The organism is Bacillus cereus group sp. N12 (genome assembly GCF_016483575.1).
Lineage (GTDB): Bacteria > Bacillota > Bacilli > Bacillales > Bacillaceae_G > Bacillus_A > Bacillus_A toyonensis.
On sequence record NZ_JAEHBO010000003.1, the window covers coordinates 57,672 to 115,342 of the forward strand.

Sequence of the window (57,671 nt, forward strand, 5' to 3'; positions counted from 1 at the left end):
TCAAGAGATAAAGAGCGTGCTTGCCCTTTACACTTTAATAATTCATCACGATTTGCGATAACAAAACCAAATCCAGGAACACCTTGAATACATTTATTCGCACTACTAATTAAAAAATCAATTTGCAAATCAGCAATGTCTATTTCAATCCCGCCGAAACTACTCATTGCATCAACAATTGTAACCTTCTCGTATCGCTTTCCTAATTTACATACATCTACAATTGGATTAATAATACCTGTAGTTGTTTCACAATGAACTACTGCAATATGAGTAATCTCTTTATCTTCTTGCAATAACTTTTCTACTTCTGCAATATTAGTAGGTTCCCACTCTTCTGTTTGACTCACGACCACATTTATATGTAACATCTCTGCCATTTGCACAATCCTCTTACCGTATGCACCATTTGTACAAACAAGAAGCTTTCCGTTTTTAGGAACGACAGAACCAATCACTGCTTCAACTGAAAACGTACCGCTTCCTTGCATTAAAACTGTTGTATATTTCTCTTCTTCTTTCGTTGCTAACGATACAAGTTTAGCTCTTACATCTTGCACCATTGTGTTATATTCAACATCCCATGTACACCAATCGTATAGCATAACTTCTTTTACCGTTTTTGTTGTCGTCAATGGTCCTGGCGTTAATAATAAGTAGTGATTTCCATTCATGATCCTTTGCCCCTTTTATGAAATAATAAGTTCTTGTTTCTCGATATGTTCAATTACGTTCTCGAGTTCTTGCATCGTTTCAATCGTAAAATGAGCTCCGTTTTCAACGAAACGATTACGAACTATTTCCATCTTTTCATGAAGTTCTACCGGATCCATAGTTTCAACTTCCCACTCGCTTAAGCCGAGCTCGCTACTACCGAGAATTACGCCAACAGTCCACATCCCAGCATTTCTGCCCTCGTTCATATCTGACACCGTGTCTCCCACTTTTATCATATGATTCATCGGATACACACCAAGTTCCATCGCATTTTTATAGCACATCCACGGGTACGGACGACCTGCTGGAACATCATCTGGCGTCACAAGAAAATCAGGTTTATACCCTTGTAATTTTGCTTCTTTTGCAACAATATCCATCATTTCTCTCGTATAGCCAGTTGTTGAGCCAATTTTAATGCCTCTTTTACGTAATGAAGCCATCACTTCTCTTATCCCATCAATTGGCGTGGCATAGTTTGGCAGAATAGCAAAGAGAATTTCTTCAAATTCTTTATACATCTCTTGAATGTCTGCTTCTGTTGGTAATTGTCCGAAAACACGCTTCCACTCATTCGCAATACGAGGCATTTCTGTTAGTGCTCTTACATGATCTATTTTTAATAATCCCATTGGCTTACGTGCTTCTTCTGCTGTAACTTCAACACCACGTTTATGAAAAATTTTCATGAATACTTCCAGTGGTGCAAAACATCCGTAATCAACTGTCGTACCTGCCCAATCAAAAATAACTGCTTCTATTTTCATTCTATCCATCACCCTTCTTATTTATCTGGCTGTTCGCCAGGCAGTAAGACTCCCCCTCGCAAAGAAGTTATGCGGGAATCATACTGCCTTAAAAGTCCGATTGGTTCAACTATTAATCAGCGGGGGATGCCCCCCCACTGATTAAAGTTTCACTTTATCTTTGTTGCCATTTTGACGTTCGGTTACGAAGTGCTTTCGTTCCCCATTCATATACAACTCTTACTACAATATTAGTAACAACAACAAGTACACTCATCGCAGCTGCTGGTGCCACATTTCCTGCATCATCCATATTTACAATTGACACAGCTGCTAGTTTAAAATCAGCTGCGTATAGGAATACAACTGCCGAGACAGTCACCATGGAATTTACGAAATAGTACATTACCATTTCTAAAATGGCTGGTAGACACATCGGTACCGTAACTCGAAAGAATGTTTTATAAAACGGGATCCCCATGGACTGTGAAACTAGTTCAAACTCTCGATCTAATTTCTTTAAAGCTGTCGTTGCCGTAACAAATGTTACAGAATAAAAATGAATGATATTAACTAGTACTAACACAGCAATTGTTCCGTATAGAGAATGAAACGGGTTCGTTACGGAAAGTCCAAATATTTGTATTGTTGGTTGACTAAAGAAGAAAACGTAGCCTAACCCAAGTACTAAACCTGGTATTGCTAAAGGTACGATAGAGAAAAAGTAACCTGTTTTTCGGAAAAATTGTAGCTGATCTATTTTCTCAATTGCATACGCGAACACAAATGTTAAAATTGCCCCAATAACCGCTGTAACCGCTGAAACAATTACACTATTTTTAAACGCTTCAAGTCCATCTCCCGTTAAACTTGAAAAATTAAAATGCTCAAATGTAAAACTCATATTATACGGCCATACTTTTACACTTGCAGCAATACCAACTGCAACGAATAAAAGAATAATCATAAGCGTTATTACGCTACAATATACGAACGAAATAACATCTCTTTTCTTATTATTTATTATTCTGTAAGGTACTGCTTTTGAAGATAAAAAATTCGCCTGTTTTCTTTGCGTAATACGATCAACTGCAAAAGCAAAGATAGCTGGGATTAATAAAATCATTCCGACAGTTGCCCCCATTGGCATATTTTGCTGTCCAATTACTTGTTTATATACGTCAGTAGCAAGCACATTATATTGTCCTCCTACAATTTTTGGCGCCCCAAAATCAGTGAAACTAAGTGTAAATACAACGAACATTGCACTAATTAATCCGTACTTTACACTAGGTAAAGTAACAGTAAGAAACTGCTTTGTTTTACTCGCTCCTAACATATTAGAAGCTTCATATAAACGATAGTCAGATCCTTGAAAAGCAATTAATAAAATAAGGAATGCTTGCGGAAATGTATACATAACTTCAGCTATTATAATTCCTACTGGTCCATATAAAGGGATTTGTATACCTTCAAATAAACCAAACATTCCTTTCGTTACTAGCCCTTGATTACCAAATAAATATGTAAGTGCTATACCGTGCATCATCGTTGGTGCGAACAATGGTAATAACGCTACATACTGAAATACGCGCTTTCCAAAAACATTCGTACGGGCAATTGCATATGCATAAACGAATGCGATTGCAACTGAAATAATTGTTGTTGCGCCCGAAATCCATACTGTATTTTGTAAAGACTGAACTAAAGTTGGTGTTGTGAAATATTTACTGAAATTCGCAACACCAACGAAAGCTCCATCTTTATCGTAAAAGGCTTGTGTAAACAATTGTAATAAAGGCAATACAAGTATGATAAGAAATGAAAGAAGCATACCGATAATTACTAGTCTCTGTATCCACTCTTCTTTACCGATACGTCTCTTAATCTTTTTTTTCGTATTTTCTACCTGATAATTTTCTAACATCTCCATCTATACAATGACCTTCTTTCCATATGACAACATATGATTTTCTGAGAAAGAGATTTGAATTTGCTTTCCTTTCCTAATAGAAGTTGCTTCTACTTCTGATGCCAATATATCCACTACGATTTTCTCGTTATGAAGGTGTGTTTTCTCTTCTATGACCCGCACTTCCGTCCGGTATACAGCCCCCCGGAATTCCATGCTTTCTACAACCGTTTTCATACCATTATTGTGCACAACTGTTACATGTTCAGGACGAATTGCATGTTCTTCATTATTTTTCGAAAAGAAATTAATAGAACCAATAAAATCTGCCACAAACGGATTGGCTGGTCTTTGGTAAATCTCCTCTGGTGTTCCAATCTGCATAATTTCCGCATGATTCATTACAACAATTTTATCAGCCATCGTTAATGCCTCTTCTTGATCATGCGTTACCATAATAGTTGTTACTCCGACTTTTTCTTGCAAATCACGCATTTCTCTACGCAACTTTTCACGCACTTTTGCATCTAAAGCAGATAACGGCTCATCTAGTAACAAAATATCGGGAGACAGAGCGAGCGCACGTGCAAGTGCTACTCGCTGCTGTTGTCCACCAGATATTTGAGCAGGATATTTATCTTTTACATTCAGTAAGTCAACAAGTTCTAACGCCAATAGCGCTTTCTCTTTTACTTCTGCTTTTCCATATTTTTTTGTCTTTAAGCCGTATTCAATGTTTTCAAGCGCCGTTAAATTCGGAAATAATGCATACGATTGAAAAACCATTCCGAAATTCCGCTTACCAGGCGGCAATGCTGTAATATCTTTCCCATTCACAGCTATACTACCTGTTGTCGCTTCTTCTAACCCTGCTAAAATGCGAAGCAACGTCGTTTTCCCGCAGCCACTCGGGCCTAATAAACAAACAAACTCATTTTTTTTCACTGTAAAAGAAATATCTTTTAACGCTGTAAATGCATCAAACTGTTTTTGAATGTGTTGAATTGATAAATATTCGCTCATTTTTCTCTCTCCCACTCACTTACTTTTTCGGTTCTGCTTTTTGACCAAACTCTTTTTCCCAACGCTCTAAAATTTTGTCGCGATTTTCTGCTGCCCATTTAAAGTCATTCTTTTTGTATAACTTTTCTGTCACATCTTTCGGGAATCCATCTGGAAGTTTATAGTCATTTTTAATTGTCGCAAATCCATTTTTCTCGAAGTATAACTTCATTACATCATCTGTAATTGCCCAGTCTAAAAACGCTTGTGCTAATTTATCATTTTTCGCATTATCTTTCTTAATAAGTGCGTTCGCTTCTACTTCCCAGCCTAGTCCTTCTTTCGGCAGTACAACTTCAACTGGTGCACCTTTTTGTTTCTCTTTTAAAGCGCTATAAACCATTGACACACCAACTGGATATTCACCTGCACCTGCTAATTTCGCTGGTTTTGAACCGGAATGCGTATAAGATGCCATATTATCATGAAGTTTTTTCATGTAATCCCAGCCCTTATCTTCACCCATAATTTGCAACCATGCAGAAACTGTTAAAAATCCTGTTCCAGAAGAAGCTGGATGTGGCATAACAAGTGTTCCTTTATATTCTGGTTTCGTTAAATCTTCATATGATTCTGGCATCGGTAAATTTTTCTTCTTTAATTCTTCTTTATTTACAGCAATCCCCGTCATAAACGCAGTATTACCTACCCATTTTTCAGGTTTCTTATCATCTTTAAATTGCGGAAGGACACGATCCGCTCCTTTTGGAGAGTATTCTTTTAACATATCTTTTTTCTCTAAAGCTAATAGACTAGACGCCGCAGTTCCCCACACAACATCTGCTTGTGTATTTTTTCCTTCAGCTAGCAATTTCGCTGTAATAACTCCTGTTGAATCACGAACAATGTTCAACTTCACATCCGGGTATTTCTTTTTGAAAGAATCAAGATAAATCGGTACAAGCTCTTCTTCAATCGCTGTGTAAACAGTTAACGATCCAGATAATTTATCATCTTTCACTTTTGCTCCAGCACTTTCTTCTTTCTTTGCACCACACCCCATTAATAACGAAAATACCATTCCAGTTGCTACAGCTTTAAAGATTGTTTTTTTCACTGTCTCTCTCTCCTTTTACAAATCTTATGTACAACTCAAATATAAACAATTAGTGTAAAAGCAGTATTAAACCAACATTAATCTTTTGTTTGTTGTTTGTTTTTGTGTAATACGTTGCTACTTCTATGTTTTTTCACATTTTTCTGCTAATAGAAAATATGAAATTTACAAATAATTAAAAAAACCTTTATAATCCCACAAAAAAATGAGGCGTTTGTAAAAAACGCCTCATTTTTGTTTACCTTTTTTTGAATTTCGATTTGCATACTTTGCACTGTTTTCTCCTTCATACTCTAATGCAAATTCTGCATCTGGTAAGCTTTCTTTCGGAGTTTTATTATTGTTAATTGCCGCATTTTGTTTCACTTTTCTTTTTACCAATACGTTCACCTGCTTTCAAGAAATTACTTTCTACTCTAGTTTGGAGCAATCTGAAATAACTATTACTGGCAAGTGTTAACAAGTACATAAGAGCTTATAGATGGAAATACTACATACGAACAAACCATTACAAAAAGGAGCGATTACTTTGAAAGAGAAAGAAACAATCCAATCGCCAATTTTAGACGAGACGCTCCCTCATCAAATGAACTTCCCTTCTTTTAAAGGAACAGGAAAAAAGATGCAACAACCTTTTGTAAATCAATATGATGTTGTAATTGGAGACAGTAAATACAATTCCGAGAACAGCCCCTTAAACAATTGGAGTGATGAGGTAGACCCTGCCATTATGGCTGGGGATGAATGGATCCATCCTACAAATGATATCGGGTGGATTGCAGAAGAAAATCAAGAATTACTTAAAAAAGAAGTTGATAATAAAAATGAAGCTTTTATGCATCCCCAATTCGGAATTAACGATTAAAAAAACCATTCTACCTAACGCAGGTAGAATGGCTTCATGCTATCCAATAATAATTCTTTCTTTCGGATATTTATAGCGAGGTGGTTGTTCTCTCCCACCACTAGCTAATATAAATGTTAAAATACCGACGCGTCCGATAAACATGAGTACAATAAGTACAAGTTTACCAACAGTTGTTAAATCTGGCGTAATACCTGTCGATAAACCTGTCGTCCCGAAAGCAGAACAAACTTCAACAATCAAACTCATAAGCGGTACATTTTCCGTAATGGATAAAATAAATAGTGCCGTGGCACATAATAATATTCCCATTGTCATAACGACAGATGCTTTTAATACATCCTCTTCATGTAGCTGTCTTTTAAAGACTCGAACCGTTCTACCGCCCCTTGCAAATGTATATAACGATAATATACTAACCGCAAATGTTGTCGTACGTATCCCGCCCCCAACCGAACTTGGAGATGCTCCAATAAACATTAATATACTCATAAACAAAAGCGTTGGTTGTGACAATTCACGTATATCCATTGTAGCGAGTCCACCGCTTCGCGTTGTCACAGATTGGAATAACGTATAGAAAACCGTTTCATGCCATGACTTTCCTACTAAAAAATGATTTCGTTCTAGTAAAAAAATCATGATGGTTCCAACAACAACAAGTACAAAAAATGTTGTTGTCGTCAATTTTGTAAATAACGAAAAACGAAAAAGTTGTTCTCTCTTCTTACTAAGAAATTGCTTCACTTCCATTAACACAGGGAAGCCAATCGCTCCTAAAATAATGAGTAACATATGAATCATTTGAACGATATAATCTTTTTTGTACGGGATTAGCGATTGTCCTGTTAAATCGAATCCACCGTTCGTCGTTGCACTAACAGCGGCAAAGAAACCGTGAAAATAAGCTTCTTGCCAAGTCGGAAAGTACAGTAAAAATCTTGTACCTAACAGGATCGCTCCAATGATTTCTATCGAAATAATTACAATTAAAATAGAACGCATTAATTCTACAAGACCCGATAAATTTCCTTGATTATGGTCTGCCATAATTAATCTTCTTCGCTGCAAACCAATCTTTTTACCCGTTATAATCCAAACGAATGTGCCAAGTGCCATGATGCCTAATCCGCCTAATTGTAAAATTAGAGCTAATACAATAATTCCTGCTGTTGTAAACGTATCTGAAATCGTAACAACTGAAAGTCCTGTAACACTTACCGCACTAACAGATGTAAATAGGGCATCGATAAATGTCCATTTCACATCAGCCTTCGTAACAAACGGTAAACTAAGTAATATTACCGATACGACTACTGCTAATAAATAAAACAAAACAATAAGTTGTACGGGACGTAATTTTTGTAAAAACTTTTTTATATCTCTCATTCCACCACTTCGCTACCTTTTTTCTATCGATTAAATAAAGAAAAATCATCACTTTCTTTATTTGTAAATAACTGCTGAAATAGTTTTGCAAATACCATTCCGTATACAGTTCCATTTCCCCCATATGGCAGTGCGTAATATAAATTATGTATCTTTTTATCTTCTTTTAAAATAGGAAGACCATCATGACTACCACCAAATGCTGCTGCCCAATAGTACTCTGCCTGTATATTATTAAATTGCGGGAACATTTCTTTTACAATATTAATAAGGATATCACGCTTATGCAATAATTTCGAATCGCCGATATTTTGAATTTTCAGCACCTCATCTAACCCGCCTACAATAATGCGGTTTTGATACGTTCGAAAATATAGGTAAGGCCGTGCCGTTTCCCAAATTAATGATTGCTCATGCCAACCTTCGAACTGATCTATCTTATTTGTAACAACTGCATAAGACGTTTCTACTATTGTATTTTTTTCTTTCTTTCCAAAAAGCGCTTCATAACCTGTCGCCATAATAATATTCTTTGCTGCTATTTTATTTCCTGTCTTCGTGTAACAAATTAGATCATTTTGCATTCGTTTAATATGTATTGCCTCTGTATGTTCATATATAGTAGCACCCATTTGCTTTGCTTTATGCAAAAGACTATGTGCTAACAAATATGGATTCACTTCTGCGTCACCGCTTGTATATAATGCTGCTTGTTTTGCAAATGAATAACGTTTCTTAATATCAGACTCTGTAAAATATTCAACCGGAAATTCATAATAGCGTAACGTATTATATTCTTCTTGTAAAAATGAAATATCCTCATCTCTACTCGCATAATACAAACTATTTCGCGGAATAAAATGGGGATTAATATCGAGAGTCGGTACAACCTTCTCCATTGTTCTAAGGGCTTCATAACAAAGCCTATATGCTCGTACCCCTTTTACTTTCCCAAATGTATGAATAAGAGAGGTTAACGATTTATCATGAAGAAATTGTAATAAACCTGTATTGGCAGCTGTGCTACCACATGCAATTGCTCTTTTTTCAATGAGCGTAACACGCATTCCTATCTTCGCTAATGAATACGCTATATGAGCACCCGCTTCGCCACTTCCGACTACGAGCACATCACATATCATATCATTTTCTAACGTTGGATAACAAGGTACAGAAACTCCTCTATTCCAAAACAACTTACCAGTCATAAGCTTCATAATTATACTCCTAAAATGTAAATTTCTCCTTTCTATGTTTTGTTATTTTCCATAAAAAAATCCAACTAACACAACGCTAGTTGGATTTTTTATTTTTAATTGGAACGCTCTTCAAGCCAATTTCCAATCGTCGGATATGTTTGTTTTACAGCTGTTCCACCGTAAACGATAGACATATGCCCTGTTGGTAAACATACATATTGTTTATCTGTGCTAGAAATATGATCTAGTAAAGCTTCTACTTGACATGGCAGAGCGATATGATCACGTTTCCCGGAAATATTTAAGACATTCGCCTTAATATTTGCAAGGTCTACCTTTTGTCCACGAATAACGAGTTCACCTTTAACCAATTTATTATTTTGATAAAAATCACGAATCCACTGTCTGTATGATTCACCCGGGAACGGAATGCCATCGCCAACCCACTTTTGAACTAATTTCCAGCTTTCGACGAAGCGCTCATTTTCTGAACGATCAACTAAAGCAACGTATGGACCAACAAAATTCGTAATTGGTTTTAACATCTTATTTCCGAAATCAATCATTTCTGGCGGAATATTTCCGAATGTATCAACCGCCTTATCTAAATTGAAATATTTCTCATCTAATAAAGGACCATATAATCCTGTTTCAGAGAAATCGAAAGGACTTGTCATAAAAATTAAGTTACGAATTGGCATATGCGGATGAAGTGCCGCATAAATAGACGTTAGCGTTCCACCCATGCAATAACCAAGTAAAGAAATCTCGTCCGATTTTGCAGTTCGCATTACTTTTTTCACTGCTTTTGCAATATAATCGAACACGAAATCATCAAATTTCAAATGACTATCTTCTAAACCAAATGTGCCCCAATCAAGCATATACACATCAAAACCACGATCTACTAAATATTCCACTAAACTATTTCCAGGAGTTAAATCCATAATATATGGCTTATTAATAAGAGCATATATTAATAAGATTGGGACTCTCTGTGTTTTTTCTTGTTTTGGAATGTAACGATAAAGCTTCGTTTTATTCTTCGTCCAAATAACCTCTTTCGGTGTTAAACCAACTTGTGGTTCTGGTTCGCGTAATAAAATTTCGCTCGCTCTTTTCACACGGCGATATGCTTTGCGATATTCTTCTGGGTACAACTCCAATTGCTTTTCCCATTCTGTTACGAATGTAGTCATTTTTCTATCTCCTTTTCGGTCGATTTCTTTCTAAAAAAAGAAGTGCATTCCTGATATGGATATGCACTTTTTTCTTACTTCATTACATGTATAATCCACCGTTAATGTTTAATTGCTGACCAGTGATATACGCACCGTCACGGCATAGGTATACTACACCTTTTGCAATTTCATCAGCTTGTCCAAAACGTTTTTTCGGGATTTTCGCAACGATTTTTTGACGCACTTCTTCTGGTACCTCTGCTACCATTTCAGTATCGATAAATCCTGGGCAAATTGCGTTTACAGTTACATTTGTTTTTGCAAGTTCTAACGCTAATGATTTTGTAAATCCTAGCATACCTGCTTTTGCTGCTGAGTAGTTTGTTTGTCCAAATCCACCAGCTTGACCAATAATAGAAGAAATACTAATGATTCTTCCTTCTTCTGCTTCCGATATGTATGGAAGTACCGCACTTGTCGTATTAAATACACTACTTAAGTTCACGTCAATTACGCGTTCCCAATCTTCACGATTTAATTTTTTGAATGTACGATCTCTTGTAATACCAGCATTATTAACAAGAATATCCACTTTACCAAAATGATTCACAGCTTCTTCTACAAGTCGGTTTGCATCTTCTACTTTAGAAACATCCGCTTGAACTGCATAAACGTCATGCCCTTCTTTTCCTAGTTCATTTACTAAGTTTTCAGCTGCTTCTTTACTGCTGTTATAGTTAATAACTACTTTTGCTCCCTCTTGTGCTAATGCTACTGTAATTGCTTTTCCAATTCCTTTTGCCCCACCTGTTACGATTGCTACTTTGCCATTTAATTGAACCATTTCTTTTCCCCCTTAAATGAATTTGTGAACGATTATTATGAATCATTTTGGTACTCATACTAATAGAGTCCATATATTAATTATGTTTCGTTGTTTATACGTGAAAACGAGATTCTCCCTCTCTCTTTTACACGTTGTAAACAAACGCTATTATCATTTTTTATTTTCTGGCTTATTCGCCGGCTTTACTTCTTCTTTTACAGGTACTTGTAGTTTAGCTAGTACTGCATTTTGCTTTTCTAGCAATTCTAAAATTTGATCAACTTTCGCTTCTAACGTGCGAATATCTTGTTTTACTTTCGTAACATCACGCTTTAATGTAGGAGCTTGTCCTAACGAATCCACTTTCTCTTCTAGAACTTCCTCAATATTATCAACTTTATTTTCTAAGTTAATAACAAGCGTAGCTACTCTAGCGATATCCTCTTTCGTTGGCACGTTCACTTGTTCTAAATAACTTTTTGTCGTATCATTTAATGCTTTTTGATAAAACAAATTCAAGTCTAGAACGCTGCCCATCCAAGCAGAATATTCTTCTGTTTTAATTGTTTCATTGAGCGCTTTTCCCCAAAATGTTTCGGTTTGTTCATAAGCATTTTTCCATGCTTGCAATGGATCGAATTTTTGATCAATCACTTCGCCTACACTCCCTTTTTTGTTTTTGAAACAATTCAACCTATTCACTATTTTCTAATATTCTGAATAAAACTTCAAGTCTATATTTTATTTTTCTTTATTTTCCAACAAATGTATTGACATTAAAAACAGATAGGTGTAAATTGCACTTATAAGCAAAAAATTCCATCTAACTGATTCATGAGGTGATGCACAATCATGCTACATAATGAACCAGAACACCCAGAAAGTTTGGAAAAAAACCAAGCGAAACAACCAAACTCCATGCCAAAAAACTTCTTAGTTCCTTTCTTACTTCTCTGTCTAAAAGACTGGAGTCTTCATGGTTACAAACTCATTCAAATGCTAATGGACATCGGCTTTTCTTCTGTTGACCAAGGTAATGTTTATAGAACACTACGCAAGTTAGAAAAAGAAAACCTTATTTCTTCTACTTGGGATACAAGCGATGGAGGGCCAGCAAAAAGAATTTATTCTTTAACTGAATATGGAGAGCAATATTTATCAACATGTGCGACTTCTTTTGAACATTATCAAAATATGTTGCGGACGTTTTTCACGTTATACACCAATGCATTCTTTCCATTTTCTACTTCTCCAGAAAAGGATGAAAAGGATTCTTCATCTTCACCTGGTGGTACAGCAGAGTAATCTGCGTTCACAATATGCAAAAAAACATTTGGAGGTCAAACAATGGAAACTAAACCATACGAATTAGTCGATGCATTTTGGAAAAACTGGTCTCAATCTCTTTCCCTCTTCTCTTCAGCTGGGAAACAATTAGAGCAACTTACTTTAGAAACGTTAAAACAACAACAAGACGCTTTGCATAAATTAACATCAGGAGTAAATGAACTAGAAAAAGAACTACAACAATTCACAGCTCAGTTCAATAACCAATATACAGATTACGTGAAGCAATTAACTGGAAACTCCTTAAATGATCAAATTAACGAGTGGCAAGGGAAATGGAATGAGCTTTCTACTCAAATGCATCAACTTACTGTTTCTCCTACAAAAACATCTTTGTCTATTCTTACTCAAACTAGCGGTCAATTTGAAGAAACAACAAAACACTTTATAGAACAACAACAATCGCAACGCGAAGAGGTTCAAAAACAGTTAGAAGTTTTTTTGGGAGAGTTCAAGTCCAAACAACTAGAACTCGCAAAGCAGTTCGAGGAAAACTCAAAAAATCTATTTACTTCCATCAAGTAAGAAAAATGTGGCAACTAACTGCAGCACAAACAAAACTCTTTCTTCCTCCTACTACATCAAGATGGCTTACATTTTTCGATATGGAAAAGAAGGAGGACAAAATGAATCCATTCCAAGAAGCACAAACTGTTCCGGAGCTTCGTTATGATGAGATTCAAGTCGGTGATCAAGCATCTCTAACAAAAACAATTACGGATGAGGACGTTATCAATTTTGCAAAATTGACTGGAGATGTAAATCCTATTCATATTTTAGACTCTTTTGCAAAAACGACAATGTTTAAAGAACGTATTGCTCACGGTATGCTCGTTTCAAGTTTTATTTCTACCGTTCTTGGAACGAAACTCCCAGGCAAAAATACGATTTATTTATCCCAAAACGTTTCATTCCGTGCTCCTGTCAAAATCGGCGATACACTTCGTGTAGTGGCAGAAGTTATTAAAAAACGGGATGATAAAAAAATCATTACATTACAAACAAACATCTACAATCAATCCGATGATATTGTCGTGGAAGGTACAGCGACAATACTGAAAAAAGAGTAGCAATTTTGCTACTCTTTTTTCTATCCAAGAACTTCTAATCACACCGATTACTTCCGGGTATGAGTACATCGTTTCCACATAAAATAACATTACCAGTTTAGATAGTACTTAACTTAGCTGAACTGGACTACTCAAAAGGATGTGTGTCAACATGGTAAAAACAAACAAATTACTAGTTCCAGGTGCAGAACAAGCACTTGAACAATTTAAATATGAAATTGCACAAGAATTCGGTGTTAGCTTAGGCTCAGATACAGCATCTCGTTCTAACGGTTCAGTTGGCGGCGAAGTAACAAAACGTCTTGTTGCTTTAGCTCAACAACAATTACGCGGATAATACTATAACATATGGCTTAGAGGCAGATATTCTCTGCCTCTTTCTATTTGCAACATACATAATAGCGCTTTTTCACATACTAGTAAGAACAAACTGAAAGGAACGATATGTGAGATGAAACGGATTAATATTAGCATGAGCCCTCCTCGTGTTCTTACTCTATCTTTTATTGTATTATCACTTGTCGGCACATGCTTATTAAAACTACCAATTGCTACAACAACATCTATTTCATGGCTCGATGCCTTATTTACAACGGTTTCTGCTTGTACAGTTACAGGGCTTGGTGTTGTGGACACTGGAAAAGTATTTACCTTATTTGGCCAATGTGTAATTTTAACACTTATACAAGTTGGCGGTCTTGGCATTATGAGCTTTGCTGTTTTAATTGCAATTATGCTTGGCAGAAAAATCGGTCTTCAGAACCGAATTTTGTTACAACAAGCACTAAATCAAACGAATATTGGCGGTGTCATTCGTCTTGCCAAAGCATTATTTCTATTCTCTTTTACAGTAGAATGTATTGCTACTTTGCTCCTCTCTTTTGAATGGGTACCAAAATACGGAATTGCTAAAGGGTTCTATTATAGTTTTTTTCATTCGATCTCTGCCTTTAACAACGCCGGTTTTTCTGTGTGGAGCGATAATTTAATGTCCCATTCTCATAGTATTCTCGTCAATCTCGTTATTTCTTCTCTCATTATTTTAGGTGGAATCGGTTTTACAGTGATCATAGATATAAAACGAAAAAAGAACTTTAAAAACCTTACATTACATTCAAAACTCATGCTCTCTTCTACTCTAATCGTCAATATTATTGCTACCGTTTTTATTTTCATATTCGAGTTTCATAATTCTTTTTCTATGAGAGGTTTTACCCCATTTGAAGAAGGAATGGCTGCTTATTTCCAAGCAATTTCAACGCGCACTGCCGGATTTAATACCGTTGATATTTCTGCATTAACAAAACCTTCCCTTTTATTAATGATGCTTCTTATGTTTATTGGTGCTGGTAGTGCTTCAACTGGTGGTGGAATTAAGTTAACAACATTTTTAATTATGTTTTTTGGCGTATTTAAATTTTTACAAGAACAAGATGATATTGTTGTGTTTAAAAAATCCATTAAAGATACGCTCATTGTCAAATCATTGACCATTACTATTATTTCCATTTCATTTATCTTTGCTGCTATTTTAATTTTAAGTATTACTGAGCGAGTTCCTCTATTGATGAGTGCTTTCGAAGTATTTTCAGCATTTGGAACAGTCGGTCTCAGTATGAATTTAACACCACACTTAACGATAATTGGAAAAGCTATTATTATCTTTATGATGTTTTTTGGAAAAATGGGACCGTTAACATTGGCTTTTTCATTTGCACGTAAAAAGAACCGGAAAATAAAATATCCGAACGAAGATATTTTAACAGGTTGACAACCGTATAAATTATCCATATAATGAGAGTACAATAGCATATCTCCAAAGGGGAGTAGCGTCCAAGAATATTTCTTGGAAACAAAGTCGTCATTACGTAGAACTTAGTTCTTCCGGCTTTGTTGGCATTTTTATTACATATGTCTAGCAAGACCTTTGCCTATTAACGGCAGAGGTCTTTTTTGTATTCATTACCAAATTCTTCCAAAGTTAATAGGCAGGAGTATGGGGAAACTAAATAGTGGGGAAATTCTTCACTTATTTAGTACTTATAGAAATGAGAGGAGAATGTACATGGATGTATCATTATTATTGGAGTATGGTTGGGTATTACTCATCCTGATTGCACTTGAGGGGATTTTAGCGGCTGATAACGCGCTTGTTCTTGCAATTATGGTAAAACATTTACCAGAAGAAAAACGTAAAAAAGCACTATTTTACGGATTAGCGGGGGCATTTGTTTTCCGATTCGGATCGTTATTTATGATTTCGTTCTTAGTCGATGTATGGCAAGTGCAAGCAATCGGTGCTATTTACCTTATGTTTATCGCTGGTAATCACTTATTTAAAACGTATGTTAAAAAGAATACGGATGAAGACACAGAAGAAAAAGAAGCAAAGAAAAAACAAGAGAATTTTTGGTGGACTGTATTTAAAGTCGAGGTTGCTGATATCGCCTTTGCAGTTGATTCAATTTTAGCTGCTGTTGCATTAGCAATGACTTTACCGAAAACAGGACTAGGTACAATTGGTAGTCTTGATACTGGGCAATTCGTTGTTATCTTTGTAGGTGGACTTATTGGATTAATCATTATGCGATTTGCAGCAACTGCTTTCGTACAAATATTAAAACGTAAACCAGGACTTGAAACTGCAGCATTCTTAATTGTAGGTTGGGTTGGTGTGAAGTTAGCAATCTATACATTAGCACACCCTGCATTAAATGTAATTCCGCATTCATTCCCAGAATCTACTCCGTGGAAACTTACATTCTGGATTGTATTAGTTGGAATCGCAGTTGGCGGTTGGTTCTTCTCGAAAGAAGTAGAAGTAAAAGTAGAAAAGAATTTAGACGAAAAAGCGCTGTAATTACAGCGCTTTTTCTTTTTTATTTCAATTCCCTCTCTATTTTTAGAAAAAATTCCATTATACTACCTTTTGTAATCGCTTTCTTATTTTATGTATGTCCTTTTTGTGAAACATTGCACAAACTTATTGAAACTGTGAACGAATCCATGTACTTTATTCATATAAGGAGTATTTATAGAAGATTTACTAAAGGAGCGTATGACTCATGCTAGAACAAGGATTAGATTATGTTGTCAAACTGGCTAAGAGCAAAAAGAAAATGCTAGATATAAATCCGATGCAATATTTCATTCGTGCTGCACTTGCGGGCATTTATATCGGTTTTATTATTGTACTATGTTTTAAATTAGGTAACTTTTTTCACATTGCAGATTCACCAGCAACTTATTTAGCTGCTTCCATGTTTTTCGGGATTGCCCTCGTACTTATTATATATGGTGGTGCTGAATTATTTACTGGAAATACAATGTACTTCACAGTAGCAACTTTAAGAAAAGAAACAACGATTTCTGATACACTTCGCAACTGGATTGCATGTTATGCAGGTAACTTAGCGGGCGCTTTATTCTTTGCCTTACTATTTTACGCAACTGGCATTTTCGAAGCGATTGATCACGGTCATTTAATGAATAAAGTAGTTGAAGGAAAGATGAATACACCTACAATGCAATTATTCTTTAAAGCAATTTTATGTAACTGGCTTGTCTGTCTTGCCTGCTTCTTACCTTCTCAAGTGAAAGGTGACACAGCCAAAATATTAATGATGATGATGCTCGTTTTCACTTTCTTTTTATCTGGTTATGAGCATAGCATTGCAAACTTATCACTGTTTGCTTTATCTTTAGTATCACCACATCCTGATACAATTTCTTTTGCAGGCGCTATTCATAACTTAATTCCAGTTACAATCGGTAACATTATTGGCGGGTCCGTATTTGTCGGTATGGTATATCACTACTTAACAAAGAAAACACCTGATGTTAAACAGGAAGAGACTGTAATCGCAGCAGCTCAACAAGAAGAGATTATTCCTTTACAAGCACATATGAAACATTAAAAACTCCAAAGTTAAACTTTGGAGTTTTTAGCTCCCCACATATTTCACAATAATACTTGCTTCAATCTCTCCTTGTTCTTTTCCACCCTCTATTCTTTGTTTCATCTTATCCATACCAATGACATCATTTGTGTGAAAGTGGATTTCCTTAACATATAATCCCTCTTTACAAAAAATATTTACGAAATCAAATCCATTACTCTGCCGCCATCCCATATTAAAGTCGAGAGAAATAATATTTACCTCATTCTCCCTAACAAATTGCAAGGCAGTTTCTACTGTAGTTGAGGGCACATATCCGAACGGACAACTTCTTTGATCATCCATATATATATTCATTCTCTATCCCCCTCTATTTTGAATACACAATTAATACATAACATATTGCTCCAAGACTAATAAAAGGGCCAAATGGAATTGGTTTACTTGCTTCTATACGCTTTAATAAAATACCCATCCCGAAAAAACAAAGACTAAAATAAGACGCTAAAAATAAAATAATAAAAACCCCTTTCAATCCCACTATAAATCCAAGTAGCGAGAGTAATTTTATATCCCCTCCACCAAGCCCTTCTGGATATATCTTTTGCATACAATATAACAAAAAGAGTATAACCCCACTACCAACTATACTATCTATCCACGTAACTAACGGTACAAAAATACATTCTAAAATAAGCAGAAAAGCAAACGAAATTAAAATACGATCAGGAATTAACATATATATATAATCTGTAACGGAAATAATAAGAAGTAACGAAAAAAGTGATAAAATGATGAGAAGCTCTCGTTCTACTCCAATCATATATACAGTAAGAAAAAATATTGTACCGGTTACAAATTCAAATACTACGTACAGAATCGGAATTCCCCTCTTACAATTCGTACAGCGCCCTCTTTGTATACAAAATGAAATGATTGGAATTAGTTCTTTTGGCTTTAGTACATACTTACAATAATGACAATGCGAACGCGGTGTAATAATAGACTCGCCTAAAGGAACCCTTATTGCGATTAGCATAAAAAAAGAACCAAACACCATACCCACTAACAATGCATATATATAAGTGAACATCCCTTCCTCTCCTTTCCAAAAGAACATAGCAAAAAAAGGAGAGAACTTCTACTTCATATTATCCTTTATTCTACTAAAAAAGCAGGCCATTTTCTGGCCTGCTTTCCCCTCTTTTATACGATGAAATATACCGCTTTTAATGGTCCGTGTACTCCGACAACAAGATTCATTTCAATGTCAGCAGAGTTACTAGGTCCTGTAATAAAGTTGATACAAGATGCCGCTGTCTCGCCATTTTCTACACGTGAGTTCATATCCTGAACTGCTTGCGTAATACGAGGCACAAGTGTTTCACGTGGAATAATAGCAAAGTATACAGTCGGTAAAAAGTGTAAAGAACGTCCTTGCCCTTTATGACTTTGTACAACAATTGTACCAGATTCAGCTAATGTATAATCACTAAATGCAATACCGATATTCGCTTTTTCAGCTATACGCATATTTTCGTCTTTTCTCTCTGGATCCCATACGTTTACTTCAATATCTCGCTTTGGAAGTTCTTCTTTAAATAAAGATGTTAAACCATATGCATCAAAGCGTTCATCTGCTGATAATAAAATAGGTCCCCCGCCGTTTTCCATGATTACTTTTTGAAGGTCTTCATACAAACGATCATTTGTCGTTTCTACTACAGTTGTATGAATGTTTGTACATTGCTTTTTAAATACTTCTAGTAATTCTTCTTGTGAATAATCTTTTAACGTTTCTATATTCACATTACTTTTCCATACTGGACGCTCGACACCTTCTCTTTTACGCGCACGCCCAAGTTCTTTTGCAATGTTATCTAGAAAGGAATCACGGTTTTGAATTAATCCTGCCATTATTTATTCCCGCCTTTCTTATGATCTTTATACCAATCACGGAATCTTTCTTTACTTGGCGCTGGGAATTCACGAATATCCGTCCAGTTTTTAAGTGGTCCAACACCTTTTGATACACGGTTACCAGATGTGAATGGACTCATTGCTGCTGGTGCCATTTTTGATCCCATTTTGTATAATGCAGCTGAAGAAGCACCCATACTAAACATTTTCATCGCTAATTTTTCTGCAAGTGGCGCACGTCCTTCTTGTTCAACGATTACTTGGCGATGCTTTAATAATAAATCATGTAATGGAATTTTTACTGGACAAGCCTCTGTACATGCTCCGCATAAACTAGATGCATAAGGAAGCTCTTTGTAATCATCATATCCACCTAAAAGTGGTGTTAATACCGCACCGATTGGTCCTGAGTAAATCGATCCATATGAATGTCCACCAACGTGACGATATACAGGACATACATTTACACAAGCTGCGCAACGAATACATTGCAATACTGAACGGAATTCAGATCCAAGAATTTGAGAACGACCATTATCAACAACAACTAAATGGAACTCTTCAGGTCCATCAACTTCCTCTTCTTGAATTGGTCCTGCTACTGTTACATAACTTGTTAACTTTTGACCTACCGCACTACGGCATAGTAAACCAACTAAAACATCTAACTCTTCCATCGTCGGAACCATACGTTCCATACCCATTACTGCTATTTGTGTTTTCGGAATCGACATAACAAGATCCGCATTACCTTCGTTCGTTACTAAACAAAGAGATCCCGTATTTGCAACAGCGAAGTTACAACCCGTCACACCAATTTCTGCATCCATAAATTTCTCACGAAGTTGTTTACGAACAAACTTTGTCATCTCATATGGATCATCAGAATTTTCATAGCCAAGTTTTTCTTTAAATACATCGCGAATTTGCGTTCTATTTTTATGAAGTGCAGGCGCAATAATATGTGAAGGTGGATCGTTATCTACTTGCAAGATATACTCTCCTAAGTCACTTTCTAACACTTCACAACCAATTTCTTCAAGCGCATGGTTCATACTAATTTCTTCTGTTACCATCGACTTTGATTTCACTACTTTTTTCGCTTGTTTCTTTTTCGCGACGTCTTGAATATACTTTGCTGCTTCTTCTTTCGTTTTCGCAAAGTACACATGGCCGCCTCTTTTTGATACATTTTCACTTAACTGCATTAAGTAATAATCAAGATTTTCTAACGTATGTTGACGAATTTGTTCACCTAGTTCACGCCACTCTTCCCAGTTTCCCAATTCGTCCGCTGCTTTTAATCGATTCGTATATAAACGCGTTTGTGCAGAAGATACTGCTCCGCGCATAAACGAATCTTGAATTCCATCGCCTACGCGATCATTAAATTTTTTCTCACTGATTTTCATAGACATAGCTTATGTTCCCCCTTCATGAGCGACTATTCAGTACCTCAGCAATATGCATTACTTTTACTTCTTTTCCTAAACGCTCAATTCGTCCGCCAATGTTTAACAAACACCCACAATCTGCACCGATTAAATAATCAGCACCTGTTTCCATTACACTATCTACTTTTTCATCTACCATTTGCTCAGAAATCGGAGTCATCTTAACTGAAAACGTTCCCCCAAACCCACAACAATTTTGCACGTTTGGCAGTTCTCTCACAGTTAATCCTTTTACATTAGACAATAAAATTCCTGGTGCCTCTTTTACTCCAAGCAGGCGTGTCATATGACAAGACTTATGAATAGTAGCTATTCCTGGTAAACTTGCACCCACATCTGTCACTTTTAAAACATCTACAATAAATTGTGTAAATTCATATGTTTTATCAGCAACCTTTTGTGCACGTTTAGCCCATTTCGGGTCATCTTTAAAAACATGCGGATACTCATGAAACATTGTCGCACAAGAGCCAGATGGCGTAACGATATATTCTGCATCTTCGAAAGTCTCAATCATATGTTTCATCGCTTCTTTTGCTGCTTCTACATGGCCGCTATTATAAGCAGGCTGACCACAACAAACTTGTGCTTCCGGAAATTCAATTTCACAACCTAAACGCTCCAACACTTCAACTGTTGCTTTACCGACATTTGTTTCAAACATATCGACTAAACAAGTAACAAATAAAGTAACTTTCATAATTATTACTCCCCCTCTTTACAACTTCGCCAACAAACATATGGTCATCAGATGACTTGAGAGAAAAGAAATAGGCTCAACCATGACCTATCCTCTCCCTTTTCTAAAGAAAACGCTTACTTAATCTTTCTCTATTTTATCAGAAAATTAGATTTTTTAAAGATTAAATTACGAATTTATATCGTTTCTACCTGTGACAATATGTTCTACATTTGTTAAATGATCTAGCATTGCTTGCTGCGCTAATTCTACATCTTGTTTTAAAACCGCATCATATATAACTTGATGCTCTTCTATAAGTCGTTCTGATGTCGTTTGTTCACCATATAAAATAATGCGTCTTGATTCACCAATCGTTTCAGCAATCATCTCTGAAACATGATTCATGAGTTCAAGCAAAATGCTATTATGCGAAGACTCTGCAATTCCCATATGGAACTGAAAATCTGCTTTTTCGCCAGCCTTTTCATCTCCAATGCTCTTTGCCATTTCATCTAACCAATGTTTCATATTTTGCAAATTATCTTCCGTACGTTTTGCCGCTGCTGCTCGAACTGCCCCCACTTCAAGCACCTTTCGCACTTCTAATAAATTCAAAATATCTTCTTTCTTCATTAATAATCTATTGTTTAATGATTTTGTTAATGAAGAAGAATCAAAGTTCTTCACATATGTGCCTTCTCCTTGCTTCATTTCAATTAAGCCCATCGCTCTTAGCGCACTTAACGCTTCACGAACAGCAGATCTGCCAACTTGAAACTGCTCAGCTAATTGATGCACAGGAAGTAGCTTGTCACCAGGTTTTAACGTACCATTTTTAATCATTGTTAAAATAGCTTCAGATACTTCTTCGTAAATTTTTTTCGGTTTAATAGATTTGTACTCCAGTTAAATCACCTCAGTATCTTCCAAACAACAATTGAAACGATTTATAAGAACTTAGCATCCATACCTATTTTAGAACGAATTGGTAAGAAGTACAAATGTTTTGTTCATAAAATAGTCAAATTTTTAATATTTATTTGCTATTAATTTATATCTATTCCTATATTCATTTACATTCAATTGAAAAAGCATGTCCTTCACATTAGAACATGCTTTCTTCATCTTGTATGTTTAATTTAATAAATACTGTTGTTCCCTTACCTTTTTCACTTTCTATTTTCCACTCACCATCATGTATATGAACAATTTGCCTTACAATCGCAAGACCTAAACCTGTTCCACCATGTTGGCGACTTCTCGCTTTATCAACTCGGTAAAAACGCTCACCAAGATTCTCTAAATGCTCTGCATCAATACCTATTCCTGTATCCTTTATTTTCAACTTACAGTAATCGTCTATTTGCTCTAGCGTTATTATGATATTCCCGTTTTGATTTGTATACCGTATCGCATTATCTAACACGTTATGAAGAACTTGTTGCATACGATCTTCATCAATCATTACGATAATTTCAGGATTTAAATTCGTTGAAATACGAAGTTTTTTTTCTATAAACTTTAGTTCATACGTATCTAACACATCTTCAATAAGCTGCGAGAACACAATAGGTTGCTTCTTTAGAGGAAAATGTTCACCTTCTAGTTGCGCTAAATCTAATAAATCATGAACGAGACGCTGCATACGATCCGCTTCTTTATGAATAAGCTGCGTCACTTTTTCTTGCTGCGGTCCCTTTGCTACACCATCTAAGATAGCCTCACTATATCCTTTTATATAACTAAGCGGTGTTCTAAGTTCATGCGAAACGTTAGCCAAAAATTCCTTACGCTTTACATCTTCTGTTTCTAAAGAATGCGCCATTTTATTAAATGCTTTTCCTAATCGTCCAATTTCATCTTCTGAAGAAATGGTAATCCGCTCCGAGAAATCTCCAGTAGCGAAATGATTGGCAACCCGCTCCATTTGCGAAAGCGGCTTCGTAATCGCTATAATAATTTTTCTCCCAATCCATATCGTAATTAAAATCATAGCAATTGCTAGCGGGGCTAAAATAAGACCCATATCATATATTAAGTCTTTTATACTTTTTAAAGGAATATAAGAATATACAATTCCAACTAACTTTTTATTATCTAAAACAGGGATAACAACACCCATAATATTCCGATCAAAATGTTCTTCATATCCTACCTTTGTCACCGTTTTACCATCTAGTAGTGTTTGTCTATCCCCTTCACTTATAAGAGAATGATGATGCACATCAAAAGGCAAACATGCGCTTAGATCACGTGGATTGGAAACGAAAAGAACGTCTGAACTAGATATTTGATCAAATGCTCTTACTTTCTCTTCAAAAGTTGACATTCCTTCATTCTTATCATATTGCGTTGCAAGACGCTTTCCTTCCATTACTAATGAGTCTTTTAAATTATCAACGTATAACTTTTCATACGAGTATAAAGATACAAAATAAAGAAAGGAAACTGTTACACATACTGCACATACTACTGTAAGCCAAAGCTTTTGTACCATCGTAAACATACGTTACACCTCAAATTTATAGCCTACACCCCAAACAGTTTGAATGTAGTTTCCACTTTCTCCAAGTTTCAAACGCATCGTTTTCACATGTGTGTCTACTGTTCTTGTACTTCCCGCATAATCATACCCCCACACCTTTTCAAGCAATTGTTCCCGGCTAAATACTTGTCCTGTATGTTGGCAAAGGAAATATAGTAAATCAAACTCCTTTACTGTAAGAGAAATCGGATCGCCATCTGCCTCAATCCTCCTACTTTTTTCATTAATAAGAATGGGACCAAATTGAATCTCCTCTTGCTGTTCTTGCTTTGTATAACGTCTTAGTACAGCTTCCATACGAGCAATTAATTCACCTGGACTAAACGGCTTTACAATATAATCATCTGCTCCCATGCGTAAACCGTTCACCCTATTCCACTCTTCACCTTTTGCCGTTAAAAATATAATTGGCACATCTGACGTTTTTCGAATCTCTTTGCAAACTGAAAGTCCATCCATCTCTGGCATCATAATATCTAATACAACGAAATCATAATGATCTGACTCTAATTTTTTAAGAGCCTCTTTTCCATTTTCAGCTTCTCCCCACTCGTATCCGAAGTTATCTAAGTACATTCCGACAAGTTGCCTCATGTCACTTTCATCATCTACAACTAGCACTCTATATTTACCCATTGTCCTTCCCTTCCCTCTCTATGAGTTGAAATGGTCCTTTTCCGACTTTAATTGTTTGTTTTATTTTCATACTCTTCATATCCATGACGCACACTTCATCACTATCATAACTTGCTACATATCCTTCTGCCCCGCTTTTCAAAAATGCAAATGGATTCGAGCCTACTTCAACGGAAGCTACCTCTTTATACGTACTAATATCAAATTTTCTAAGCGTATTCGAACCATGGCTTAATGCATATACGTACTTATTATCTTTCGTTATGTTCACAGGCATAAACGGAGCGTGTAAAGAACGTACCATTTCGCCGCTCTGTAAAGAATACACTAATACTTTCTCATTCACTTGATTTCCATCACCATGTCCGCCAATCCATATCTCTTTTCCATCCGGACTAATCGTTGCTCCTGTTGATGCTGGTGGAATCATAAAGGATTGTATAACCTCTTTTTTCTTTGTATCAATTGTCGTTAGCTTCGTATCATAAAAGTTTAGTACAGATAACTGGTTATGATACTCTACCAGGGTTATCGGTCCTTTTCCTGTTGAAACACTTCCTGTCTCTTTCCCTTCTATCGTAAAGAACCTAACCTTTTGTGCATTTTGATCGGCGGCAAACAATTGTTTTTTATCTTCTGATACAACCACATTTACAATGCCTTTTCCAGTTTTATATTTTTCCACTTGCCTTCCTTCTGCTAGTGAATATACATACATGTATTCTAACTGCTTACCATATACAAGTATGTCCTCGCCGTTTGGAAGTAGTGCAATTCCTGCCATCGGTTCATTTAATTCCCATGTCGTAATTAATTTATTAGTTTTTTTATCAATAAAACTAATACTGCCTTCTTTTATATTCGTTGTTATAATAATACTCTTATCTTCAGTAATTGGTGTATATGAACTTCCTTGACACCCTACTAATAGAAATAAAAAACAGAGAAGAAAAACATACTTTCTCAAAAGATTCCCTCCATTTTCGAATGATTTCGTTATAATTGTAAAATAACAAATAAATGTGTGGAAAGTGTGAAATCTTCCTTTCTTATTCAACTTACATATATAATGTACAACAAATAGAATTTGAGGTGTGCAAATTATGCTTTTTCCTGATTTAGCGAATAAAATTGTACGGGAAGTACGCAGACTAATTACAGAAAATATTATTATCATTAATATACAAGGTGTTATTATCGCCAGTACAGATGCAAAAAGAATCGGTCAATTTCATGAGGGAGCACTCCGCTGCGCGAAACAAAAGAAAACCGTCATCATTACAAAAGAAGATGAACGACGGTTGCAAGGTGTAAAAGCCGGGATGAATCTTCCTTTACTATTTCATGACGAAGTAATTGGTGTTATTGGAATTACAGGAGAACCCGACAATATTTCACAATACGGAGAAATATTACGGAAGATGACCGAATTATTAATTCATGAAAACTATTTTTTAGAGCAATTAGAACTTGAACACCGTTCTTATGAAGCATTTGTCTTTGATTGGCTTCAAAATACAGACTGGTCTTCAAGTTTTCTCGATCGTGCAAAAACACTTGGCGTTGATTTATATAAGAAGAAACAACTTATTTTGTTTTCGATTGATCAAAATGATACGATGCTCCAGCGTAAAGTTTGGCAACATATTCGCAATCTATTAGCAAAAGACCATCTATTTGTTCGCTGGGGAAATGATCGATTTATTTTATTTTCAGCGATGAGCTCTAAAGAACAAACTTACCTATTTTTAAAACGGTTAAAACATGACTGTGAAACTTTATTTTCTATCCCTTTATATATGGGGATTGGGCAAACCGTTACGCCAAGCAAGATGCACATATCATATGAACAAGCACTACGAGCGCTTTCTGTGTCACTTGAAACGAAAAAAATTGTATTTAATGAAGATTTACGTTTAGAAATGTGCTTACAAGATATTTCTATCGAAACGCGAGAACAGTTTCTAGAGCGTACCATTGAAAACTTAGTACAATCTCCTGAGCTCATGCACACTTTACGTTTATTTATCGATTATAACCAATCTTATAAACAGACAGCTGAGCAATTACATATACACATTAATACATTGCATTACCGACTAAAAAAAATTGAAGAACATACCGGACTTGATCCGAAACAATTCAAAGATTTAAATGTTTTATACTTCGCACTCCTTTTATTAGATAATCATACAAAAAAGAACGATAAAACAGATTAATCTTCAGATGATTATACATAGAAAGAATCCTCCAACTTTTTTATCATTATAATGAAAGCACTGTTACAACGTTTTTATTATGACTAAACACGTTAACAGTTTGAGGGGGATTTCCAATGTTAGAAAAGCAAATTATTCATTCATTCGTATCCATTGTTGGCGAAGATAATGTAGATACATCCAATATGGGGCGCTTAACTTATAGTTATGATGCCACTCCAAACTTCCAAGCAATGCCTGATGCAGTCATTGCTCCTCGTAATACAAATGAAGTAGCTGAAGTGTTAAAAGTATGTAACTCTCACAAAATCCCTGTGTATGTTCGTGGTTCTGGAACAAACCTTTGTGCAGGAACTTGTCCACTAGAAGGCGGTATCGTCCTTATTTTCCGCCATATGAACAATATTTTAGAGATTGATGAAGAAAATTTAACAATTACCGTACAAGCTGGTGTCATTACACTTGATATTATTAAAGCAGTAGAAGAAAAGGGATTATTTTATCCGCCAGATCCAAGCTCGATGAAAATTTCTACAATCGGCGGTAATATTAATGAAAACTCAGGCGGATTACGTGGGTTAAAATATGGTGTAACACGTGATTATGTAATGGGTCTTGAACTTGTCTTACCAAATGGTGATATCATTCGTACTGGTGGTAAATTAGCAAAAGATGTTGCTGGTTACGATTTAACTCGTCTATTTATCGGTTCTGAAGGAACACTTGGAGTAGTAACAGAAGCGATATTAAAACTTGTTCCTATGCCTGAAACGAAGAAAACAATGCTGGCACTCTACGAAGATATTAATGAAGCTGCACGTGCTGTTTCTTCTATTATTGCAAATAAAATTATTCCAGCGACACTTGAGTTTTTAGACCAACCGACAATTGAAGTTGTAGAAGAGTTTGCACAAATCGGTTTACCAACTGACGTAAAAGCAATTTTATTAATTGAACAAGATGGTCCACCCGAAGTGGTCGATCGAGATATTGAAAAAATGGCTAACGTTTGCCACTCTATGAATGCAGTTGATGTTCGCGTTGCAAAAGATGAAGCGGAAGCAGATGCACTTCGTACAGCACGCCGTAGCGCACTATCAGCACTTGCAAGATTAAAACCGACGACAATATTAGAAGATGCAACAGTACCTCGTTCACAAATTGCTCCGATGGTTGAAGCTATTAATGCCATCGCAAAAAAATTTAATATTCCTATTTGTACGTTTGGACACGCTGGTGATGGAAACCTACATCCAACTTGTATGACAGATGCCCGTAATGAAGAAGAAATGCACCGTGCTGAACAAGCTTTTGCTGAAATATTTGCGAAAGCAATTGAGCTTGGTGGTACGATTACTGGTGAACATGGTGTTGGGGCGATGAAAGCTCCCTATTTAGAAATGAAATTAGGTAAAGAAGGTATTGCCGCTATGCAAGGGATTAAACAAGCCTTCGATCCAAATAACATTATGAATCCTGGAAAGATGTTCGCGAAAGACACTCGTAAAAGAGTGGTGGTTGAGCGATGACAACATTAAATAAAGAAAACATTCAAAAGGAATTTAAAGAACGATTAAGTGAAGATGAGCTACTAAACTGTATGCGCTGCGGGTTCTGCTTACCTACTTGCCCTACTTACATTCAATCTGGGTATAAAGAATCACATTCACCGCGCGGACGTATCGCATTAATGAAAGCTGTCGTTGATGGTTTAATCGAGCCAGATGAAGATGTTGAAAATACTTTAAACGTTTGCCTTGGCTGTCGTGCTTGTGAACCTGTTTGTCCATCTGGTGTGAATTATGGACATTTATTAGAAGAAGCCCGTGATATTATTAATCAAAATAAAAAATTCTCTATGCCAGTGAAAGCCGTTCGTAAAATCGTTTTTGAAGGATTATTCCCACATCAAAATCGAATGAGAACTTTAACTGGACTTATCGGATTTTACCAACGTTCCGGCTTACAAACGTTAACTCATAAAACAGGTATTATGAAGTTATTCCCTGAAACACTTGCAACGATGGATCTCGTTTTACCAAAAGTCCCTAAAATGAAAGCAATGAAAGATCGTCCTACATTTTTATCTGCTGAAAGTACAAAGAAAAAACAAGTTGCATTCTTCACAGGCTGTTTAATGGATACGATGTTTTTAGAAACAAATAACGCAACGATGAAACTTCTTCAATTAGCCGGTTGTGATATCGTTATCCCGCAAACACAAAGTTGCTGCGGTGCATTACATGGACATGCTGGTGAAAAGAGTGGAGCAAAAGAATTAGCGAAACGAAATATAAAAGCATTCGAAGACTTAAACATCGACTATATTATTACGAATGCAGGTGGTTGCGGGGCTTACCTCGTAGACTATGATTATCTTCTAAAAGATGATCCAGAATGGGCTGAACGTGCAAAGCAGTTTGTTTCTAAAATTAAAGATATTACCGCTATTCTAGTAGAACTAGATTTCCATAAACGAACTGACTTACGACTCACGCCGCAAATTATTACGTATCAAGATTCTTGCCATTTACGTAACGTTATGCGAACATCTTCTGAACCTCGTATGCTACTAGAAGCCATTCAAGGCGCAACATACCGTGAAATGAAAGATGCGGATCGCTGCTGTGGTTCGGCTGGTATATACAACATTGTACACTCAGAATTATCAATGGAATTTCTAGATTATAAAATGGACCGTGTACATGAAACAGATGCAGCAACAATTGTCACTGCAAATCCAGGGTGCCTATTACAAATGAAACTAGGTATTGAACGTGAAGGTCTTTCTCATAAAATGAGAGGAATTCACATTGTAGATTTATTATTAGAAGCAATTGAAACTAACTCGTAACATACGTAATAATAGGAAAACGGCTATCTCCTTCGTCTATGTAAAGAGATAGCCGCTTTTTTGTCTGCTACAACATTAAAAATATGTTACTTTATTATAAAAAAGAACAACAGAAACATTACAGTTTTGTAAAAAACAATCCAGTATATTCCTTAAAAAAACGTTCAAACCATTGATACAATAGGATTCTTCATTTTCAATATAGGTACATTTATCCAAAAACCTCCTATTAAAACGAAGTATAAAAATGCTGAAAATTCCTTTTACACTCTACGTTTCTCTTATTTCTCTCCTTTTCTCTCCTTAGGATAAATTAGGTAAATTTTAAGTCTATGAATTTTTTTCCATCTTTTTTCTCGTAAATTGTATGCTACGATGGATTTGTCAGTCAGACAGGCTGTCAAAAACAAATCGTGTGAAAACAAATTAAAACTTTATATAGGGGGACACACATCATGAAAAAGCGTGTTTTATTATCTGTAGCTGCTGCAACAGCTCTTACTTTAGGAGTATCTTCTTTAGATGCACAAGCTGCAACAGTACAACCATCTAACATAAATGTTCAAAATATTCAGCATTCAAAAGTGATGATGAAGCAAATGAACCAACAAGAGTTACAAGCATTCTTACAATCTATGGGAGTTGAATCATTAGCACAATGGCAACAAGGAAACTTCCAACCAAATTGCTTCGTTCCTGGTCAACAACCTACTGAAAATGTTGTAACTGAGCAACCAACAGCTAAGCCAGAAACTCAAAAGCCTGTTGAACAAAAACCTGCTGAGCAAAAGCCTGCTGAACAAAAGCCAGAAGCTCAAAAGCCTGCTGAAAACAATAATACGCAAAAACCTACAGAACAAAAACCTGCTGAGCAAAAGCCTGCTGAAGAAGCAAAATCTTTAAGCGAGTTCGAACAACGTGTTGTTGAATTAACAAACGCTGAGCGTACAAAACAAGGCTTACCAGCACTAAAAATCGATACTGAATTAAGCAAAGTAGCGCGTGTTAAATCTGAAGATATGCAAAAAAATAACTACTTTGATCATAACAGCCCTACATACGGGTCTCCGTTTGACATGATGAAGAAATTTGGTATTTCTTATACATCTGCAGGTGAAAACATCGCTCAAGGCCAACGTACACCTGAAGAGGTAGTACAAGCTTGGATGAACAGTGCTGGACACCGTGCAAACATCTTAAATAACGGCTTCACTCACATCGGTGTTGGTTATGTAGAAAGCGGTAACTACTGGACACAACAATTTATTACGAAGTAAATAGATAAAAAGAGTCTTCTCATAATGAGAAGACTCTTTTTAAGTTTCGTAACTTTCTATTATGTATGAATATAAAATGTAGGACATAAACAAAATAGATCCGCAACTTATTACGCTAAGCAATACATAAAATCCCCACTTCAAGTTCAAAAACAAGGAAAACAGTATACCACATGCCATCACTTGAAAAATTCGTCTACTCACTAAACGAATTTTTTGTAATTTAATTGGATCTTTTTCTTTACCCTTTATCTTTTTAAAATCTTTGCTAAGCATAAAAAGAAACATACTAATCCCGATCGTTAATCCTGTCTGAAAGGATATAAAACTTCCAAAATTAATAACGAGAATAAGCATATGAATAAACAACATAAATAAAGTAATCGTCTTTATAAATCCGCCTATAATGAAATGCTCTCCTCCATTAAACTTATATATATTATGTGAAATAATATACACAAATCCATGTAAAAAAATAATAAGAACCGGAATAAATGCAACAACAACTTGTTTACTCATAAATTCGTTCGGCCCACCATTTTCGTTCCAATGTACTGCCAAACGTTCTGGTAAATATGGATAGATGCATAGGGTAAATAAAAGACAAGCGAAAAATATTCCTAGTATATATTTATATTTGACCAAGTAATTCTCACCTCTCTTTTCTCTTTACGGCTTCGCTTCTTTTAGAGAAATTCCTGCAAAAATTTACTTTTCTCAAATTAAAACTTACACTTTACACATTTTCCCTTTGAAATTCTTTCATTATATTGTTTAATTTTGTAGGAAACGGTACATCAATTTCGATCTCTTCTTTCGTAATTGGATGCAAGAAATTAATTTTCATTGCATGTAACGCTTGCCCTGACATATATGTTGTTTGTCCACCATATAACACATCCCCAACTAGCGGATTACCATTATGGCTCATATGCACACGAATTTGATGCGTTCTACCTGTTTCTAATTGTAAGGTTACAAAGGTTGTATTGTGCTTTTTAAAATACTTTTCTACTTTATAGTATGTAATAGCTTCATCACCCTTTGGGGAAACACGACGTCTCGTAGCATGATGTCGATCCCTTCCAATAGCAGCGTCAATTGTACCCTTCTTCTTTTTCACTTTCCCTTCAACAAGCGCAGCATACGTTCTTTTTATTTTTCGTTCCATTAATAAACGATCCATAATCGCGCCAGCAATTCTATGTTTAGCAAACACGACACCACCTGTCGTATCTTTATCTAAACGATGAATATGGCGAACCTTCGTCTCTAAACCTTGCATTTGAAAATGAAAAGCAACAAGGTTTGCAAGTGTTCCCGTTCCACCTTTTTCGGCAGGGTGCGTGTCCATTTTCTCTGGTTTATTTACGATAAGTACGTGATCATCTTCATATACTACGTGTAGCTCACCATATTCTGGCTCTACACCGTACTCTTCCTCCATAAACATGTGAACTTGGAATTTATCGCCCTCTTTTAAAAGCTCATTCCATCTTCTCTGTTCACCGTTAACAGTAACACCTTTTTCCATACGAAGCTGATGTAATAACTTTTTCGGTAGTTCCCATTCTACTTTTAATAACGATTCGATACTTATACCAGTCCATTTAGCCGGTACAGTAATTTCGCACCATTCGCCCTTCTTCTTTGTTTCCATACTATATCACCTTATTTCTATTGATTCTCTCATTGTAACGGAAAACACGCTTTGATGCATCGTCAAAAATAGAGGACAGCCTTATAATCGACTGCCCCTCACGCTCTAAGCCTTTTCATTTCCTGCAATACTTCTTCAGCTTTTTGCTCATACGATAAATCTTTGAAGAAATCCGCCAATCGTTTATAGTCGTTGTATGTATCTAATAAGTCGTCTATTTTCTCTCCTTTCATAACTTGCTGCTTTTGCTTCATTTTTACTGGATACCGATAGCCCGATAGCTCTTGTATTTTGTAATACTCATCCTCTACTTGAATAACCTTTACAAGTTCCTCCTCTTCTGCGTCCATCGTATATCCATCAAACTCTCTAAGCAGTTCATAAATGATATGAGTCCATTCATCTTTTGGATAAAATCCTTTTTCTAATCGATAACCGACAATGCGATACATATGCCCATCGTTTTCTGAAAATTGTACTGTATCATTTAGCTTAAATTTGAAATAACGAAACATTGCCTTCACCTACTTATATGTAATGTTCTTATCACATACTATTTGCAAAATGTAGGCCTTGCTATTCATAAAAAAATACTCATCTATAAGATGAGTATTTTTTTATGATGATTTTTCTCGTTTTTTCCGAAATGGCAGCCACCAATTCCAGTCTCCAAACAACTTCATTAAGCTTGGTACAAGCATAAGACGAATAACGGTTGCATCAAGGAATATCGCTAATGCCACGCCAAGACCCATTTGCTTTACTGGTAAAATATCAGTAAATGCGAACGCACCCGTTACAACGATCATAATTAAAGCAGCTGACGTTATAATTCTACTCGTTGAAACGAGCCCTTCTAACGTTGCTTGATCATTATCTCCTGTTTCTTCATAAAGCTCATGAATACGTGAAATAAGAAATACTTCATAATCCATGCTAAGCCCAAATACAAGGCCGAAAATGAAGATTGGTAATACAAATAAAACAGGACTCGCTTCTAAACCAAAATGACCACCCTCAAATAACCAAACGACAATTCCAATTGTTGCACTTAAACTAAGTACGTTCATAATAATTGCCTTAATTGGAATGAGTATAGAACGGAATGCAAATAATAAAATGACAAAGGTTGATCCGAATATAACTGACATACCAATTGCAACTTTATCTTTAATTTCATCTTCTAACTCTTTTTGGAACGTCGTCATTCCGCCTAGGTAGTACGTAACATCATTTTCTTTATAATTACTTTTGAAATCACGAACCCACTGTTTCGCAGTTTCTGTACGAGGCTTCGTATCCAAAAAGACTTCTATTATTGTCTTATTTCCTTTTGAGTACGCTTCAAATACAGGAGCTATTTTTGCCGCTTCTGGCGACTGCAATATACCAGCAACTTGATCTGCTTTCATTCCGGTTAACCCATCGTATAAACTTCTTACCTCATATACTTTCTCATCATCTTTTAACTTTTGAACAACTTCTTCTATCTTTTGTAAACTCTCTTTTTCTTTTATATTTTTTTTCGTCTCTACTACTAATGTAACATCAGCATGTGTTTGAACCGTTTTATTAAATGCTTCTTCATATTTCTCATAAGCAACTCTAGTGTCACTCTTTTCAGGTAACGCTTCAACACCAGGAAACTGCAAATTAGCTGTACGTAGCGGTAATAAACAAATAACAATAAATGTTGTAACAGCAATAATCATTATGATTGGATGTTTCATTACAAATTGTGCAAATTTACGCCATGCCTTTGCCGGTGTATGTGCTACTTGATTCTTTTTTAATATTCGTTTTCCAATTAAAGATAACAGTGCTGGAAGAAGTGTAAGTGAGAATAAAATACTCATAATCACAACAATCATCCCGCTTATGGCAACAGACTGAATATAATCAATTTTAAAGAAAAATAAGCCTGATAAACCAACGAATACGCATAATCCTGAAAATACGATCGCACGTCCTGCCGTTTGATACGTAATCGCTATCGCTTCTTTCACCGTTCTCTTCGCAACTTCCTCTCGAAAACGATTCACAAATAACAGTGCAAAATCAATGGATAGTGCAAGTCCAATCATCGGTGCAACATTTAATACGAAAATAGATAACTCTTTGTCGCTACCTATAAAATATAAAATCCCCATCGTACTAATGACACTAAGCGCGCCATTTACAATCGGTAAAATAGATGCCAAAAGGCTACCAAATGAAAATAGTAATACGAGAAATGCAATTGGTAAACCAATCATCTCTGCTACTTTTAAATCATTTTGTGTTCTTTCATTAATCTCTTGATTAATTTTTGGAAATCCTGTAGGTGTTACTTTTAATGCTGTATTACTTTCCTTCTCAATAGTATCAGCGAACTGTAATGTCTTTTCCATACGTTCTTTAGTTGTTTTCCCGGAAAATAATATTGTCGCATAACCGATATTATCTTGTAACATTTCTTTATTTTGCACTGGATGATGGAAAGATTCATATTTCTCGTTCTCTTCAACCTTCTTTACAATGCTCTCTATTTGCTTTTTAAAATCCTCATGTGAAGCATCCTTATTCCTTTCAAAAACAAGTAGGAGCGTATCTTGAGACCTCTTAAAATCTTTATCTAAAATTTCTTTCGTCTTTTGATAGTCCCCTTCCGTTTGAAAACCATCACCACCTAATACTCCCGGTAGCTTTGGAGCAAAAATACCGAGTGCTATCGCAAGCAATAGTAGCGCTACAATTACTGTATAACGAAACTGATACAAGAAAGTTCCTAACTTCCCCCACTTATCCACTTTATGTACATTTGTCTTCACACATTTTCACCTACTTTAAATAATTCAATTATCACTTATACTGTATCACATCTTCATACAAACAAAAAACGTCTGGAAACACTATAATGATAGTTTTTCCAGACGTTTTTTATCTCTCTTTATTGAGCTGAAGCCTCTTAGTAAGTAAACGATGATAATAAATCGCGATAATTAACAAAATACCACCTACGCAATAACCTGCTAAAATATCAGTTGGATAATGTACATTTAAAATAACTCTACTTAATCCAATCGATACAATTAATATACCCATCGAAATGGTTATAACATATTTCCCAGTTACACTCTTCAAATTTGCCGCAATGATATAAGTAAGAAAACCGAATGTCATAATAGATAACATTGCATGCCCACTAGGGAAGCTATACCCAAGTGCATCTAATGCTTCATTTAACGACGGACGCTCCCTTTTCACAATTTCTTTTATTCCTTTATTAACGAGATGTGTGATCAAAATCCCCATTGGATACACGATCATTGCAGCATAATAACGTTTCTGCAAAAAAACAAGCAAACTTATAATAAGTATAGTTACAATTCCAATTGCTGATCCTAACTTTGTAAAGTATGAGAAAAAAGTAAGTGAGCTCTCCGTTTGTAACCCCTTTACTAATCCGCGGACATATGTATCCATCACTGTAACGCCACCTGCATGTACGCGCCAAGCAATAATACTAAATACTGTAAGTAATAAAATAACACATATTACCTCATACTGATGTAACTTCTTCTTCAAACGATTTCCTCCTACTATGAAAAAATGCGATTTCTACTTTAGAAACCGCATTTCCTTACTTATTTACCTTTTGTTTTTAATTCTGTCCAGTAACGATCATAGTCTTTTAACTTATCGTCTACATCAACAAGCCATTCTGTGCGATCTAATTCTTCTTTCGTTAAGAAGATCATATGGTTCTCACGATATTCTTTACTATGAAGAGGGTGAGCTTTTTCATTTGGATTACTGTACCCAATTGACTCGTAGTTTTTCACACTTACTTTCTCATCTAATAAATAGTTCATAAACTTCTCTGCAAGCTCTTTGTTTTTTGCACCTTTTGGAATTGCTAACGTGTCGGCCCAAATTGTGCCGCCTTCTTTTGGTACAACGTACTCTACATCTTTATTATCTTTTGCGATAAATGCTGCATCTCCAGACCAAACTGTTCCGATCCAAGCATCTTCTGTAATGAACTTTTGTTTAATGTTATCTGTATCAAATGCTAATAAATTTGGAAGTAGCTTCTGTAAATCAGTAGCTGCTGTCTTTAACTCTGCATCGTCTTTCGTGCTGTTTGAGAATCCATGCTTCTTAAGACCCATTCCTAATACTTCACGAGAATCATTTAGTAATGTTACATGTCCTTTATATTTCTCGTTCCATAAGTCAGCCCAGCTTGTAGGTGCTTCTTTCACATACTTTTTATTGTATGCAATCCCTGTTACGCCCCAAGTGTATACTAAAGAATATTTATTCTCTGGGTCAAATGCTGGCGTTTTGAAATTAGAAATCATATTTTCGATGTTCGGGATATTCTTCTTATCTAACGGCGCTAATAAATCCATTTTCGCCATTGTCTTAACCATGTAATCAGACGGCTGAATTAAGTCATACTTTGCGCCACCGGCTTGTAATTTCGCAAGCATTTCTTCGTTACTTGCATACTTATCATAGTTAATTTTTACGTTATATTTCTTTTCAAAATCTCTTAGCACTTGCTCATCAAAATTGTCAGCCCAGCTATAAATGTTTAACTCTTCTTTCTTTTCACCACAACCGGCAAGTACACCAGCAACAAGGCTAAAGCTAATTGCTGCGCCAGCTATTCTTTTCATTAATTTCATCGGTTTTACCCCCTCGTACTTTTTATATCGTTCGTATTATAAAGGAAGGTGTCCTCCAGAGTTTTCTTCACCATCTGCACCTTTGTTACGGAAGATTTCCGATAGCACCATTAATCCTACAATAACAACAATTAAAATTGTAGAAAGGGCATTAATTTCAGGTGATACTCCGCGCTTAACCATACTGTAAATGTATAATGGCAATGTTGTTGATCCTGGTCCTGATACGAAGAAACTAATTACAAAATCATCAATTGATAATGTGAATGTTAATAACGCTGCTGAAACAACTCCCGGTGCAATTGCCGGAAACGTCACATGGCGAAACGTTTGCCATGGCGTTGCTCCTAAATCATTTGCAGCCTCTTCTAAATCACGTCCCATGCTAGAAAGACGGGCCGCTAAAATAACAACAACAAATGAAATACTAAATGTAATATGTGCGATAATAATTGTTGTTTGTCCAAGTTCCATACCTAATTGACTAAATAGGATAAGTAAAGATAATCCCATTAATATATCAGGAATTAAAATAGGTAAATATACAAGACCATTAATGGCCCCTTCAAAACGATATTTGTAACGATGTAATGCTATCGCAAAAAACATACCAAGTATCGTTGTTACAACTGTTGTTATAACTGCAATCGTCATACTATTTACAAACGCATCAATAACATCTTGTTTTTGAAATAAATCTGTATACCAATGGAATGTAAAGCCTTCCCATTCCGCATTAATTCGAGAATCATTGAAGGAATATACCATTAAAACCATCATTGGAAAATACAAGAACAATAAAATTAACCAAGAATAAGAAACTAAAAACTTTTTCATTTTTGCCTATTCCCCTCCGTTCCCATCATATTTATATACTTTCGTTGCACGATAATATAAGTAAATTAACAGAACAGAGAATAGAACAACAATCATAGATAACGCAGATCCAAACGGCCAGTCACGCGCACCTAAGAATTGGTTTTGAATTACGTTTCCGATTAATGCTACTTTCGATCCACCCATCACGTCTGATACAACAAACATTCCGATAGAAGAAACGAATACTAAAATAGAACCAGTAGCAATTCCTGACATCGTCATTGGTACTGTTACATTCCAAAATGCTTTTACTGGTGTTGCACCTAAATCATAAGCTGCTTCTAGCTTACGCTTATCCAGCTGCTCAATTGCTGCATACACTGGTAAAATCATAAATGGTAATAAAGAATATACCATTCCAAGTATTACAGAAGGCGTATTATATAGTAAATTTAACGGTTCACTAATAATACCTAATTTTAATAACAGTGTGTTCACAAGACCTTGTGAACGTAAAATAACAATCCACGCATATGAACGAACAAGGAAGTTAATCCAAAACGGTATCGTTGCCAATAATAAAAGAATAGAACGATATTTACGATCAACAATTGTAATTGTATACGCAAATGGATAACCAATTAATAAACAAAGTACTGTTGTAATAACAGCAATCTTTACTGTTTCCCATAATGTTCCCATATACAATGGGTCAAACACACGTACTATATTATCTAACGTAAATTGCATTTCCACTGTTCCGTATGCTCCGCGCTGCATGAAGGCAAAACCCAATACGAATACAAGTGGAACTAGGAAGAAGATTAACAGCCACGCGACTGTAGGTAGTGCGAGTAATTTCCCTTTTTTCAATTTAAGGTCACCTCGTCCTCTTGCTCCCATCCTACATATACATTATCTCCAATGCTCCACTGTGCTGCTTCTTCAGCTGTTTGATACGCCATCAATAATTCTGCTGTTTTCTCATCACGTACATAAAGCTTTTCCATATTTCCAACAAACTCAATGTCTTCAATATGTCCAAGATGGTAATCTTCTAAAATTGGTTCTTCAACCGAACGTACCTTTACATTTTCAGGGCGAATTGCTACGTAGTCTTCCCCGTTTTTCACAATATTATTTTCACCGATAAATGTCGCAACGAACAACGTTTTCGGCTTATTATAAATTTCTTTCGGTGTTCCGATTTGTTCAATATGTCCTTTATTCATAACGACAATACGGTCACTCATGCTCATCGCTTCTTCTTGATCATGCGTTACGTATATGAACGTAATTCCTAAATTGCGTTGTAAGTTTTTCAATTCACGTTGCAAATCTTTTCTTAGCTTAAAGTCAAGCGCTCCAAGTGGCTCATCCAATAGTAATACACGTGGGTTATTTACAATCGCTCTCGCAATTGCTACACGCTGCTGCTGCCCACCAGACAGCTTCATAGGTTTACGATTACGGAACTCTAGTAACTGCGTTAAACGCATTGCCTCTTCAGCACGTTCTTTCTGTTCTGCCGCTGGTACTTTTTGCATTTTCATACCGAAACAAATATTTTTCTCCACATTCATATGCGGGAATAGTGCATAATGTTGGAACACTAAGTTCATATGACGCTTATATGGCGGCAAATCGTTAATCTTTTCATCATCTAATAAAAGATTCCCTTTAGTTGGAGTTTCAAATCCTGCGATCATACGAAGTAACGTCGTTTTCCCGCAACCACTCGGCCCTAAAATTGTTAAAAACTCTCCTTCTTTAATATCTAAAGAAAGCGGTGGGATAATCACTTGATTTCCAAAATGTTTTTCTACTGCTTCAACTTTAATAATTTTTTTCATTTTCCCGTCCTATCTACCTTAAATTTTAATTTTTATATTCATGAATAAATATTTATGTTTTATAGACTATTTTTTGTTTCGATCCAAACAAAATGGTTATTTAGCAAGCGTTCACTTCTATTCTTTATGTAGTATGTTTGATTCATTTTTTCATGATACATAATGTCGAACAGAAAAACCCCTTCCATTGCGAAGGGGCTATTATCATACGGCTACGCCTACTGATAAACACCATCATCATTTTAACAACTTTCGTATGAATTTTAAAGCACTTTTTGTAGAAGAGTAACGAATTTTCATATCGAATGCCGTAGATTGGGCTAAAATGCTTTTATAATGTGAAAAAGTCCGAAAACTTTCTTCCCCATGATAACTACCTAATCCACTACTTCCAACGCCCCCAAAAGGTAAATATGGCGTTGCAAGATGATAGACAACATCATTAATACACCCTCCGCCATATGAAATATTACTCGTCACTTTCTTTTGCACTTCTTTATTTTCAGAAAATACATATAGCGCTAACGGCTTCGGATGTTGCTGAATTGTGCCAATAACATCTTCTATTTTGTCATACTCTATAATCGGTAAAATCGGACCAAAAATTTCATCTTCCATAACAGCATCTTGCCACGTGATATCTGTTACTATTGTCGGCTCAATATGTAATGTATCTTTTTTATAGTTCCCGCCAATTACGACTTGACCATCTTGTAAGAATCGACATAATCGTTCAAAATGACGCTCGCTCACAATTTTTACGTAATTATCATTGTTCAGTGGCTCTTTTCCATACTGCTCCGTAATTTCATGTCTTAACGCCTCGATTAACTGTTCTTTCACGGAAGAATGAACGTACATATAATCCGGTGCTACACATGTCTGCCCTGCATTTAAAAACTTACCCCAAACAATCCGCCTTGCTGTCACATCTATTTTTGCATCTTTATGTACAATACATGGGCTTTTTCCGCCAAGTTCTAACGTAAGCGGCGTTAACTCTTTGGCTGCTGCTTCCATCACAACTTTTCCAACACCAACACTACCTGTAAAGAAAATATAATCAAACCTTTCCTTTAACAATGCCGTACTCTCTTCTATACCGCCTTCTATTACCGCTACAAGCTCTTCTTGGAATAATTCCTCTAACATTCTCGTAAGCACTTTTGAAACGTTAGGCGTTAACTCTGACGGCTTTAAAACAACTGTATTCCCAGCTGCCAGCGCTCCTACTAGAGGTGCAATTGCTAACTGAAACGGATAGTTCCATGGCGCAATAATAAGCGTCACACCATACGGTTCTGGTACTACCTTCCCCTTCGATCCGAAATGAGTTAATGCTGTTCGAACTCGCTTCGGTTTACTCCACGATGACATATGTTTCAATTGAAAAGAAATTTCTTTTAATACATATCCCACTTCCGTTGTAAACGACTCATGAACTGACTTATTTAAATCTAATTTCAATGCTTGAAATATCTCTTCTTCAAAACGCTGAATTCCATCATAAAGCTTTTTTAAATTATTTTTTCTTGTTTCTATACTTCTCGTATATCCATTATAAAAATATTGCTTTTGTTTATTTACAATAGAAGAAATGCTCATCTATTCACCTTCTCCCACTATTTTTATCCAATTCTTTCATTATTTATATAGAACTTTTTTACTCGTAAAATTACATTATATATAATTTTTTCTTTTATATAAAATTCATTGCTCACAAAAAAACTACCGAAAGAAAATCTCTCGGTAGTTTTACGGTATTAACGGTATAAACGAACAGCACCTGCAGAATTATCATCAGCTTGTCCTACTACTTCAAACTTCAGACCAAGCTTCGGTAAAATACGTCCTGCATCTGGAATCTGTTGATTAATATACGTTTTCGAATCATCAAACTTCGGTACACCAGCTAAGCCATTGTACGTATACGTTCCACGCGTTGGAGATACAACTTGCCAAGCTGGCGTTTTGTCGAATGAGAACGCCGCATCAGCGATTTGGAATCGTGTACTACTTTCAACTGTTGGCTTACCATTTAAAGTTCCTACAATTGCTTCTGGATGAGAATCAACTACACCAAGGAAACCGTGTCCTGGATGTACACCAACCCAGTTATCTGTGTAAGCTGAATCTGCATACCATACAACCATACCAGTGTTATATTCTGGACCGCGAGCAAATTTCAAAGCGTTATCTGAACCAGCATAGTTTCTCCACTCTACATAGTAATTATGGTTTTTCTTCTCTGTTCCGTTAGAAACAGCAAAACCATCTAATTTGAATTGTGGTGTACCTTCTACATCATCAGAGAATACTACTTTACCATCTACTGTTAATGAAGCATTATCAAGTAGGAAACCATTTAATGCTAAACCACCATCAGTAATGTAATCAAATGTTAATTTTACTTTCTTACCTTTGAATTGACTTAAATCATATGATTTGTCAATCCATTTTCCATTTGTCGAGTCTGCATTTCCACTATTTGCTTTCTCGCCAAGTCTTTCAAGTAACGTTTGTTGTCCATCTTCTGTTACAGCGTGTACTTCAAGGAAATCATACTCTGCCTCGATTTCATATAGTGACTTGAAATCGAATTTCGCATTCGTTGCATTCGTTAAATCGAACAGCGGCGTTTCCAACTTCGTATGAAGATCGTCACCTTTTGTGCTGTAATAGTATTGTTTACCAAATGCTGGCGCAATTGTTTTTATATCTTTATCTGGTAAGTTAACACGAATCATACCTGGTCGGTTAGATTTCGTAACACTTTGGTCTAAATATGTTGCTAGACCAATACCTTTATTTAATTTCTCGTAATCTACTTCTACGATATTTGCCCAGTTACCACCGATTGTTTTTTGGAAAAACTCTTTATTTTGTGGTGATAAACTTGTTGGCGTTGTTCCAGCGATTTTACCCGCCCAGCTTCCGCCACTCATAATAGACCAAGCTTGAATTGGCTCACCAGCACCGCTATATTGCGTATCATACTCATCTGGAAGACCTAAATCATGACCATATTCATGTGCGAATACACCAACCGCGCCGTCTTCTGGTTCAATTGTGTAGTCGAATGCTGCCATCTTTCCGCCCCAATATGGAACTTTCGCTTGCGTACCTTCAATTGCGAACGGCTTTGGTCCAACTGTCCAGCGATGTGACCAAATTGCATCATCACCTAATTTACCACCGCCAGCTTCTTGTCCAACACCCGCATGAATAATCATTAAGTGATCGATTAAACCATCCGGTTGATTTTGATTTCCATCACCATTTACATCGTATTGATCGAACTGATCAAACTGTGATAAATCAAGACCGCTATCTACAGCTGCTTTTAATGCATCTTTTACTAGATCACGTGGTCCTTTTGGTCCTTTATTATCATGACCTGTAGCAGCATCTGCACCGTAATCAGCAGCTTTACCAGGAACTGTTAACCATTTTGTAACTGTTCCGTCCACTGTGTAACTACCACCGGATTGCTCTTCGTAATATTGTTTAAACGTTTCGATTTTGCTTCCATCCTCTAATGCGAATGGCTCATCACCGAATAACATTTTTTCATAGTGTTCTTTGTTAAAGTCTTCCGAATACATATAACCAGGTTCTTTATCAATGTTGTTATGTTTAAAGTCAGCGTACTCTACAAGTAAAACAAGTACCTTATCTTTACGAACATCGCCGTTATATGCTTTTTGTTTTGCTGGAGAAGTTGGTACTTTACCATTTAATCCGCCTTTAACTGGGCCTGTCGCTGCAGGTGTCCCTGTTGCTGGCTGATTTAGTTTTTCTTTCGTGTCTGCTTTCGCATCTTTCACTTTCTTTAAAAAGTCTGATGCTTCTTTCGTAAGTTGATCCCCATTCGTTGCTTCTTTCCCAGGATTTTCACCCTTTTTGTTCTCTACATACTTTTCGACAGCTTTCTTTGTTTCTTTCTCTGAAGCTGACGAATCAATTACCCCACGCTTTTTCAGTGCATCTGCTAAACGCTCTTCTGGAATTAAATGGTCATCAACTGGGCTCGTAGCTGCTTTATTCCCAGGCGTTTCAGCGTACACAGACTGAGTGCCCGCGCTAAATGAAAGACCTAATACAGCTGTCAAAGCAATTGATGATAATACTTTGAATGGTTTCTTGTTCATCCCTTATTTCCTCCCCTAATAAATAATATGTATTACAATTTGAATTTTATTAAAAATTCAATATTTTTTCAATATTTAGTTATATTATGTAATTTTTTTAATATATTTGTAAAAATTTCATAGTTAGTATACGGATATATCACAATTCAACAATGTTTTCTGAAAATATTGAAAGTTTTTATCGAACAATTTATAATTATTTCCATCGAGGGAGTTTAATGGGGATTTTATCTTTGTTTTACCTACACAATATTTGATAATTCGATACATAAAATTAAAAATTCGGTTTTATTATCATTTATTCTGTAGCAGCAGTTATGACCGATAATTAGGGAGGAATTACAATTGTACAAAGATAAGACGGACACACTGGATCAAGAATGGATTGATTTAATACTTGAAGCTCTAGATGCTGGTATCGCCCTACAAGATATCGAACACTTTTTCCAACGTATGAAGCCATCAAGTCAAGCTCAATAGCCTTGTTCTTTTTAACGAAGTTTATGTTATAATAATGACATCATAAGACGACGACATATTGATAGAAAGGTGCGCAAACATGATTGGAGAACGTATAAAACGCCTTCGTTTACAAAAAGGTATTTCATTAACTGAACTTGCCGAAAAAGCTGGTGTTGCTAAATCTTACATTAGTTCTATAGAACGAAATTTACAAAAAAACCCTTCCATTCAGTTTCTTGAAAAAATCGCAGCAGTTCTACAAATTCCAGTTGATACTTTACTTCATGACGAAACAGAAAAGGAAGCTCGCCTAGACTCCGAATGGACACAGCTCGTTAAAGACGCAATGAACTCTGGTGTCTCTAAAGAACAGTTTCGTGAATTTCTTGAATTTACACAGTGGAAGAAAAATCAAAAATAATATATAAAAAGGAGTGCTTAAAAACTGGCACTTCTTTTTCTTTATAAAAAAAAGCGGGGGATACCCGCTTTTTTTTATTTTTCTTCCCCAGCTTCTTGGTTAGCATTGAATGTCCACTCTAAATTCAATGTATCACCTTGGAATTTATTTTGGTCTTGACCATTATCTTCGAATACAAATTGTACCCATAGATAATCCTCTGTACCAGCTTCTAATCCACCTTTTTCTCCCCACTCAGGAGCAAAGATGTCTTTAGCTAAAAGATCTGGATCCGCATTTTGTAAGTCTGCTAAAGTTGTTTCATATACAGGCTCACTTTGTTTATCCCAGTTCCAAATAAATTTTACTTTAATGTGCTTGCCAAAGTCTTCCCCAGCATTATCATTTTTTGCATCTTTCACAGTATACTTTGTTGCTAATTTAACGTCTTTAATTGTTAACGAACCATCGTTCTTTAGTAAGAACTCTTTCTTAACAGAATCCCCTGGTTTTAAATCTTTAATATCCACAAGCGTTTTAGGGTTTAATGTAAGATCTAACGTCCCAGCTGCAAATGTATTATTTGATACTTCTTTATCGCTAAAGAATGCAAACGTTCCTCCACCAATTAAAGATAACCCCAATGCTGCTGATGCAACTCCCATACCTAATTTCTTTTTCAGACTCACAATCAATTCCCCCTAGCTGTTTTTTGTATTTTTACATTGCTATCTCTTATATAAATTAAGAGATGTAAATAAAACTATATTAGCGATGCTAATATTTGTTCTTTTTCAAAAACCTTAAGTTCATTATAACGAACAAACTTATGTAAATACAACAACATTTTTTAGTATTTTCAATTATTTTTATTTCTCAATATTGTTTTGATTTTTCAGAAAATAATATATGCTACTTTATACTAATTTATAACTTTTTTCACACGCAAATACATTTCATATTATAAGAAAAAAGAAAGACAAAGAGGTGAGGGCTAACGTCCCCTCACACTCATATAAACATTAATCGTTTTGCTTATTCGCTCGTTATCTCTTGCACCACATTCTTGTTTTCCAGCTGTTTCACTAAAGCAGTTACCCCGCTTTTATCTGTTTCTATTTTTTCTATTTTTTCTGTTCCTCTGCTTTCTTCTGCTCTTCTAGCTTTTTCTGTTCTTCTACTTTCTTTTGTTCTTCTTCTTTCTTCTGTTCTTCTACTTTCTTTTGTTCTTCTACTTTCTTCTGTTCTTCTACTTTCTTTTGTTCTTCTGCTTTCTTCTGTTCTTCTACTTTCTTTTGTTCTTCTACTTTCTTCTGTTCTTCTACTTTCTTTTGTTCTTCTGCTTTCTTCTGTTCTTCTACTTTCTTTTGTCCTTCCGCTTCAAGTGCAACGTTTAATTGTTGCTGTAGAGCCTGAATTTGCTCATCAATAGCTTTCAAACTAACTTCTTTCTCAATATAATCTCGCTTCTCTTTTATAATCTGAAAGCCTTCATTCACATATAAGGCTACTTTTTGAATCGACTCATCTTTAGTTACTTTTAATTCTTCCTGTATTTGGTTGTAAGGAGCTTCTATTTCAGTATATACATTTTGCAAGGCTTCCTTCTCAGAAACAATTTTCTCACGACCTTGTTGCCATACAGAAATTGCCTGTTTTATTTCTTCAATAGAAGTTACTTTCAGTTTCCCCTTCATTGTTCCATACTCATGCTCAATAAACTTTTTATGTTGCTCAGCCTGTTCTTTTAATGTAGTAACTGTTTTCGGAAATATAATTGCTGTAGAAATACTCGCTTCTACTTTCGTTTCATGAATGAATGCCGCTTCTGTATGCGTCATAACTTGAGATCCTAAATAAAACGTAATAGAGCACATACACGGCAATATAAGCATCTTTTTTAAATTACGTGGTCTTTTCAGCATCTTAATCTCTCCCATCGAACATTCCGTTCTTTATACAGAACATTATCTTTATTATAATAAAGAACTATATAAAATGATAGCTATATACTAGAAAAATAGAAAAAGGGCTATCCATATGATAGCCCTTTTTTATTATTATCTTTCTTCACCTGCTGTTTGTTGTGCATCAAACGTCCAATTTAATTGTAACTTATCGCCTTGGAATTGATTTTGATCTTTTCCATTATCAACGAACTCAAATTTCACTTTGAATTTATCAGATTTACCTGCAGAAATACCTTTTTCATCCCAGAACCAAGCAGCTAAATCATTATCTACGGCTGTAAGTGTGTCACCTTTCAATTTATCTAATGTAGTTTGTTTCACAATTGTCTCATGCTTATCTATATTTTTTAAGAATGTTACTTTAATATGTTTACCAAAATCATCTTTATTATCTTTCTTTACATCTTCTACATTATAATCTGTTTTCAGTAGAACCTTTTTAATATCTAAAGAGCCTTTATTTTCTAGTTTAAATTCTTTTTCAATTGTATCGCCAGGTTTTAAATTCGATACATTAACAACTGTTGATGGATTTAATGCTAAATCAAGTGTACCAGCCGCAAATGTATTGTTTGACACTTCTTTATCACTGAAAAACGCAAATGTTCCTCCACCAACTAATGCTGCTCCTAGTACTGCTGATGTGATACCCATTCCTAACTTTTTCTTTAAAGTCATGTCCATATCCCCTTAATATATATATATTTGTTAACTTCCTAAACGGAAAGTATAACCAAACGAACTAGACGGATTGTTCTACTTTTTTATCTTTCTTTTCTCCGTCAATGCTACGAATAGCGCCAAAAATAGAAATCGCGGAATAACCAAGTAAAAAGACGCCTGGAATAATAAGAAGTAATGCTGCTCCCGCTTTTGAATTCGCATAATTCAGTAAATAACCAACGTACGGAACTGTAATATCTGCATATTTCCCAACTACATTTTCTGCAAGTACTGGTTCTAAATCTGGTCCGTTGTTGTTATCCCCTTTTGTTTCATACATTACTTTTCCATTTGTATCTTTCACACCGATAATACGGTGAGTGATAATTTTTTGATCTTTCTCTTTAAAGGTAATAACATCACCTTTTTCATATTTAGAACCATCTTTCTTTGGTTCTATTGCAATGATTGATCCTGTTAAAAACGTCGGTTCCATCGATCCTGAAAGAACGCTCTTAAACTGATATCCCATCACTGTCGGATCCCCACCGCTCGCTTTTGAAGAAATGACTACAAAAGCTAAGAAAACCATCAATGCAAATAAAACAAATGAGATCGCGTTGCTAATTATCTTCCAAATTAATTTCATCGTCTCTCTCCCTCTCCGTTGTTTTATATTATTTGAAGTATGCAATGCTTCTTTTGTTCTTTAACAAGAACACAAGTAAATGATATAACGAACTTTGAGTTATTGCAATAAGAAAATTTACAATTATTAGTTAAACTTCTTTTCCGCATATAAAAAAGACTGTGACAAAATCTCTTCACAGCCCTCATGCTTTTTTTACTTTTCTTCTGATTTTATTCCTTGTCTATTATGGCGCACCACAGCATATATAATGACTCCAACTAATACAATCGCACCTATCCCAATACTTATCACTTTCACATTTGACTCTTTTATTTCAGGCTCAATTGTATCTTTTTTAGGCATCGCAAAAGTAACATCTTCTTTTGAAAGAACATTTATCGTCGCAATTGTTTGATTATTTTTCGTAATATCAACTGCACCAACTACCTCACCACGATGGATTCCCTTATGATACAAAGAGTCTTTATCTAATGAAGCGGCCCGAAAAATAGTTTTCACATTTTTCCCTTCATCTTTCTTAAGCACAAGCTCTGCACTTTTTTCAAGTTCGCTATCAATATCTTTATTTAAATACGTTGTCTTTTGATGCCAACTATGTTTATCTAGCACCGTTTGTTTCGTAAATTGCCCAAAAGAATATTCCGCCACCTGCTTTAAATCCTCATAGATTTCAGGTCTTTGAGAAGCCATTACTACATTTATAATACGATTTCCATCTTTCTCATTTAATAAAACGAGCGTATTACGTGCCTCATTCGTAAACCCCGTCTTACCGCCGATACTATATGGGTTCTCAAAATAAATAGATTTATTAAAAATAGACACCGTCTGCCTAGATGTAGTAACTGTCGTTCTTTTCGTATTCATCGCTTGCAAAATTTCAGGATACTTTTGCACACCCCTCGTAATCATAGCGATATCATACGGCGTCGTATAATGGTTCGGATCATGCAGTCCATTTGGTGTTACAAAGTGACTATCTGTAGCACCTAACTGTTTTGCCTTTTCATTCATCATATTAGCAAAATTCTCAACACTTCCACCAATATGCTCTGCAATCGCATACGACACATCATTCGCACTTAACACCATTAAAATCATAAGCGCGGTATTTCTATTCACCGTCTCACCGGGTTGAAACTCAATTTGATAATTGCTCTTCTCTTGATCTAATGCTAATTGCGAAAATGTAAACTGATCCTCTGGCTTCGTATGCTCCATTAACAAAATCGCTGTTAACACTTTCGTCACACTAGCTGGATACGCACGATGATGTGCATTTTTGTCATACAACAAATCACCTGTTTTCGCATCAATCGTAGCTGCAAACTGACTAAAAACATTTGGCCCTTCCTTAGGTGGTGGTGCCACTTGCTCCGGATTCACTCCAATATTCGTCTCAGCACGCAACGTCATAGGTGTCAATAAAAACAAACTAATAACTGTAATAAAAACCAAAATCTTCTTAAAATTTACCATATGACTCTCCCTTTTCACTTTACTCCTACAAATAAAAAATGAATCTACCAATCTATATGTAATTTGTATTAAATTGGAAGAAAAATCACTATTTTTTACTATATCATATTTTTACGATAAAGGACATAATTATACAATAAAAATAAGAAGGAATTACTCTTTCTTATCCTTCTCATCAATCAACGAATCTATTAACTTCTGACTTGCTTCCTCAGGCGTAATCTCATCCGTCATCCCCATAAATGACCAACCTTTAGAATCGACCCACTCAACAAGCTCTTGCAAAAACTCATCATGCGTAACATCTACATCAAGAATCGAGCCATTAATCGAAATCGTTCTATTTCTAGAAACGCGCATCTTGAACGTTTTTCTTACCATTACAATAATTCTCCCTCTACTCTTGAATATTTATAAAGTTAAACTTTAATCCGTGGGGGTTTTCTTCATCCCCCACGGATTATTAGCCTTCACCAATCGGGCTTTTACGGGCAGTTGATCTCCCACCTAACTTCTTTGCTTTCGCTGAATTTTGAGCGGGGATCTTACTGCCCGTTAATGCGGGGTAAAAAAATCTTGTATCTCTGTTATACATGATTTTAAGTAAATTGTAAAAAGGATATATTGGCCAATTTGAATATCGAAAGTGAAAATCCCTTATTCTACATAGCCATCACACGTTATACAATTTGTCATACATTACTAAATACATCCGTATAAAAACAACACAACTTACATTTTATCACATCAAATACACTTTGCTTTCGTACAATTAAATGGAATATATTAAAAAACACTAAAAATGAGGAGGAACTCTATGACACGTTGTACATATTGTAAGACGAAGTGGAAAATAAAAGATGTATGGTCGTTACTCATGACATTTGAAAAAGATTGTCCGTATTGTTTTGGAAGGCAATATCTTTCTAACGATACCTTTCATCATGCTAATGCTGCTTTACCTTTGCTATTCTTATGTCCTTTACTTGTTGATTTAAGCGATGAAAACCCTTTAGATAAATATCGTAAATAATATAACCTCTACATTTAAAACCTACTTTCTATTCAGTTTCCTTCTTATTAATTATTCCTTTATTCACTTCTAGCATGATTGTACAAGATCCATCTTTAAAAACTTCCTGTATAAATATTGTAAAATTTCAGTTAATTATATATAATTGCTTTAGCATTATTATTAAAGATGCTATTACATAAGTATTTTTGAAGATCCCGTAGCTCAGCAGGGAGAGCGCCACCTTGACAGGGTGGAGGTCGTGAGTTCGAGCCTCTCCGGGGTCATATCCTTTTGTATCAACTGTTGATAATTTCATATTTTGAGCAAAACTAACGGTGAGTACCGCTCAAGTTTTGATCGAAACTCCTCCTTTAACTCTAAATGGGAATGCAGGAGTTTTTTTTATGTCTTTAACATACTTCACAGAAAAAGAAATCGTAAAAAAAACGACAACCCCACAAACGGAAAACTAGCAAAATTTCAAAAGAATATTCTGTTGAACGCGTATTCGAAAGATTTATTGATAGTAAAGTAAAACAGAATTCACGCCCCAAAATCATTGAATCAATTCCTTCTTATGTTTAATAGTATAAAAGCATTTCATGGAACACAAAATGCTCAAATATTCTATATGACCGATATTACAACAAATTTTATTTATGACTGGGTTTATTGATTAAAAAATGAATGTGTATGCTTTGATGGCCATATTTACGTGCATCAAGATACAGAAATAGGAATCAGAACAATGGAGCGCTATGTAGAAATGGGCTGTTAGAAGATGCAAGTTTGGTAGCGGAAATTCTCAAGGAAACGAGATGCTGTGATTTACTGCATGTAATAAAATTGTTTGATTTTCAATCCGCTGAGCAAATTGAACATATCTCACGAGGTAACCCAAGCACTTACTCAGCACAATGGTATACAACGGTCTATGTTTAACATAGGCCCATTTTTTATAAGGAGTAATTGCTATGATCGACGTATATATAATGCAACCATTCGATAAAAGGGAATTTGCCAAAACAGAAATTTTATTGACTTCGGAAGTGACTGAAATATTGAGGATTTCAATGGCTCGTATGAATGCGCTATTGAAAAAGGGACAAATCAAACCCTTCAGACGGACGAAAGGCACGAGTATATTTCTACGTGAAGAATGGTTAAAGGATATGGAATGAGGGTACAAATCTATAATTGAAGATGTTAAAAAATCGTATCATCAAAAAATTAAAGAAAATGTTAATGAGACTTTATCAGGCTTAGCATGATGAAAAACGAACTATAGTATTGGTTCGTTTTTTATTATGCACTTTTGCATACAGGATTATTTTCTCTTGTAAATAGGTAATAGTAGTATATAATAAAAATAACATTTTACCAATAAAAGGTAACAAAGAAGGTGGGATAAGTAAATACCCAAAACGTATTAACAGATTTATTCTATGTAAATCATGATACATATATGGAATCAAAACTATGGAATTTTATGTAGAGATTAGATTACTACACGACACAAGATTACTAGCGAATACATTCGAGGAAAAACAGCGTTCGATTAGATTCATGTTATAAAACTACTTAATGTGATATCTATTGAACGAATTGAGAATATACTTAGGAGGAATTTCAAGTGAAAACATTTGGTAAAGTATTATTAACAGGAGCTTTAGCTTTGGGCGGTTTCACGGTTATGAACATTGATACAACTAAAGCACATGCTGACGGAGCAAGCGAGTTCTGTCGTTATATCTGTGGACCTAGCGAAACGGTGAATGGTGTTACAGTTCAAGTACACGCTACGGAATACCGATTTGGGCAAAACGTAATTGCAAGAATTACAAATGACCGAACTGAGGACATTCATTACAATGTCAGCATCGAAAAGAAATATGGGGATAGCTGGGGAGAATATGATACTTTCTTCAATTGGAAAAAACAATGGGTTCCAGCTGGAAGTAATGATGAAATTTCTACTTTCACAGGATATGGCGAAGATATTGGAGATAATGGAACATACCGTTACAAAGTTGAAATTGTAAGCGCTAATGGTTCTGTAGATACAATTTACACAGCAGGAATGACAGTTATAGGAAGAGGAGAATAATCATGAAAAAATAAGCTTTTCGGAGCTTATTTTTTTATATATAAAATTGAATATTAATATTCAGAAATGGATAGATAGGGAACGAAACAGTCCCTACCTATTTTATAAATTCCACGTATTTACCTAATGGTGCATATGTGTTTATGATCCTACCTCTTCTTTTTCTATCGTTTGCAACATAAGGTTTTCTAAATTATCAACGCTTTCTAAATTGACAATACATTCTTTTATATTTATTTATATACATTTTACAACAATAAAGAACTACATAGATTAACCATGTAGTTCTTTGTAAATATAAGTCCCAAAAATGAATGGGCTAATCTTATTTCTTCCCTAACTTAATTGCCTTTTTTATATTACTAAATGCACCTTTACCATATAATAATACACCACCTCGGTAAACACGGCTCGTTAAACCAATCATCATACATATTGTTGCTAATAGAATCGCTAATGTAAGAGCAATCTCCCATACTGGGATATTGAGGAATCCAATTCGTACGAGCATAACAATAGGAGTAAAGAAAGGTATATAACTAGTAATGGTAACAACCGTACTGCTTGGATTTGACATTCCATAAAGTGCGATATACAAAGCAGCAATTAACATAAACATCAGTGGCATAACAGCTTGAGAAGATTCCTCTATACGACTAATAATAGAGCCGAGTAGACAAGATAATGAGCCATATAATAAGAATCCTAATGTGAAGAATAGAATCCCATACACCACTAGAGTAGGAGCAACAGAATTTAAATCAATACTATTTAAAATATCATTTTTCGATTCATTAATTGCTATTTTATACCCAACAGTTGCGACCAAGCCCCAAATTATCATTTGTGTAATACCTGCCAATAATGTTGAGAATAGCTTCGCATATAAATGTTTTGTAGGCGAAATACTTGAAACAACTAACTCCATTACACGAGAAGATTTTTCTGTTGCAACATCTGTAGCTAATTGTGCAGCATACAATAATATCATTAAATAATTTAGCATGATAAAGGTATTAATTAAAATTCCTACACCCTCTGTATGTTCTCCATCTTTAACCTTATCTGAAACAGTTTTGGTATGAATTTCTACTGGCGTCGTTAACACCTTTAATTCATCTTGCGATAGATTCAATTGCTGAGCGAAATTAGAAGATTGTATTTGAGATAAAATCGTTTGGACCTTGCTAACATCTTGCTGATTTACATCTGTCTCAGTTATATACGTAGCCTTTAGTTGTTTATTACCCAATTCCTCTACAACAATTGCATATGTATAATCACCATGTTTAACGCCCGATTCTGCTTTTTGTTTATCCATACTATATTTAACATGTAATTTACTATCTACGTTTTTAAACACTTGATGAATAGTTGTATATAATTCTTCTTTTTCTGTAACAATGACAACTTGCTCTTCCTCGTTACCTGCAAAATAGTCATAAATCTTGTCAAAATTCATCATTCCTATAATTAACATAGAAATTATGATTGTAATAGCAATATATGATTTAGCTTTTACCTTAGATTTATAGTTTTGTAAAAAAATCGTCCAGAAACTATTCATGCTGTGCACCTACTTTCTCAATAAAGATGTCATTTAATGTAGGTTCTTCTACTGCGAACTTTTTAACATACCCTAATTTCGTTATCTCTTTAAATAAAACATGCGAAACTTCTTCATATGAAATTTTAAGAGTAACTGCATTCTTACGTTTCTTCATACTTTCTACACCTTTTATTTCTTTCAAATGGTCAAAGTCATGATCGCCAACGATTACAACATTCTTTTTACCAAAGTCACTTTTAATTTTGGCAATGTCTCCTTGAACAACAGGTACTCCTTTGTGCATGATACAAATGTGTTGGCATAATTCTTCCACATGTTCCATACGATGTGAACTAAAAAGAATCGAAGACCCTTGTTTTTGCATATCAAGAACAGCTTCTTTTAACATTTCAACATTTACTGGATCTAAACCACTAAATGGTTCATCTAAAATTAAGAGTTCAGGCTTATGTATAATCGCTGTTATCAGCTGAATTTTTTGCTGATTCCCTTTTGAAAGTTCTCCTACCTTTTTGTTCAGATACTCAGTTATATTAAAACGCTCCAGCCAATAGTGCAGTTCTTTTTCTGCATCTTTACTTTTCATATTCTTTAATTTTGCAAAAAAGTTAACTTGTTCTTTGACAGTCATTTTCGCATAAAGACCACGTTCTTCTGGTAAATACCCAATCTTATCTGTAACATCATAATTTATAGGTTTACCATTCCATGAAATGGTTCCGCTTGATTTCGATAAAAGTCCAAGTATCATTCGAAATGTAGTCGTTTTGCCTGCTCCATTCCCGCCCAAGAATCCAAATATTTCACCTTTCGGTATCTCGATATTCAAATTATTCACTGCAACATGCTCGTCAAATTTCTTTGTTAAATCTTTAATTAGTAAACTCATTCTCCACAACCTTAATTCCCAAGATGATTTATTTATACAATTGTATATCCATAGTCAACCACAATATTTTGCCCTCTAATGGCATCACTTTTATCAGACATTAAAAATAAGATGACATTTGTAACATCTGAAATTCCGACAAATCTTCTATATGGTATCTTCTTTAATAACTTATTTCCCTCAAAGGACCTCAAATAGCTTTCGTTATTATCGTTTATAATATAGGACGATGGCACACAATTCACTGTAATATCTCATTTTTTATGCTTCAAAAATGAATCATTACCAACAAATGTTATATTTCGCATTATAAGGTTAGCATAAGATTTAAAATAATTAATATGCAATTTTGCATATTTTAGCACTCCTAATTATTTACATAGTGTTGACCACCTTTATTTAGAGAAGTCCTCACATTCACTGAAAACACGAATTTGTTCATCAATACTTTTTCTTTAATTTTTCATGGGAGAACTGAAATTAATTAGTAACCCTGTTAAACACCTAAATATTATAATTAAACTAACTAATCTTCCTCTAATAAATTGTTGTCTTATTTAACTTCACAATTCAGCAGGCATAGTCACAACATCTTCGTACACTTCCTCATTAAAACTGAAAAAAAACTAATTAAAATCTGGTCCAAAAATTTTACTTTTCTACATTACAGGATCTGCCTAAGAAAACATAGAATACAGTATCTCCCCTGTTACAACTAGCTTTATGTTATATATTTATAAAAATTTTTAGAATGGATATCGTAAGTTCAAACCTCTCCATGGTCATAAAAAAGAGACACCATATCACCTTACTACGTGATATGATGTCTCTTTTTTATGTAAGTCAATCACTTCCCACCAAACATCTTCTCCAAAGCCTTAGCATTCGCAAACAATACTTCTTTCAAGTTATCGTCAGCAACGATTTTATAGTCCCCATCTTTGTTTTTCTTTAAGTTCAATGTAACTTCGCGTGTTGCCATTACTGCATCTTTATCTGATAAGTGTTTAATGATAGCTGATGTCATTGTTTTTTCGATTGCTTTTTCAGATTGCTCTTTATCTTCGCTAAAGGTACTAGCGAAGGCCATTGGCATAACTTCTCCCATTGCTTTCGTTACGGCAACAGATAGATCAGCAGATGTAATTTTCACTTTCACTTCTGCTTTGTCATCTGTTTTTGATACTTCTTCTAGTTTTTCAAATTTAAAGTTTTTCGTAATTGCGCTTAGCATTTCTTTTGCTTCAGCATCATCTGTTTTTTCATTTAGTTTATTAAATTCCTTGTCACTTTCAACGAATGTACGAGCCTTCTCTACATCCCCTTTTTGTATTGCTGTTAAAAATTCTTCAGCAGTATCTTTCGGGTTTGCACATCCTGCTAGAACACCAACTGTTAACCCTATTACCATCATTAGTAGCAATAATTTCTTTACCTTTTTCACGTTCATTCTCCTCTTACCTTACCTTTTCTTTTCTAGTAAGCCATCACTATACAACAGTATAAAACTTACATTACAAACATTTTTTAGTATAACATTTATACGATTTATTTTCTATTCTTTCCCAAAAGATGAAGAACCTTGTAGCATTTCTACAAGACTCTTCATCTTTTAATCCGTATCCGTAGCACAAATTAACCACATTTTATACTCCTTACTATCTAATACCATCCAAGTAGCATCCCATGCAACATCGTAAAACCAATCTGTCCAAGGGCGGTAACTTTCAAACACTTTAATATCTTCGTATCGATCTTGGAACATATATTGGCATACATTAATCGCTAATTGCTTCGCAGCAACCGGTCGTTCTTGAAATGCTTCATACGCTCCGCCCCACAAAATTTGAGTGGCAATGCTACCATCAAGCATGACTGCCTGATGCTCTTTAAAACGAAACTTATATTTATCTGATGTATGTATTTTTAATTCTTCTAAGTTATTGATTATATCTAAAGAGTTGCAGATTCTTCTGAAAAAGTGCTCGTGTCCATCTTCTCCATGTGGTATTTCTTTGAAAAAGTTTTCGTTATGTACTTTAAAACAGCTTATAACCGCTCCACCATTTAAGTTTTGTTTCTTATATGTATTTATAATTTGTTCAATAGATACATGGTTTATTTCTATTTTTTCAAACGTTCCTGCTCTCCATCTCATAACGCCACTACTCTCTATTAAAGATTTGTTACTTCATTATAAATATCAAAATAAAACCCAGCAACTTTAAAATTGCTGGGTTATCCCTTATTCATATTCGAAACAATAATAACAATTACGCTAAGTACATCATGCCCCGCTACCATCCACATACTCCTATCAAAAATCATCAATGATAACCAAAGCGATATATTAATAGCAGCAAATAATACATATAAAATGAAATCTCTCTTTTGTAGTGCTTCTCTATTCATCAAAATATAAATGAAACCGATAGGAGGCAGAATAAA

At 35.3% G+C, this 57,671-nt stretch carries 60 protein-coding genes, 1 tRNA gene, 1 pseudogene and 1 riboswitch (2 of these 63 cut by a window edge); of the genes and pseudogenes, 19 read left to right on the forward strand and 43 right to left on the reverse strand.

Annotation, left to right across the window (positions count from 1 at the left end):
• The 6 genes from phnW to JDS92_RS02490 all read right to left on the reverse strand — a co-directional run.
• Positions 1 to 674, reverse strand: the 5' portion of a protein-coding gene (gene phnW, locus JDS92_RS02465) for a 2-aminoethylphosphonate--pyruvate transaminase (protein ID WP_199631460.1). Its footprint begins 421 nt before the window's first position; the window shows 674 of its 1,095 coding nt (coding positions 1–674); its start codon is at positions 672 to 674; its stop codon lies off the left edge, out of view.
• 15 nt (positions 675 to 689) lie between these two features.
• Positions 690 to 1,484: a phosphonoacetaldehyde hydrolase gene (gene phnX / locus JDS92_RS02470; RefSeq protein ID WP_097957233.1), complete on the reverse strand. Its 795-nt coding sequence runs from the start codon at positions 1,482 to 1,484 to the stop codon at positions 690 to 692.
• 154 nt (positions 1,485 to 1,638) lie between these two features.
• Positions 1,639 to 3,396 carry a putative 2-aminoethylphosphonate ABC transporter permease subunit gene (locus tag JDS92_RS02475; protein WP_000425537.1) on the reverse strand — a complete coding sequence of 586 codons (1,758 nt, stop codon included), beginning with the start codon at positions 3,394 to 3,396 and terminating at the stop codon, positions 1,639 to 1,641.
• A complete protein-coding gene (locus JDS92_RS02480) occupies positions 3,397 to 4,398 on the reverse strand; it encodes a putative 2-aminoethylphosphonate ABC transporter ATP-binding protein (RefSeq protein WP_000006181.1) in 1,002 nt (333 codons plus the stop codon).
• Positions 4,399 to 4,417: 19 nt separating this feature from the next.
• On the reverse strand, positions 4,418 to 5,494 hold the full coding sequence (locus tag JDS92_RS02485) for a putative 2-aminoethylphosphonate ABC transporter substrate-binding protein (protein WP_000750902.1): 1,077 nt from the start codon (positions 5,492 to 5,494) through the stop codon (positions 4,418 to 4,420).
• A 228-nt stretch (positions 5,495 to 5,722) separates the two neighbouring features.
• The gene (locus tag JDS92_RS02490; RefSeq protein WP_000240799.1) at positions 5,723 to 5,875 is read right to left on the reverse strand and encodes a hypothetical protein; all 153 of its coding nucleotides are present in this window, start codon (positions 5,873 to 5,875) and stop codon (positions 5,723 to 5,725) included.
• A gap of 100 nt (positions 5,876 to 5,975) precedes the next feature.
• On the opposite strand from JDS92_RS02490, the gene JDS92_RS02495 reads away from it, so the two are divergent.
• Positions 5,976 to 6,359, forward strand: a complete 384-nt coding sequence (locus tag JDS92_RS02495; RefSeq protein ID WP_000404294.1) for a DUF3905 domain-containing protein — start codon at positions 5,976 to 5,978, stop codon at positions 6,357 to 6,359.
• Between the two features lie 39 nt (positions 6,360 to 6,398).
• On the opposite strand, the gene JDS92_RS02500 is transcribed toward JDS92_RS02495, so the two are convergent.
• The 5 genes from JDS92_RS02500 to phaR form a co-directional block, all read right to left on the reverse strand.
• Positions 6,399 to 7,748 carry a TrkH family potassium uptake protein gene (locus JDS92_RS02500; RefSeq protein WP_001204698.1) on the reverse strand — a complete coding sequence of 450 codons (1,350 nt, stop codon included), beginning with the start codon at positions 7,746 to 7,748 and terminating at the stop codon, positions 6,399 to 6,401.
• Positions 7,749 to 7,771: 23 nt separating this feature from the next.
• Positions 7,772 to 8,965: an NAD(P)/FAD-dependent oxidoreductase gene (locus tag JDS92_RS02505; RefSeq protein WP_098055180.1), complete on the reverse strand. Its 1,194-nt coding sequence runs from the start codon at positions 8,963 to 8,965 to the stop codon at positions 7,772 to 7,774.
• A gap of 95 nt (positions 8,966 to 9,060) precedes the next feature.
• Entirely contained in the window at positions 9,061 to 10,146 is a 1,086-nt protein-coding gene (gene phaC / locus JDS92_RS02510) for a class III poly(R)-hydroxyalkanoic acid synthase subunit PhaC (RefSeq protein ID WP_000206839.1), read from the reverse strand.
• A gap of 82 nt (positions 10,147 to 10,228) precedes the next feature.
• Positions 10,229 to 10,972, reverse strand: a complete 744-nt coding sequence (locus JDS92_RS02515) for an acetoacetyl-CoA reductase (RefSeq protein ID WP_000250411.1) — start codon at positions 10,970 to 10,972, stop codon at positions 10,229 to 10,231.
• Between the two features lie 153 nt (positions 10,973 to 11,125).
• The gene (phaR, locus tag JDS92_RS02520; RefSeq protein WP_000566959.1) at positions 11,126 to 11,608 is read right to left on the reverse strand and encodes a polyhydroxyalkanoic acid synthase subunit PhaR; all 483 of its coding nucleotides are present in this window, start codon (positions 11,606 to 11,608) and stop codon (positions 11,126 to 11,128) included.
• 198 nt (positions 11,609 to 11,806) lie between these two features.
• On the opposite strand from phaR, the gene phaQ reads away from it, so the two are divergent.
• The 7 genes from phaQ (at position 11,807) to JDS92_RS02555 (ending at position 17,288) form a co-directional block, all read left to right on the forward strand.
• Positions 11,807 to 12,259 (forward strand): poly-beta-hydroxybutyrate-responsive repressor, encoded by a 453-nt coding sequence (gene phaQ, locus JDS92_RS02525; protein ID WP_000903016.1) that lies wholly within the window; start codon positions 11,807 to 11,809, stop codon positions 12,257 to 12,259.
• A gap of 42 nt (positions 12,260 to 12,301) precedes the next feature.
• Positions 12,302 to 12,826, forward strand: coding sequence for a polyhydroxyalkanoic acid inclusion protein PhaP (phaP, locus tag JDS92_RS02530; protein ID WP_000448600.1), 525 nt, complete (start codon positions 12,302 to 12,304; stop codon positions 12,824 to 12,826).
• Positions 12,827 to 12,927: 101 nt separating this feature from the next.
• Positions 12,928 to 13,371, forward strand: coding sequence for a MaoC family dehydratase (locus JDS92_RS02535; protein ID WP_001067920.1), 444 nt, complete (start codon positions 12,928 to 12,930; stop codon positions 13,369 to 13,371).
• A 151-nt stretch (positions 13,372 to 13,522) separates the two neighbouring features.
• Positions 13,523 to 13,708, forward strand: a complete 186-nt coding sequence (locus JDS92_RS02540) for an alpha/beta-type small acid-soluble spore protein (RefSeq protein WP_000241211.1) — start codon at positions 13,523 to 13,525, stop codon at positions 13,706 to 13,708.
• Positions 13,709 to 13,822: 114 nt separating this feature from the next.
• A complete protein-coding gene (locus JDS92_RS02545) occupies positions 13,823 to 15,142 on the forward strand; it encodes a TrkH family potassium uptake protein (RefSeq protein ID WP_000822354.1) in 1,320 nt (439 codons plus the stop codon).
• Between the two features lie 38 nt (positions 15,143 to 15,180).
• Positions 15,181 to 15,346: riboswitch (yybP-ykoY riboswitch) on the forward strand.
• 90 nt (positions 15,347 to 15,436) lie between these two features.
• Positions 15,437 to 16,231, forward strand: a complete 795-nt coding sequence (locus JDS92_RS02550) for a TerC family protein (protein WP_000383309.1) — start codon at positions 15,437 to 15,439, stop codon at positions 16,229 to 16,231.
• Between the two features lie 205 nt (positions 16,232 to 16,436).
• Positions 16,437 to 17,288 carry a formate/nitrite transporter family protein gene (locus JDS92_RS02555; protein ID WP_000893030.1) on the forward strand — a complete coding sequence of 284 codons (852 nt, stop codon included), beginning with the start codon at positions 16,437 to 16,439 and terminating at the stop codon, positions 17,286 to 17,288.
• A 27-nt stretch (positions 17,289 to 17,315) separates the two neighbouring features.
• On the opposite strand, the gene JDS92_RS02560 is transcribed toward JDS92_RS02555, so the two are convergent.
• From JDS92_RS02560 to JDS92_RS02600, 9 genes are all read right to left on the reverse strand, one after another.
• The gene (locus JDS92_RS02560) at positions 17,316 to 17,627 is read right to left on the reverse strand and encodes a cyclic-phosphate processing receiver domain-containing protein (RefSeq protein WP_199631461.1); all 312 of its coding nucleotides are present in this window, start codon (positions 17,625 to 17,627) and stop codon (positions 17,316 to 17,318) included.
• A 13-nt stretch (positions 17,628 to 17,640) separates the two neighbouring features.
• The gene (locus JDS92_RS02565) at positions 17,641 to 18,390 is read right to left on the reverse strand and encodes a prepilin peptidase (protein WP_015000258.1); all 750 of its coding nucleotides are present in this window, start codon (positions 18,388 to 18,390) and stop codon (positions 17,641 to 17,643) included.
• Positions 18,391 to 18,476: 86 nt separating this feature from the next.
• Positions 18,477 to 19,187 (reverse strand): LutC/YkgG family protein, encoded by a 711-nt coding sequence (locus tag JDS92_RS02570; protein ID WP_000907756.1) that lies wholly within the window; start codon positions 19,185 to 19,187, stop codon positions 18,477 to 18,479.
• Entirely contained in the window at positions 19,187 to 20,608 is a 1,422-nt protein-coding gene (locus tag JDS92_RS02575) for a LutB/LldF family L-lactate oxidation iron-sulfur protein (protein WP_000061931.1), read from the reverse strand. Before JDS92_RS02575 ends, JDS92_RS02570 begins: the two co-directional genes overlap by 1 nt.
• A gap of 16 nt (positions 20,609 to 20,624) precedes the next feature.
• Positions 20,625 to 21,344 (reverse strand): (Fe-S)-binding protein, encoded by a 720-nt coding sequence (locus JDS92_RS02580; RefSeq protein ID WP_000869145.1) that lies wholly within the window; start codon positions 21,342 to 21,344, stop codon positions 20,625 to 20,627.
• A 168-nt stretch (positions 21,345 to 21,512) separates the two neighbouring features.
• On the reverse strand, positions 21,513 to 22,202 hold the full coding sequence (locus tag JDS92_RS02585; RefSeq protein WP_254903113.1) for a FadR/GntR family transcriptional regulator: 690 nt from the start codon (positions 22,200 to 22,202) through the stop codon (positions 21,513 to 21,515).
• 229 nt (positions 22,203 to 22,431) lie between these two features.
• Positions 22,432 to 23,832 (reverse strand): sensor histidine kinase, encoded by a 1,401-nt coding sequence (locus tag JDS92_RS02590; protein WP_000494807.1) that lies wholly within the window; start codon positions 23,830 to 23,832, stop codon positions 22,432 to 22,434.
• A gap of 3 nt (positions 23,833 to 23,835) precedes the next feature.
• On the reverse strand, positions 23,836 to 24,507 hold the full coding sequence (locus JDS92_RS02595) for a response regulator transcription factor (RefSeq protein ID WP_000521658.1): 672 nt from the start codon (positions 24,505 to 24,507) through the stop codon (positions 23,836 to 23,838).
• Positions 24,500 to 25,474 (reverse strand): YncE family protein, encoded by a 975-nt coding sequence (locus JDS92_RS02600; protein WP_001234168.1) that lies wholly within the window; start codon positions 25,472 to 25,474, stop codon positions 24,500 to 24,502. Before JDS92_RS02600 ends, JDS92_RS02595 begins: the two co-directional genes overlap by 8 nt.
• 136 nt (positions 25,475 to 25,610) lie before the next feature.
• On the opposite strand from JDS92_RS02600, the gene JDS92_RS02605 reads away from it, so the two are divergent.
• The 4 genes from JDS92_RS02605 (at position 25,611) to JDS92_RS02620 (ending at position 30,857) form a co-directional block, all read left to right on the forward strand.
• Positions 25,611 to 26,726, forward strand: coding sequence for a CdaR family transcriptional regulator (locus JDS92_RS02605; RefSeq protein WP_199631462.1), 1,116 nt, complete (start codon positions 25,611 to 25,613; stop codon positions 26,724 to 26,726).
• Positions 26,727 to 26,842: 116 nt separating this feature from the next.
• Positions 26,843 to 28,255: a glycolate oxidase subunit GlcD gene (gene glcD / locus JDS92_RS02610; RefSeq protein WP_000890749.1), complete on the forward strand. Its 1,413-nt coding sequence runs from the start codon at positions 26,843 to 26,845 to the stop codon at positions 28,253 to 28,255.
• Positions 28,252 to 29,580: a (Fe-S)-binding protein gene (locus tag JDS92_RS02615; RefSeq protein ID WP_000209622.1), complete on the forward strand. Its 1,329-nt coding sequence runs from the start codon at positions 28,252 to 28,254 to the stop codon at positions 29,578 to 29,580. The genes glcD and JDS92_RS02615 overlap by 4 nt, the downstream gene beginning before the upstream one ends.
• A 455-nt stretch (positions 29,581 to 30,035) precedes the next feature.
• Positions 30,036 to 30,857 (forward strand): CAP domain-containing protein, encoded by an 822-nt coding sequence (locus JDS92_RS02620; RefSeq protein ID WP_199631463.1) that lies wholly within the window; start codon positions 30,036 to 30,038, stop codon positions 30,855 to 30,857.
• Between the two features lie 39 nt (positions 30,858 to 30,896).
• On the opposite strand, the gene JDS92_RS02625 is transcribed toward JDS92_RS02620, so the two are convergent.
• The 11 genes from JDS92_RS02625 to inhA1 form a co-directional block, all read right to left on the reverse strand.
• On the reverse strand, positions 30,897 to 31,502 hold the full coding sequence (locus JDS92_RS02625) for a DUF1648 domain-containing protein (protein WP_000241828.1): 606 nt from the start codon (positions 31,500 to 31,502) through the stop codon (positions 30,897 to 30,899).
• A 91-nt stretch (positions 31,503 to 31,593) separates the two neighbouring features.
• On the reverse strand, positions 31,594 to 32,517 hold the full coding sequence (locus tag JDS92_RS02630) for an RluA family pseudouridine synthase (RefSeq protein ID WP_098138272.1): 924 nt from the start codon (positions 32,515 to 32,517) through the stop codon (positions 31,594 to 31,596).
• A gap of 98 nt (positions 32,518 to 32,615) precedes the next feature.
• Positions 32,616 to 33,032 carry a hypothetical protein gene (locus JDS92_RS02635; RefSeq protein ID WP_000490306.1) on the reverse strand — a complete coding sequence of 139 codons (417 nt, stop codon included), beginning with the start codon at positions 33,030 to 33,032 and terminating at the stop codon, positions 32,616 to 32,618.
• Positions 33,033 to 33,134: 102 nt separating this feature from the next.
• A complete protein-coding gene (locus tag JDS92_RS02640; protein WP_000856447.1) occupies positions 33,135 to 35,327 on the reverse strand; it encodes an MMPL family transporter in 2,193 nt (730 codons plus the stop codon).
• 109 nt (positions 35,328 to 35,436) lie between these two features.
• Positions 35,437 to 36,084 carry a phosphatase PAP2 family protein gene (locus JDS92_RS02645; RefSeq protein ID WP_141559829.1) on the reverse strand — a complete coding sequence of 216 codons (648 nt, stop codon included), beginning with the start codon at positions 36,082 to 36,084 and terminating at the stop codon, positions 35,437 to 35,439.
• A gap of 59 nt (positions 36,085 to 36,143) precedes the next feature.
• Positions 36,144 to 37,193, reverse strand: coding sequence for a spermidine/putrescine ABC transporter substrate-binding protein PotD (gene potD, locus JDS92_RS02650; RefSeq protein WP_000772488.1), 1,050 nt, complete (start codon positions 37,191 to 37,193; stop codon positions 36,144 to 36,146).
• Positions 37,194 to 37,229: 36 nt separating this feature from the next.
• Positions 37,230 to 38,030 (reverse strand): spermidine/putrescine ABC transporter permease PotC, encoded by an 801-nt coding sequence (potC, locus tag JDS92_RS02655; protein WP_000714202.1) that lies wholly within the window; start codon positions 38,028 to 38,030, stop codon positions 37,230 to 37,232.
• 6 nt (positions 38,031 to 38,036) lie between these two features.
• Positions 38,037 to 38,885, reverse strand: a complete 849-nt coding sequence (gene potB / locus JDS92_RS02660) for a spermidine/putrescine ABC transporter permease PotB (RefSeq protein ID WP_000715502.1) — start codon at positions 38,883 to 38,885, stop codon at positions 38,037 to 38,039.
• Entirely contained in the window at positions 38,882 to 39,865 is a 984-nt protein-coding gene (gene potA, locus JDS92_RS02665; RefSeq protein ID WP_000720326.1) for a spermidine/putrescine ABC transporter ATP-binding protein PotA, read from the reverse strand. The genes potB and potA overlap by 4 nt, the downstream gene beginning before the upstream one ends.
• 237 nt (positions 39,866 to 40,102) lie before the next feature.
• Positions 40,103 to 41,470, reverse strand: coding sequence for an aldehyde dehydrogenase (locus tag JDS92_RS02670; protein ID WP_000028367.1), 1,368 nt, complete (start codon positions 41,468 to 41,470; stop codon positions 40,103 to 40,105).
• A 158-nt stretch (positions 41,471 to 41,628) separates the two neighbouring features.
• Positions 41,629 to 44,016, reverse strand: coding sequence for a M6 family metalloprotease immune inhibitor InhA1 (inhA1, locus tag JDS92_RS02675; protein ID WP_098977054.1), 2,388 nt, complete (start codon positions 44,014 to 44,016; stop codon positions 41,629 to 41,631).
• A 345-nt stretch (positions 44,017 to 44,361) separates the two neighbouring features.
• Between inhA1 and JDS92_RS02680 the strand changes: the two genes are divergently transcribed.
• Entirely contained in the window at positions 44,362 to 44,496 is a 135-nt protein-coding gene (locus JDS92_RS02680) for an anti-repressor SinI family protein (RefSeq protein WP_000276222.1), read from the forward strand.
• A gap of 79 nt (positions 44,497 to 44,575) precedes the next feature.
• Positions 44,576 to 44,899 carry a helix-turn-helix domain-containing protein gene (locus tag JDS92_RS02685; protein WP_000578873.1) on the forward strand — a complete coding sequence of 108 codons (324 nt, stop codon included), beginning with the start codon at positions 44,576 to 44,578 and terminating at the stop codon, positions 44,897 to 44,899.
• Positions 44,900 to 44,973: 74 nt separating this feature from the next.
• Here the strand turns inward: JDS92_RS02685 and calY are convergent, their stop codons facing one another.
• The 6 genes from calY to JDS92_RS02715 form a co-directional block, all read right to left on the reverse strand.
• Positions 44,974 to 45,567 carry a biofilm matrix protein CalY gene (gene calY, locus JDS92_RS02690; RefSeq protein ID WP_000053720.1) on the reverse strand — a complete coding sequence of 198 codons (594 nt, stop codon included), beginning with the start codon at positions 45,565 to 45,567 and terminating at the stop codon, positions 44,974 to 44,976.
• Between the two features lie 435 nt (positions 45,568 to 46,002).
• On the reverse strand, positions 46,003 to 46,818 hold the full coding sequence (locus tag JDS92_RS02695) for a DUF4047 domain-containing protein (RefSeq protein WP_199631464.1): 816 nt from the start codon (positions 46,816 to 46,818) through the stop codon (positions 46,003 to 46,005).
• 120 nt (positions 46,819 to 46,938) lie between these two features.
• Positions 46,939 to 47,526 (reverse strand): CalY family protein, encoded by a 588-nt coding sequence (locus tag JDS92_RS02700; protein WP_199631465.1) that lies wholly within the window; start codon positions 47,524 to 47,526, stop codon positions 46,939 to 46,941.
• A gap of 64 nt (positions 47,527 to 47,590) precedes the next feature.
• Positions 47,591 to 48,160, reverse strand: a complete 570-nt coding sequence (gene sipW, locus JDS92_RS02705) for a signal peptidase I SipW (protein WP_000767788.1) — start codon at positions 48,158 to 48,160, stop codon at positions 47,591 to 47,593.
• 195 nt (positions 48,161 to 48,355) lie between these two features.
• A complete protein-coding gene (locus tag JDS92_RS02710) occupies positions 48,356 to 49,642 on the reverse strand; it encodes a D-alanyl-D-alanine carboxypeptidase family protein (protein ID WP_199631466.1) in 1,287 nt (428 codons plus the stop codon).
• Between the two features lie 153 nt (positions 49,643 to 49,795).
• On the reverse strand, positions 49,796 to 50,023 hold the full coding sequence (locus JDS92_RS02715) for a hypothetical protein (protein ID WP_000251867.1): 228 nt from the start codon (positions 50,021 to 50,023) through the stop codon (positions 49,796 to 49,798).
• A 436-nt stretch (positions 50,024 to 50,459) separates the two neighbouring features.
• Here JDS92_RS02715 and JDS92_RS02720 point away from each other — a divergent pair, with 436 nt between their 5' ends.
• The 5 genes and pseudogenes from JDS92_RS02720 to JDS92_RS02735 all read left to right on the forward strand — a co-directional run bounded on the left by JDS92_RS02720 (position 50,460) and on the right by JDS92_RS02735 (position 52,764).
• Entirely contained in the window at positions 50,460 to 50,675 is a 216-nt protein-coding gene (locus tag JDS92_RS02720) for a hypothetical protein (protein WP_000196285.1), read from the forward strand.
• 193 nt (positions 50,676 to 50,868) lie between these two features.
• Positions 50,869 to 50,941: transfer RNA gene (locus JDS92_RS02725), tRNA-Val, on the forward strand.
• Between the two features lie 464 nt (positions 50,942 to 51,405).
• Positions 51,406 to 51,599, forward strand: a pseudogene (locus JDS92_RS30785) (hypothetical protein).
• 32 nt (positions 51,600 to 51,631) lie between these two features.
• On the forward strand, positions 51,632 to 51,838 hold the full coding sequence (locus JDS92_RS02730; protein ID WP_199631467.1) for a hypothetical protein: 207 nt from the start codon (positions 51,632 to 51,634) through the stop codon (positions 51,836 to 51,838).
• A gap of 452 nt (positions 51,839 to 52,290) precedes the next feature.
• Entirely contained in the window at positions 52,291 to 52,764 is a 474-nt protein-coding gene (locus JDS92_RS02735; RefSeq protein ID WP_199631468.1) for a hypothetical protein, read from the forward strand.
• 325 nt (positions 52,765 to 53,089) lie between these two features.
• Here JDS92_RS02735 and JDS92_RS02740 read toward each other — a convergent pair whose 3' ends face one another.
• The 6 genes from JDS92_RS02740 to JDS92_RS02765 all read right to left on the reverse strand — a co-directional run.
• On the reverse strand, positions 53,090 to 54,331 hold the full coding sequence (locus JDS92_RS02740; RefSeq protein WP_001084158.1) for an ABC transporter permease: 1,242 nt from the start codon (positions 54,329 to 54,331) through the stop codon (positions 53,090 to 53,092).
• Positions 54,324 to 55,223 carry an ABC transporter ATP-binding protein gene (locus JDS92_RS02745; RefSeq protein ID WP_000054717.1) on the reverse strand — a complete coding sequence of 300 codons (900 nt, stop codon included), beginning with the start codon at positions 55,221 to 55,223 and terminating at the stop codon, positions 54,324 to 54,326. The genes JDS92_RS02740 and JDS92_RS02745 overlap by 8 nt, the downstream gene beginning before the upstream one ends.
• Before the next feature lie 32 nt (positions 55,224 to 55,255).
• Positions 55,256 to 55,468: an SDR family oxidoreductase gene (locus tag JDS92_RS02750; RefSeq protein ID WP_307838327.1), complete on the reverse strand. Its 213-nt coding sequence runs from the start codon at positions 55,466 to 55,468 to the stop codon at positions 55,256 to 55,258.
• Between the two features lie 602 nt (positions 55,469 to 56,070).
• A complete protein-coding gene (locus JDS92_RS02755; RefSeq protein ID WP_199631469.1) occupies positions 56,071 to 56,667 on the reverse strand; it encodes a DUF4878 domain-containing protein in 597 nt (198 codons plus the stop codon).
• A 168-nt stretch (positions 56,668 to 56,835) separates the two neighbouring features.
• Positions 56,836 to 57,381: a hypothetical protein gene (locus JDS92_RS02760; RefSeq protein WP_199631470.1), complete on the reverse strand. Its 546-nt coding sequence runs from the start codon at positions 57,379 to 57,381 to the stop codon at positions 56,836 to 56,838.
• An 80-nt stretch (positions 57,382 to 57,461) separates the two neighbouring features.
• Positions 57,462 to 57,671 carry the 3' portion of a hypothetical protein gene (locus JDS92_RS02765; protein WP_001193096.1) on the reverse strand. 60 nt of this gene lie beyond the right edge of the window, so 210 of the gene's 270 nt are visible here — the last part of the coding sequence; its start codon lies off the right edge, out of view — the gene reads right to left on this strand; its stop codon occupies positions 57,462 to 57,464.

Coding starts and splice junctions, on each gene's coding strand:
- JDS92_RS02550 (WP_000383309.1), top strand. CDS start 15,437: ATGGATGTATCATTATTATTGGAGTATGGTTGGGTATTACTCATCCTG.
- JDS92_RS02740 (WP_001084158.1), bottom strand. CDS start 54,331: ATGAATAGTTTCTGGACGATTTTTTTACAAAACTATAAATCTAAGGTA.
- JDS92_RS02730 (WP_199631467.1), top strand. CDS start 51,632: ATGATCGACGTATATATAATGCAACCATTCGATAAAAGGGAATTTGCC.
- JDS92_RS02615 (WP_000209622.1), top strand. CDS start 28,252: ATGACAACATTAAATAAAGAAAACATTCAAAAGGAATTTAAAGAACGA.
- JDS92_RS02545 (WP_000822354.1), top strand. CDS start 13,823: ATGAAACGGATTAATATTAGCATGAGCCCTCCTCGTGTTCTTACTCTA.
- JDS92_RS02700 (WP_199631465.1), bottom strand. CDS start 47,526: ATGACTTTAAAGAAAAAGTTAGGAATGGGTATCACATCAGCAGTACTA.
- JDS92_RS02540 (WP_000241211.1), top strand. CDS start 13,523: ATGGTAAAAACAAACAAATTACTAGTTCCAGGTGCAGAACAAGCACTT.
- JDS92_RS02620 (WP_199631463.1), top strand. CDS start 30,036: ATGAAAAAGCGTGTTTTATTATCTGTAGCTGCTGCAACAGCTCTTACT.
- glcD (WP_000890749.1), top strand. CDS start 26,843: ATGTTAGAAAAGCAAATTATTCATTCATTCGTATCCATTGTTGGCGAA.
- phaP (WP_000448600.1), top strand. CDS start 12,302: ATGGAAACTAAACCATACGAATTAGTCGATGCATTTTGGAAAAACTGG.
- JDS92_RS02605 (WP_199631462.1), top strand. CDS start 25,611: ATGCTTTTTCCTGATTTAGCGAATAAAATTGTACGGGAAGTACGCAGA.
- phnX (WP_097957233.1), bottom strand. CDS start 1,484: ATGAAAATAGAAGCAGTTATTTTTGATTGGGCAGGTACGACAGTTGAT.
- JDS92_RS02480 (WP_000006181.1), bottom strand. CDS start 4,398: ATGAGCGAATATTTATCAATTCAACACATTCAAAAACAGTTTGATGCA.
- JDS92_RS02745 (WP_000054717.1), bottom strand. CDS start 55,223: ATGAGTTTACTAATTAAAGATTTAACAAAGAAATTTGACGAGCATGTT.
- JDS92_RS02500 (WP_001204698.1), bottom strand. CDS start 7,748: ATGAGAGATATAAAAAAGTTTTTACAAAAATTACGTCCCGTACAACTT.
- JDS92_RS02595 (WP_000521658.1), bottom strand. CDS start 24,507: ATGGGTAAATATAGAGTGCTAGTTGTAGATGATGAAAGTGACATGAGG.
- sipW (WP_000767788.1), bottom strand. CDS start 48,160: ATGAAATTAATTTGGAAGATAATTAGCAACGCGATCTCATTTGTTTTA.
- JDS92_RS02630 (WP_098138272.1), bottom strand. CDS start 32,517: ATGGAAACAAAGAAGAAGGGCGAATGGTGCGAAATTACTGTACCGGCT.
- JDS92_RS02720 (WP_000196285.1), top strand. CDS start 50,460: ATGACACGTTGTACATATTGTAAGACGAAGTGGAAAATAAAAGATGTA.
- JDS92_RS02495 (WP_000404294.1), top strand. CDS start 5,976: ATGGAAATACTACATACGAACAAACCATTACAAAAAGGAGCGATTACT.
- JDS92_RS02565 (WP_015000258.1), bottom strand. CDS start 18,390: ATGTTCTTTTGGAAAGGAGAGGAAGGGATGTTCACTTATATATATGCA.
- potA (WP_000720326.1), bottom strand. CDS start 39,865: ATGAAAAAAATTATTAAAGTTGAAGCAGTAGAAAAACATTTTGGAAAT.
- JDS92_RS02715 (WP_000251867.1), bottom strand. CDS start 50,023: ATGGTAAGAAAAACGTTCAAGATGCGCGTTTCTAGAAATAGAACGATT.
- JDS92_RS02535 (WP_001067920.1), top strand. CDS start 12,928: ATGAATCCATTCCAAGAAGCACAAACTGTTCCGGAGCTTCGTTATGAT.
- potC (WP_000714202.1), bottom strand. CDS start 38,030: ATGAAAAAGTTTTTAGTTTCTTATTCTTGGTTAATTTTATTGTTCTTG.
- JDS92_RS02760 (WP_199631470.1), bottom strand. CDS start 57,381: ATGAGATGGAGAGCAGGAACGTTTGAAAAAATAGAAATAAACCATGTA.
- phaQ (WP_000903016.1), top strand. CDS start 11,807: ATGCTACATAATGAACCAGAACACCCAGAAAGTTTGGAAAAAAACCAA.
- JDS92_RS02475 (WP_000425537.1), bottom strand. CDS start 3,396: ATGGAGATGTTAGAAAATTATCAGGTAGAAAATACGAAAAAAAAGATT.
- JDS92_RS02575 (WP_000061931.1), bottom strand. CDS start 20,608: ATGTCTATGAAAATCAGTGAGAAAAAATTTAATGATCGCGTAGGCGAT.
- JDS92_RS02570 (WP_000907756.1), bottom strand. CDS start 19,187: ATGGCAGGATTAATTCAAAACCGTGATTCCTTTCTAGATAACATTGCA.
- JDS92_RS02695 (WP_199631464.1), bottom strand. CDS start 46,818: ATGGGAGAGATTAAGATGCTGAAAAGACCACGTAATTTAAAAAAGATG.
- JDS92_RS02580 (WP_000869145.1), bottom strand. CDS start 21,344: ATGAAAGTTACTTTATTTGTTACTTGTTTAGTCGATATGTTTGAAACA.
- JDS92_RS02710 (WP_199631466.1), bottom strand. CDS start 49,642: ATGGTAAATTTTAAGAAGATTTTGGTTTTTATTACAGTTATTAGTTTG.
- phaC (WP_000206839.1), bottom strand. CDS start 10,146: ATGACTACATTCGTAACAGAATGGGAAAAGCAATTGGAGTTGTACCCA.
- JDS92_RS02560 (WP_199631461.1), bottom strand. CDS start 17,627: ATGAATATATATATGGATGATCAAAGAAGTTGTCCGTTCGGATATGTG.
- JDS92_RS02685 (WP_000578873.1), top strand. CDS start 44,576: ATGATTGGAGAACGTATAAAACGCCTTCGTTTACAAAAAGGTATTTCA.
- JDS92_RS02590 (WP_000494807.1), bottom strand. CDS start 23,832: ATGTTTACGATGGTACAAAAGCTTTGGCTTACAGTAGTATGTGCAGTA.
- inhA1 (WP_098977054.1), bottom strand. CDS start 44,016: ATGAACAAGAAACCATTCAAAGTATTATCATCAATTGCTTTGACAGCT.
- JDS92_RS02670 (WP_000028367.1), bottom strand. CDS start 41,470: ATGAGCATTTCTTCTATTGTAAATAAACAAAAGCAATATTTTTATAAT.
- JDS92_RS02505 (WP_098055180.1), bottom strand. CDS start 8,965: ATGAAGCTTATGACTGGTAAGTTGTTTTGGAATAGAGGAGTTTCTGTA.
- JDS92_RS02555 (WP_000893030.1), top strand. CDS start 16,437: ATGCTAGAACAAGGATTAGATTATGTTGTCAAACTGGCTAAGAGCAAA.
- potD (WP_000772488.1), bottom strand. CDS start 37,193: ATGAAATTAATGAAAAGAATAGCTGGCGCAGCAATTAGCTTTAGCCTT.
- JDS92_RS02515 (WP_000250411.1), bottom strand. CDS start 10,972: ATGGTTCAATTAAATGGCAAAGTAGCAATCGTAACAGGTGGGGCAAAA.
- JDS92_RS02635 (WP_000490306.1), bottom strand. CDS start 33,032: ATGTTTCGTTATTTCAAATTTAAGCTAAATGATACAGTACAATTTTCA.